Raw genomic sequence first — 57,671 nt, forward strand, 5'->3', positions numbered from 1 at the left:
AAGTGACGTGCCTCCTTTTTCAGCTTCAGGCGACCAGTACGACGCGGGAACATTCTCATCGTCGAAAGTGCGGGATTCAGTGCTGAACAGCGTTAATCACGTGGGGTCGAGCATTGCTGTGCACGTCCATCCAATACAAGCCGTTATGTATGTTTTTTAAAATTATGTTAATACATGCTTATGCTTTCTGTTGGGGTTGGATAGATGTGGGATATGTCTTCATTCTTTGCAGCATTACTGGTTTACAGCATAGGGACGGCATCGCCTGGCCCGGGCAATCTTTCCATTGCCAATGCGGCGATGAACTATGGTCGGAAAGCTGGTCTGGTGCTGGCCACCGGTGTGATTTCAGGTTCGATTTGTTGGGGCCTGTTAACCGCCTTTGGCGTGTCCGCGATTTTGGTTTCTTCCCACGGTTTTATCGTCTGGTTAAAACTGCTCGGCGCGGCTTATCTGCTCTGGCTGGCCTCGAAAGCGCTGCGCAGTGCCTTTCGCCCTGGAGAACTTTCGGCACGACCAGCCCAGGCGCACGCGCGTTTACGCGGCTATTATTTGCAGGGTTTGGGATTGCACCTGACCAATCCCAAAGCCGCGTTAACCTGGTTCACCGTGACCAGTGTAGGGCTGACGCGCAACGCGCCACAGTGGCAGAGCTATGTTCTGGTTGCTACCTGCGCACTGACCGGGGTGATGATATTTAGCCTGTATGCGCTGATTTTTGCTTCGCAAATGGCGGAGACGTATCTCAATCGGGCACGGCGCAGTTTCGATCTGATCTGTGCGGGGTTTTATGCGTTGGTGGCGGTGGGTTTTTTGGTGTCGCTGGGTTAAAAAAGCCCCTTTCACAGGCGGTTATTCGATCTGCCTGGCGCGTCAGCTTCGCAGATAACAACCTGAGGATACGACTTGAAAATGGCATGACGCTGGCTGCACTCATCCTGAACTTCAGAAAAGATGACGATCTCTGATTTAGCACCGCTCGCGGTTCAGCCGTTGGAAAACGCGTTCTGCCAGCAGGTTATCGCAACCATTAACGCGATGCCCGCTAACCGCATAGTTTCATTGCTACCCATGTCTTATGTCCTGACAGCCCTTATTGCGACTGGCTCACCTCATGACCGGCACTGAGCCCGTTCCCAAAGAACGCTCAGCAAGATGCCAGCGCGACGCGGTTTCCACTCGCAATCTGCCATTTCTACTGCGGGCCGGGCCATAAAAAAACCTATAGATAAGAAATATTAACAGACCCGCGAGAGGGGTTTTTCCTGTAAAAGTTTATGTCGTGATTGCTTACATTTTAATTATCACGGCCGGGATAAAGATTGCCGGGTCTGCGCCGAAAGATCGTCGTCTCCCCTCCCTTCTTCAGGAAAGATTTATGAAAATCTCAACACGGCTCGGCTCGGGTTTTGGTACGTTAATCGTCTTCTTTTCCCTGTGCATAGTGGTTGCCATTCATTCTTTGTATCAGTCCAAAAACGCCCTTGAATCCATCGTTCAGGGAGATATGAAAAAAACGAAACTGATAACAGACCTGACGCTAATCCAGCGCGACATGGCCATTACAGTCAGGAATCTGTCGTTATTTACCGATGAAAAAGGCATTGAGGAGCAATCCGCGCGGCTTGGAAAATTAAAGACCCGCTTTGTCGACAGCAGCACTCAACTGGGGCAGATGATTGACCAGTCTGGCAGCAATGAGGAAAAAAAAGCGTTCGACGCGATTAAAAACAGTGAAAAAGAAGCACTGGAATCATTCAGTAATACGGTTCCACTCGCACTGGGAAAAAACAACGCCGCGACCGTGAAGTTTCTTTTGGATACCGTCAGGCCCGCCCAAAATCCCCTGATTGACGGACTGACGGCTATGGGTCAGGTGCTCACTCAGCGGTCTGATGACGCCGTCAGTGCAAACAGTAAAACGACGGAACAGGCTTACGTCATTTTACTGGTACTGCTCGCTGTCGCGGTCATTTTTGGCCTGTCCACGGGCATCTATCTGATTCGTAAGCTGATGAGTGAACTCGGTGGTGAACCCGCTACCGCACAGCGCCTTGCCTATGCAATTTCTCAGGGAGATTTAACCTCAGCCGTTCAGCTACGCAAAAATGACACCCGGAGCCTGATGGCCTCTTTGTCCAGTATGCAGGCGCGGCTCCGCGGGGTGGTATCCGACATTAAATCTGGCTCCGCTTCAGTTGCACTTTCAGCAAACGAAATCTCACAGGGTAACAACGAACTGGCTTCCCGCACTGAAGAGCAGGCAGCAGCACTCCAGCAGACAGCGGCAAGTATGGAACAGCTGACGGCCACCGTGCAGAGTAACAGCGCCATGGCCAGACAGACGGCCAACGCCGCGAGGGATACGGCTTTACACGTAAAAAATGGTGAAAACGATGTCCGCCGTATGTCTGGCACCATGGGCGAAATTTCACAAAGCGCGTCTAAGGTCAGAGACATTACCTCTGTCATCGAAAGTATTGCATTTCAGACGAATATTCTGGCGCTTAACGCGGCAGTAGAAGCGGCACGCGCGGGTGAAAGCGGGCGTGGATTTGCCGTGGTGGCAGCGGAAGTCAGGACGTTGGCACAGCGAAGCGCCACAGCGGCAAAAGACATTAAATCACTTATTGAGCAGGCGGTGGGTCAGGTGGAATCTGGCGTCACGGTTGCGAATGAAACAGGCCAAAATATTCTTAAAGTGATCGATCTGGTTGACGAACTGGCCACATCAATGGATACCATCGCCCTGTCGTCCGCTGAGCAGATGCAGGGGATCTCTCAGGTGAGCGTGGCGGTAAGCCAGATGGATGGTGTAACGCAGAACAACTCTGCATTGGTTGAAGAGTCTTCAGCCGCCTCACAGTCGCTTTCTGAACAGGCTCAGACGTTGCGTCTCGCCGTAGAGACATTCAAAGTCTGAATGTAAAAACACTGCCGATGACAGGCGTATTCGCGCTCGGCAGTGATCACTTTTATTCTGCACCCCGCTGACGGCATGGTCAGCGGTAATGGCTCCCTCCCCCGAATGGGCTGACCCGCGGCGCAGTGGCAGTACGATGTTTTGGTGCAACCTGTGCACTGACCGGCGCGATGATATTTAGCCTGTATGCGCTGATTTTGGCCTCGCAAACCGCAGAGAAAGACCTCAATCGGGCACGGCGCAGTTTCGATCTGATCTGTGCGGGGTTTTATGCGTTGGTGGCGGTGGGTTTTTTGGTGTCGCTGTATTAAGTGAAGCCCTGATAAGGGCTGTATTTGCTTCACTGAATGTTCCCACAGATTCAATTTAAGGCAATGGCAATCTTACCTGGCGGCTTCATTTTCACTATCTAAGAATGCCTTTTTTCTTAATTGCATTTCTGATAGCTAATCGATTGATCATTCGCGAATTTGCGAGCATTATCGCAATTATTTTCTTATCACTTTGCGTCATGACATCAGCTAAAAGCCTGCAAAAATTGCTCTCTGAAATCACTGTCTGGCGTAAAGGCGAACAGCGCGCGCCGCATAAACCACTGCTTGTGCTTTATGCACTGTCGCAGTATCGCAATGGACATGCCCGGTTATTTGACTATGCATCTGAAATTCAGCCTGTCCTTCACGCACTGCTGGAACGCTATGGTCCACAACGTCGTGAATATCGACCTGATATGCCCTTCTGGCGTTTAAAAGGTGACGGGTTTTGGGAATTACTTAATGCGGAACATTGCTCATCAACTGGCAGTAGGCAACCTCCGGCCGGTGAACTCGAAAGGTATGAGGTCGCAGGCGGCTTCGATGTTGCACATTACGAACTCGTCAAAAGAGACAGCAGGTTAATTGATAGCCTGGCACAGCAAATTCTTGAAGCGCATTTTCCCGAAAGCATTCAGGAAGAGCTGGCAGACGAACTGGGTTTTGGCATCAGCGAGATGCGAAAGCAACGCGATCCCCATTTTCGACAGTTGGTGCTACGTGCTTATCACTATCAGTGTGCGATATGTGGATTCAATATGCGCCACGACAACGCTTTGGTGGCGGTGGAAGCCGCGCACATCAAATGGAAACAGTACGGTGGTCCCTGTGACATCACGAATGGTTTGGCACTGTGCGCTATTCATCATAAAGCCTTTGATAAAGGATCGATTGGGCTGGATGAAAATATGCGCGTAGTTGTTTCTAACGGTGTAAACGGCGGTGGCATTGTTGATCGCCTGTTCTGGGACTTTTCGGGCAAGCAGATTACATTGCCGCAGGTCAGTCAGCATTATCCGTCAGACAATTTTGTGGGCTGGCATTCACGAGAGGTTTTTCGAGGATAAGCACTATAATTAATCACTCAAGAACAACTGAAAATATTATTTTTTGGCAAGCCTCTGATTATAAAAGTTAAAATGCTAAAAGTTGTGAACCTATGCTCCCGTTGAGGTCAGGGAAGCGTTACGGTATCCGCAACACTGTCAACACCTTATGACTCGCCGGACTAATACATCAAAGAAAGCGAACTGACTGCCTGTGACATTATGTTTCTACCGAGACGATAGAACGTAGTAACTTCATCAAAACGCATCCTGTTAAAAAGAAACCTGCTAATTTTTCCTGCCAGCCTACACGCAAAGATTTCCCATAGAAAATTTACACTATTTTTTAATATCTCTTTTCCTACACCAAACCAGACAACTCTTTCTTATTAATACAAAAAAAGAGTATTTTTCACCGCCAAGATCAATCCTGGTATCTTATTAATTTTATTTCCAAATAAAAGCGGTAACAGACCCGAACGTCATCATCATGAGCGTGCTGAAGAGTCGATCGTATTTTAACGTAAAGTAACAATTTCTAATGTAAATTATCCCAGTCGCACAAACTGATGAATCATCTAACCATAACAGGCGGAAAGCGGAATGGATTTAAACCAACTCAGGACCTTTGTGACCGTCGCAGAAACAGCAAGCCTTACAAGAGCGGCCAGTCTACTTTTTCTCAGCCAGCCAGCGGTGAGTGCTCACATAAAATCACTTGAAACGGAATTTAATGTTCGACTGTTTAAACGCACCCCTCGTGGTATGGAGCTAACCGCACCCGGTTTAATCATGCGTGATGAAGCCCGCCTCGCGCTTGATGCTGCCAGTAAATTTGTCAGTAAGGCCCGGTCGCTGAATGCTATTGGTACTTGTGCGCTCGGCACTATTTCAGTTCCCGTTATCCTGAACCTGCCGCAGGTTTTGACCCAGTTGCGTCAGCGGCATCATAACGTCAGTCTGACAATTCGTCAGAATATATCCGGCCTTATCATTGATAGCCTGCTCGCCGGTGAACTGGACGCGGGTTTCATCATCGGCAAAGTACATGAAGAGCGATTAGGCACGATTGTGGTTTCTCCTATTACGCTATGTATTGTTGGCCCCCGCGCCTGGAAAACGCAACTTGAGACTGCTGGCTGGGATGAGCTTAGGGCGTTTCCCTGGATTGCCACGCCTGAAAAATGTTCTTTTAGTTCAATAGCTCGGGATTTTCTTCATAAGCATGGCATTGAGGTACGGCCAGCCATTATCGCCGATCAGGAAAAAACGCTAGCGGAACTGGTCGGCATGGAAGTCGGGATCACGCTTATGCGTGAGGATATTGCTCTGGCGCTTCAGGATAGTGGTGAGTTGTATATCTGGCCCGGCGAGAAAACAGTGAGCCAACTGTGTTTTGTCTGGGACCGTGAAAAAGAAACGTCCCCAGTCGTTGCCGCGCTGATCGAGACGGTAAGAGATATTTGGCAGGTGGCATCGTGATGTAGTAAAACTCCCCTCCTCCAGAGAGGGGAGCCTGAACCTCAACGACGGGCGGTAGACGTTTTCAGAATCGTGTTGTTTACGGCCTGACGTGCCATTTTGCGCTGGTTAAGGTTGTTAAGCACCAACGCCGTGGCCGTGATGGCGGCACCGATAATCTGCATGTGCGTCGGTAGCACGCCGTTCAGTGCTGATACAAGAAAGGCGGTGACGGGGACGACATCCATAAAGAGCACGCCATTGGTAGGTGTGATAATCCGGTTACCGATATTCCAGCACAGAACCGCCATAAGACCTGCGACGAGTGCCATGTAAATCAGGTGCGGAATCACGAAGATGATTGCAGAGGCGTCGGGTACAGCAATCTTACCCGTGGCCATTAGCAGCACATCCGTGCCCATGACGCTGGTCATACCCAGCAGCGTCGTTATCGTGGTATAACGCAGCGGACTCCAGCCTGGAAAGTAGCTCCCGCCGAGGGTATACAAGACCCAGCAAAGCGCACCCGCAATCAGCAGCAGATTAGCAGTCAGGCTCATCGGCGAGTTCAGGACTGCTGAGACATTACCGTTAGTGATGACCAGCAACACGCCGCTAAAGGACAGCAGGATAAATCCAAAGGTGCTGGCCCGGGGACGAACCTTTTTCAGTGCCCAGATAGTGAGGAGCCCCAGCATTGGCATCGTCGCCATCATAATAGATGCAGTCAGCGCCCCCGTTGGCCCTGCGAGATGCTGGCCCAGGAACACCAGAAAACCGAATCCGGCAAATCCCAGTGTTCCGAAAAGCCAGGCCAGTCCCCATTTTTCGTCCTTCAGCGTAAAAGCTGAATGTCCTTCACGAAATAGCAGCAGTAACGCGAAAGCAATACCTGCAATGCCATAACGGAGCGTAGTGAAATTAAACGGATCGATTCTGGTTAGAGCTTGTGTCATTACAGGAAACATAGCGCCCCATGAAACCGTGGCCAGAAGGCAGCAGAGCAGCCCTTTGATATAGTTATTCATTTATTCACCTTCATCATGTATTAAGAAAAGTTTGGCAGGAGTTGTTTTTTATATTTTCATATTCGCCAGTTATTAACTATTCGCGAGTTTTTATTCAGGTATCAGAAATTCTGATACTGCTCATTTATGCCGCATCGAGAATACGTATGATTTCACTAAAACGCACTTTTCCGCTTGGGCTGTAAGGAATTTCATCAACATAGTGAGCTGAAAAATTAATGGCCCCTGTTTTTCCTGCCTCCTCATTGATTTTTTCAAACAGGCGAATAAACTTTTCTTTGCCATTCTGATCAGTGCTAAAAATACATTTGAGGTGATTTACCCCCTCACGTTGGATCGCGATTAAGGCGACATCTTTAATACATGGCAGAGCACGAATTTTTTCCTCAATGCGGTAAACATCATGTTTATTATAAGTTTCACCGTTTCGATTCATCAGGAATAGCCTGCCGCTATCATCCAGATAGCCGTAGTCAGCCATCAAAAAGTAGTGTTCCCCCTCAAGCACGATGAACGGTTTACTTCCGTCGTGGTACTCATCCATAAGCATATAGCTTGAGATAGCCACTCTTCCTGTTTCTCCCGCACTAAGTGGTTTATTGTTTCTATCGAGAATCCTGACCTGGTTACCGTCATAAGGGCGCCCCACGCTCGCAGGACACTCCAGCATGTCGTCAGGATCTGACAGCACATTCACTCCCGTTTCAGTACATCCGTAATACTCACAAAAAATATCACCAAAGGCAGCACGTGCGGCAAGTTTGGTTTTCACCGGAAAATAGCAGCCTCCAACAAGCACCCAGCGCAAATGATGTGGCAAAGCGGTATCTTTACAGATAGTTATCATCCTGGTAACCAGATTAGGTGTCATTACCGTTGCCCGGACGTCCTCTCCTGAGAGTGTTTGTATAAGGGCTCTCTCATCGTCTTGGTCGACCAAATACAGAGGAGCACCAAGCCCCATAAACATGCGTGCCCATCCGTTACCAGCTGCGTGATAAAGAGGCAGAATGAGCATGAATCCATCCGAGTCACTGAAGCCAAATCGATCGGTAAACCACGCGAAGCGGCGGGCGTCAAAAGAGCGGTAGCGTAGAGCTATCTTAGGTAGCGCGCTCGTCCCGGAAGTCAGTGCAACTGCCCGGAACGATGACGCATTCGGTACGGAAAGCAGGCTACTGAGTTCAGGATGATGCAATTCGCCGATACTTTCGATTACGGGATCAATTGGGGAATTAACACCCAGCATGCTGGTTCCAGCAATGTTTAGGTTACTGAGTTCTTCGGGTTCGTAGAGGCTGAACGAAACCAGTAACAAACCGGGGCTAATTTGTTTAATCAGTTTGCGGAGTGTCTCTGTCGGAAGCGAATAATCCAGTCCGTTGGCTGGAATACCCAACGTGGCGAAAGCGGCCAGCCAGCTAATAAGTTCCGCGTTATTTTTCGACAGATAACAAACCGAGCGGAGCTGTTCTGCACTAAAACTGCGCCTAAGAAAAATCACGCGGGATTCGGTCTGTTGTATAATATCATTCCATGTGTAATTATTTTTATTGTCGGCGATACACGTCTTGTTACCGCGCAAGGCGGCAATTTCATTCATTCGGCTAAGTGTAATCATTATAAACACCCGGTAGAAGTAAGGTTTAAAATTCAGGCTGCGATGATAATAAATCCATTTTTGCGATATTTTTCTATTTTACTTTTTATCACTTCGTCGATAACTTCCCCAGGAAAAACAAGTGGAACACCCGGAGGGTAAGGGATAATAAACTTGTCTGAAATTTCATTTTCTGAATCAGGTTGAACCATTTTTTCCTGACAGATCTTATCTAGCGCAGAGAGAAGTGCTGAAACTGCTTGCTCATTGATACCGATGTGGAAATTGAAGAGAAGAAAGTTATTAATCACTCTTTTTACGTAAATGTTTTCTTCGCACAGCCGCTGTTTTATCTCTGCGCCGGTTCCAATTGATGACACATCAAGTATTACTTTTGTAGGATCATAATGAACATGCCAGTGTGAATTGAAAATTTGTCGACTGACAGCTTCAGATCCCAGATTTTTTAGGGAGGATATGCCGTTAACAAATCTATCGACCAGACTGCGCGAGTGCATAGCGAGGGCATTGCCGTGTTCGCTCATAATAGCCTGTGCGTTATCAAGTGAGGCGATAATCGGGTAGCTCGGTGAAGTGGTATGAATGCGGTATTTAGCGGTTTCAACTCTTTCCGCGAGATTGTCGGCCCCACGACAATGGATGAGAGATGCCTGGCGAAGACAAAATAGAGATTTGTGCGCGGAGTGGGTACAGATGACCTCAAGATCTGGATACTTCTGGCGTAATGAGTCGATATTCATTGCTGTAAAAGGACGAATATCTTCACTGAAATAATTCAGACTTCCCCAGGCTTCATCAATAAAGAATTTACGCGTAGTAATGCCTGCCGCCAGAAGTCGCGCCAAAACACCAGGAATATCGTAGATTACCCCTTCATACGATTGTGCAGTGAGGATAACCATATCACAGGCTCTACCACTCTCCTGAAGGGTCAGAATAGTCCGTTCCAGATGTTCGTATGACCACGCGCTCATTTCTTCATATTCAGTACGCAGGTCCGGACAGATATAATGAATTTCGGCACCGATTGATCTGGTGTGGAAATGCACCGACTGGTGGCAATTTTTGTCAACGAGAATTCTTTCTCCTTTTTCATATAGCGCGGAAATCGCTATTTGATTAGCTGTACTGGTTCCACCCGTGATATAAAATGAATGATCAGCATTATATAGCCCTGCAGTCAGTTTTTGCGACTCTGAGATAATTCCAGACGGAAAAAAGAAACTATCAAAGAGTTCTCCCGTCACTGAACTTTCAATATGCTCAGTTAATTCACTATTCGACCCGCCTATAATGTCACTGTTTCCATAGCTTGATATAGGGAGTGCATGAAAAGAAAAGAATTTTCTCTCTCGAAGGTATTTAAGCCTGGTTAATACAGGGGTAGATCCTGTCATATTTATTACTCTGGCGTTCATATTCATTCCCTGTCGTTATGTTATGTTCGCCATAAAATATGCCTCCATATTTTTTAAATGAATATTTGTATTTTTTGATTCAGTTATCAGCATTGGTGATAGTCCTTTATGAAGGAACGGGGCCCCAATGCATTTCATAATACAGCTGTTACTCCTCTGCCAGCATAGAGTTGTTTGAACGATTCCTAACCGACCTCGGGAAACCATGATTTGCGCCCATCGTGGCTCAGTTCAGGACTCATTTCAGCACCGGCCGCCAAAGGTTTATATGCGCCAGATTGTCATTTTTTCTACTTCAGCCTCGGGATTGGCCGCCCGAACGGCTGAAAGAAAACCGGCAAAATCCTGATTAAATAGCGAGTAGTTATTCAGAATACTGACTGTTTTTTCTGTCCGTGAGACACCTGTGAGATAACGAACCTGCCAGACGCGGCGATTGCTAATCTGCGTTCCGGTCGATCTGACCTGAATGATTTGGCCCAGCGCGATTTTATTAAGCATGTCTTCCTTACGCTTTTGGTAGAGAAAATCTGCGTCGTAATAGTAATCCTCCGTGTTCATTCCAAGACGGTTAAGCAGCGGTGTATCAATAGAAATTTTCTTCAACTCGCCCTTAGCAGCAAAGAAATCGTCTCGTTTGAACATCGGCAGAAAAAAATACTTTATCAGCAAAATGATAAGCGCCAGCGGTAAGACAAGTGATAGAAAAGTATGCATCTGGTATTCGGTGTCTTTGCAGTATGCTGCACGTTAGGGTGATGATTAGGGTTTATAGCCGCTTAGAGCCTGATTATTGCACCACATGGAAAACGAGGAAATTACCTGCCCTTTGCTGAACCCATAAAAAGGTATAACCACCTCACACGTTCACGCCCTTACTTGACGGCAGCGCTATCTCACGCGCCCGCGCCGTTTTTTTGACTTGAACGTAGCTTTTTGTTCGCGGGCACGTGCTTTAAGGATAGCTCTTAAGCGCCATGCCAGCTTCATCAGGCGAAGCTCTGTCATAAACGGCAGGTTGCGATTTCTGGCATTCATCCAGATGGAGAAGGCGATAACAAAAATCATCACGCCAATACTGAATATCACCCCGCCGCGCGACAGTACATGCAGAAAGAAGAGCTGCATGATCATCAACATAAAAGCGAGTCCTTTAAGACTGCTGCTGTCTTCGGCCATTTGCGTAATGGATTCGGCGAGATCGAGATTGGCTGTTAAATCTGGATGGTAGCGCTTTTTGACAATCTTCATGTTGGTTTCAAAGGCGCTGTAATCCTGCGGCGTGAAACGATTACTGAGGATTTTCTTTCGAATTTCAGTTTTTCTGTCCATGCACGGTGCCTAACCTGGATGGCCTTTCTGTAACGCCAGCACTCTTAATTTACCGAAAAATTGTTCAATTGCCAGCGTGCTGAGGTGCGTTATTTGGGTAACAAATGGAGGCAATTTGGGTTAAGAGAAAGGACAGCGGGTCGACGATGAGGATAGGTCAAATAGGGCGATGTTTTCAGCGGGTTTCATCAAATTCAAAACATCGACCTGCGACGAAAAGCGATGAATTTTGATGAAATCTGCACTGAATTTCTGCGTACGTTTTCGCATTTTGTGATTTTCATTCGCGCTGCGTTTTTGCCTGCCTGATTAAATGTTCGGGTCATTTAGCGCGATACGAATGTGTTGCCCCACATCCGCATCGCTGATCACAATCACTATTTATCAAGGAATAGTAATCATGACTGCCTTCGATTGTATTTCAGGCCACGCTGAACCTGAAGCACCAAACTATACCCAGCGCTATGCGACCGTGGGTTATGTGACCCGCACTCCAAATTATCGCCGCGTTCCAGCGATTACCCTGAAGGGCTGCTGGCTAAAAGAAGCGGGGTTTCCGATTGGTGTGCAACTGGATGTAAAAGTCACCTGGTGCCAGATTATTATCAGCTTTAAACCCAGGGACGTGATAAACGGGACGCGGGTGGGATCGATTAAGGATCTAGCCTCGCTGTCCGTGCAGCAGAGAAAGCGGGTAATGAAAGCAATTGGGTTGGCTGACTGGTAAGGGCTGAGTGGGCTTGCTCCTGCAGAGTTGGGAGCAAGCTGGGTTTCATTCAAACTATTTATATCCTGAAAAGTTCTAGCTAAATGATCGATTCGAATATGGACGACTTCAATTCATCAAACTCTACGCTTTCGGTAGATCGGCACTAGTAAGTTTGAAGCTACATCCCTGACTAATTAATTCCTTACGATTCTTTAAAACAAGAAGATGCTGCATTGGATTCTCGTCATGATCACCACCGTAACTGACCTGTAGCCGTTCTAATGCATAATGCATCAGGGGGATGCGTTGGCAAATTAAAAGCTTACCTTCATCCATAGCATAATCATTGGCTATGATATCTTTCTGTACAGAGCTTAATGAAGGATTTGGAACAACTATAGCAGTAACGTTTTTATTCCATTCCAAGTCTTCTTCTCTGCCATATCTGGAACTATCAAGCAATTCGGGTACACCGCGAAAACGGCTCATTACAAAATCTAAATATTCACCTTTTTTTTCACAAAATGCCCGAACATGCCAGCGAATACCATCATAAATCAATGTGTGAGGTATAATATTTCGACCACTAAGTTCTCCAGAACTCAGTGAAACGTACTCAACATCTACACGCAGACGATCACGAGCTGCCTGGACCAGCTTTCTTACTATCAGAGGATCGATACGGCGAGAAGGAACATCCAATATTTCGATGTGACCGTAACCAAGTCCCATCAAGGGAAGGACTATCAAAGGATCATGTGATTGACGCTCGAATTGTTTTTCTTGGTGCAAAAGTGCGAGGTACTCATCTACTTTTCCTTCGCTAAAGCGAGGGGAGAAGAATTCCTTAGTTTTATAGCCTTTTAGCCTTGCATCATACTCAATTCCTTTAGGGCAATAGTCTCTGATATAACGGTTGATATCTCTGGATGCTTGCTGACGACCGATATCGAAAGCGTTACATAGATGATTAGTAGTAAGACGCCCCTCCCACTGAAGTACAATCTCAAGTAAACGAAATCGTAATATTTGGTTCCAGGTAAGTTTTTTTTCCACGATTGCTGCTCCAAAATGCTACATGTTTAATTAAACAGTATCGAAATAAAGCGTTCTTTTGAATACAATAATATCATTAACAAAAACTTTAAAGGGATAATTCAAAAAACGTCAAAATTAGTCTAAACAAAAAATTTATAAAATAACTTTCAGAACTTAAAAAGCCCTAATAATTAATCATCCAAAAGGAGGAATAATGAAACTGGAAAAAGCATATAGTAATGAGTTAAAAAGAAATGTCACTGCTGATGAAGCCGATAAACTTCATGCTCGAGGAGATTTGGCATCCAAACACAATTTTAAATGCCCTGAACCAAACTGCCATGCGCAGGTGACCTGTGCTAATTTAGATAAACCCAGAGGCCTTCGAAAGCGTGAGCCTTACTTTAAATTTGTATCCGAACACAGTATTGATTGTAGGCTTGAAGCAGAATCTGATAAAAACATTCGTTACATAAAATTAACTCAACAAGATCCTGAAGCATTGCCATTCATTATTGATGATGCCGTGGATATTGATTTTACTCAACCTAACAAACGCAATATCCGCGAGTTAACAGATGAAAATGAAGAGTCAAATACTAAACGCTTAGGAAGCTCGTCCCTAATTGATAATGATGAAGCCGAAAAACACAGACATTCGAGAAAGCGCCTTTCTGGTTTAGTAAATGCCTTTATGGAAGGTGAGGTTTTTTTTATAAACACAACCGAGGGTAAAATACATGTAAAGAATTTCTTTATTAACGTCTGTGATAAACAAGATATCAATGAATATCTTGATGAGCCGAGAATTTTTCATGGAAAAGCATGGGTTAATCGTACTGATAACTACTATCTGGTTAGATTTGATAGTGAAATGCGGGCAGGTAACTTAAAATGTAAACCCACATTTTTCATACCATCCCGGCTTGTTGACACATCAGCATATGGCAGAACATCACGAAACAAACTGGACAAACTAGCATCGCAATCAAAACCACTTAACATTTTTATTTTTAGCGAACTACCTCCAGTAAAAAGCAACACTGGCGACTATATTAACTTTATATTAGATGACTTAACCTATTTTTATTATTTACCATGGAATAAAGAACCGACAAAAAAACTGAGTGAAGTTTTTTCTACTTTGAAAAAACCTATAACTTCTTTAAGAGAATAAGTCAGAAAGTAGAAATATTCCATATTCATTGATTTTAAAAACCAAAAAAAATCCAATTTTATTTGAAACTAAGTCATATCATTTTCAACTAATGTCATCGATAAAGATATGACTTAGAAACTCCTACTCAGTATAAAAAACCATATCTTTATAAAAAAGAGACACATTGAAAATCATGGTGTAGCTTTATGTAAAAAGCTCCCCTCAAATAATTGCATGAAAAAAATTAATTTGAGAGGTGATAAATGTTAATTCTTATCAATAGATTTAAATCTCATATAATCATTGTATTCAGGTAGCATTTTTAAATGTTGATGGCTTGGTCTTTTTGAATGACAGGAAATACAAAGAACTTCAAGGTTTGAGATATTATTATCGTATTTTAGACCATTACGATGATGAACATGGAGGTATCTTGAATTATTGCCAGCAAGTTTAACTTCACAACCCTCACATTTATAATCTCGAAATTTCCTTATATTTTTTGATATTTCATTCCAGTCTTTACTATAGATATTTAATGGTGCAGTAGATGACGTGTGGGCTGGTTTTATCGAAATAATATCTCTAGGGTATTTTTCGAAAAAATCAGCTAAAGAGAACTCTGAGACAAGCCTTTGTCGTACGACTTTGGACATCCCTTGAATATTAAAATCTTTCCACATGATTTTATCAAGGCAGTTTTGGCAAACATTCAACCGTACTGATTGACTTTGAACTCCACCTCCTAAAACATTAACCTGAAAATCGCCTGTATCACTATTTGCAACCACGTACCGATCAAACCGATTGTCTTTATTTTTTGTTTCAAGGGTCCGACAGAAAGCGAGATGATATTTTGGCATGTTAGTATTATCGCCTATAGCAGACACATCTCTAATATAAAGTAGCACTCTTTGGTTATTATAATTTAAAGTACCATCCCCCTCTACATGAACCTCATCGAAATTGACATCTATACCAACACTCCGTAGACGCTCAATTAAAGGGAAGTCAATCGGCACAAAACCAGAATCTTGTGTGAATTTTTCTGCAAGAGGTGCTCTCATTACTTCACGTAATGAATTTAAAAGCGACCAATTTAAAAAATCAGGGAGTTTAAAGCTCATTTTTTTGATAATTTTTCTGCAATTAAATCCATTTTCTCGCTCGCATTTGTTACAATGCGAAATTCAACGCGCTGATTAGCTGCTTCAGCACCATTCTCTGCAAGAGGGTGAGAAGAGGAAAGCCCATTAGCAGTCATGTGTTGCACAAGCCATTTTTCATCTTTTTTTACTTTCGGTAAGGACATCAGATACTCAAGAGCACTTCTTGTCCTTGCTTGAGATAATTCCATATTTTTGAAATAAGCTTGTTTTTCATCAAAGGCCCCCCCCCAGAACGAGCTTGTATGTCCTTCAATACGAAGTTCCTTTACCGAATTTTTAAACTTCTTAGAATTCAAAAGAGCGATATAGCGTGGAAAGAACTCGCTAAGCACTTGTTTGAACCGTGGACGAAGATCTGATGATCCTGTTGCAAAAAGTACAGAGGGATCATTAAAACGAATTGTCATGTCTCCCAAAATCTCAGCATTCCATTGTTTTAAATCCTTTGAAAACTCTTTTTGCAAAGCGAGCAACATGTCCTGTTTCGTCATCTCATATTCTTTAACAACCAATGTCGTTGTTTGTTCAACACGAAGCATAAAAGCAGCTGTTAATAACATAAATACCATCATCAAACCTGTCATGAGATCTGCTAGTGGTATCCAATAAGACTGATTACTTTGTTCAAAATCCATATTCATCTCACTTCACAGCAGCTATTTGCACTACTTCGCGCAAGCGTTCGGTTAAAGGAGTATAATCAGATACAAACTTCTCTGATAGAGATGCCAGCTGACGGCCAAGCGACTCAAGGCTTTTCGTCAGTTCCTCTTGTAAACCTTTATCAAGAGTAATAACACTTTGACGGACTGAATCCATCGAATCTTTAAGGCTTTCATTGAATTCACTTTGTGACTTACGAAGCGTCTCAGTTAAAAGTTGCTTCATTTCTGAAGACGTAGATTGTACCTGAACGCCAAAACTTTTAATTATTTCATTAATTTCATTCTGTACTTTCGCAACGCCTTTTGACATTGAGTCTGCCATTTCATCGATTTTCTGAGAAAATTGTGGAGTTACACCTTTCATCTGCAACAAGACCTCAGTCAATGAAGCCTGAGAATTTTCAATTTGCCCATGTTGATAAGCGAGGCCTTTAAGAGTTATCTCTAAAGCTTCTGCTGTGTCAGCAAAATTAGATGCTCTATCGATAAATAAGGCCAAACCTGCAGAGGCGTTATTTAAATCGTCTGCAGACGATTTTTGTAATATTTGTAACCTGTCTAATTCTTCTTTGTATTGCTGCTGCCAAACAACTAGTTTCTCAACACCCGCATTTAAATGCTTAAAATTCTCACCAAATTGCTCACCAATTTTTTCATTGAAATCTTTAATAACTCCCTTAAGAGCCTCAATTAATGTTTCTGAACTATCTTTAGCCATTTTCTCGGAAAAACTTTCAAATGATTTTCTTAAGGCAATTAATTCATCACTTTGCTCCTGACGAATCAATTTAAGCTGTGAAAGGAGACTGCCTTCTGCGTTGCCAGACAAACTCCGCTGCAACTCTTGTGTTGCTGAAACTACATCATCCAGAGTTGCCGCTTTGGGAGCACCAGAACTTTGCTGTATTGGTTTTTTTTGAAAATAATGTCTCACCCGAATAACAAGAGAACCAAATACACCGCTAAGCGAAGCCAGAAACGCCGTTTTTACACCCTCAAGTAAATGTGGAACACTTTCAGAGACATTCGAAGCATCAAAATGTAGTAAGGAAGAAGCAATTCCGACAAAACATCCAAGAATTCCAACTGTGGTAAGTACTTCAGGACCGTGTACCACTGCGAATCTGTCGAAGCGTTTATATACAAAAATAAATGTCAAAATTGCATTTATAATGAGAAAGCAATTCGTAATCTTATCAGAAAAAATTGCACTCATTGTCCCAGCATTGGCGGCACAAGGTATAAAAATCGCTAAAAAAAGAAAATTTCTTTTATTCATTATGTTAACTTAAATTCTACTTGGAAAAGAGTAAATAGACTGGCCACTAATCGAAAAATTAGTTTTAGCTTAGTATTGTGCCTATAATACTCGTAATTTTGAGTATCGTCTAGATTGATGCGCACTTATCTGCAATTATTCTTAAGTATCTCGCCTTAGTGGCAACTTACAGGGGATTATACTACCCCTAACTCAAATGGCCTTAAACCAAGGAAAAGCAGGCTTGTGGCATCTTAACCACAGTCAAAACAAAGCGTTTTACTACAGTACATATAGGGCAATACAGACAAAATACATTAGATTCAAATGCACTTACGATGCACATCAACTTTCACTACCAGACTAAAGTAAACACCGCGGAAAATAAGATTGACAGTATTGGCTCTAGGGTTAATTTGTTTAGAGACAATTAAAAATATAATAACCCCATACTCATTAATCACACTTCAGCATAAATAAACGCGCCTCTCCCTAACCCGGCCTTAAATGTTAATTTATAAGCTTCTCATACTTTTTATTCACACATTTCATTATTTTATATTTACCCACTCAACTTCAAACTAAAGGATCTTTAATGGCACAAACCTCTCAAGCCTTTTGCTCTTTAACTTAATAAACCAATAAAAATTCTCCATAAAAACCTATTTAATATTTTTTTTCACACTTTCGATCAGCGTTTCAACATCAAGGCACGGATTATGCTGATGCAGAACTCGATGGCAGTTTGGACAAAGAAGAACCAAATCAGATAGCCGCGTTTCTTTTAATCCGCTTTCAGCTAAAGGATTAGTATGATGGCACTCAATCGATGATCGTTTAAGTGAGTGACCATAAATATCCTCAAAAGAAAAACCACATACTTCACAGTATAATCTCCCGTACTTTTTAATGAATTCCTCTTTTTTAATCTCTACAATTCTTTTATTACGCTCTATCTTTCTATGAATTTTATAAGATGCTCCACCTTCAAGAGCATAATGACCATCATTCACAGCATCAATTCTTTCGGTAATCAATAGTGTGTCTGTTTGGACTAGAGCAATATCTCCCTTCAAATGAAATGATGTTAAAGCTGCTTTTATTAAGACTTCACCTATCTCCTTCACAGTGAACAATACATTTTCTAACACTTTTTCTTTTTGGAATTTAAACCTATGTGGGTATATATCATCGGCCCATATCATTTCATCATCGTAGCCGTAACCTTCTATCACTTTCGAAAACGAAATTTCGGCCGCCAACCCTTCAAATTTTTCAAAATTATTTATATTGACTCTTGGAAAGCCAGGAATATTTTCTGAAAAAATGCTCTTTGGCCTTGTTAGATTATGTATAAAAATAACATCATCAGCAGGTTTTATTTTTGTAAAATTGGAGTTTTTAACCAATTTTTTAATGCCCCACACCCCAAGCTGCTTTCCGATAGAATAGTTTTTCCTTGAAATACCGGCTACATAAATGACCCATACACTCATTGCGGAGACCTTTAACTTATAAGTTTTAACAGGTACCTTATAAGATTCCTCGTAAGAGTCAATTTTTCCTTATCTTTTTTAACAATTTTTTCACAAGTCCAGGTACTTTGTAGCTCTAGTCGAGTTGAGTTCATTTAAAATGTATAGATGCGATTTAAAACTGATAACATTTCTGAAATCCTATCGCTAACCTTTTAGACCATGACTGAGAGCTTATCTAACATTGATTGATGAGAAGCTAAATAAACTCAAGGTTGAACAGAATTGCGAAACTATATTGATGCACTCATTTTTTTAACAAGGTAGCTGGTAAAAGCCTTACCGCTGGCTGGAAGCCGCGCATTCAGGAACTTCAGGAAAAAAAGCTGGTCTGGGTGGAGGCCAGACAGGTCGAAGTCGCCGCCGCCGAGAGCGTTGAGGCGCTGCGCCAGAGCCAGGCTACAACGGAGCAGGTAGGCCAGGACAACCGGGCGCGCTTTCGTGAACTGCTGGAGCAGAACGGCGGCACCGTCACGCCGGAGATGAAGGCGCTGCGTGCGGAGTATCTGGAGCAGCAGAAGACGGCCACCGAGCTGGCCGGACTGATTACCCAGAGGGAAAAGCAGCTGCCGGGGCTGGCGGACGTGACCGGGCAAAAGGCTCACGCTTACATCACCTGCCATGAGCGAATCATGGACGAGCGCATTGATGCGCTCATTGATGAATTCTTTCTCTTCCACGCCATTGAGCTGACCAGCCTGCTGAGAATGAAGTACAGCCAGTTTGAACGCGATGGCTCACCCCATGCGCCGGGTGTACTTGAAGGGGCGAACGATGCAGACACGCTCTACCGTGGATATATTATGAATCTGATGCTGAGCTGGACGAATAAAAAGCTGCCGCTGATGTCCCTGATGATGTTATCAGCCTTGCAGGGCCGTACCCCTTCAAGGCTGCCGGAACTGACCGGCGTAAGCGTCAACGGTTCCCCGGCCAGAAGTAAAAACCCCCTCAGCCCGGCACCTGCCGGGCTTTTTTACGTCTGCTGTGCGAGTGCATGTCTATGCTGCATGAAAACGCATGAGTCTCAGGCATCCAGACATGGCAGCAAAGGCCAGCAGCGGCGCGGCGCGAAGCCATTCATGCAGGTGCATGAAAACCGCTACATGAAGTGCGCAGGCGTGGCGGGGCTACGAGCGCGCGCAATGGGTTAAAAGTGGAGCTCATGTTAAAATTCATTGGTGTTTTATACCCAATGCCCTAAGAGGTAAAATAAAATTCTTTACATCAAAACTTCTTCCTGTTGAGGCTTGTACAGATGTTAAAGCTAAGCTGTGCTCAGCTTACGAAGATACCATTTAAGGTGAAGCTATTAAGATAGCCCCCACTTGCTCTCAACTTAAAACACATTAATAAAATCGGAAAAATAAAAAGAGGTGCAATACGCACCTCTCGTTAATATCATAATATGTCGTGCATTAATTCAAAATGATGTTTTATTGTCATCTTTTTGATATACGCCAAATTTGTTTTCTCACCCGGGGTATTGTAAATTGAAATCAACTCTTGGCAAGCCGTTGACCAATTTAGAATATCGGGCCTTTGATTGGTAACAAAAGCATCCAACTTCTCAAGTGCCTCATCGATTAAAATGGCAACATCTTCGGCAACAACTCTATGATCTGACAGGAAATGATGAATTAAAATTTCTGTTTCTTCGGTATCTTGATACGTCAAATGTATCACAGCAGTGATCGCTTGCCCCCCACCCTCTGCGAAATGATCGCCAACAATTGAAAAGTCACCAAAACCTTGAAAACCCATATTCCTGTAATTCAAATACAAGTCTGAGAAAAACTCAATAATATTATTGGCATAACCCGCATTTGTCTGTGTGCGATTTAGCCCATCCCGAATCAGAACTTTATCTGTGGGATTAAAATTCGACACGTAACTTACGCTGCACTTCCCATCAATGAATATGTTACTTTTAAATAACGCATCAGAATTTTCAATATTAAGGAGTTGCTGGGCATTAGCGTAACTCCCCTTGTGAATAATGGATTTTTTTTGCTGCTGATAGACACTGAAAAAAGATCTTATCTGCGTGAAACTGGTAGTATCATCTACTATAAATCCTAGCTCAACTTGGGGATAAGATTCAATCGCACCTTCAACTAATTCCTCTACCAGCCTTTCATTCCCTTCTAACTCGCCACATTTAGGATTTACTATTAAAATCACTCTTGCATTATGACTTTTAGCATCCCGCAGACAACTATATAAGTCTCGGTTGTTTTCTCTAACCGGCTCTAAAATAACGGCCATGTTTTTCTGTGCTATTTTTTGCAAACATGACCTAACAGCTAACAACTCATATTGCTTTGCTCTTAAATAAGAATAGTACATGCTGTGATTCCTTATCAATTAACATATAGTTTCTACCATGTTTTCCCTAAGTGTCATTAAGCTTTTCTGATTTAATCGCAGATTCAAAAGTGTAGCTAGCAAAGATTGAGGAAGGAAAAGGAAGTGATCCTTTTCAAATCTCTCAAGTCCCCTTGCTTTTAATATATTTAGCATTTCCATTTGCGCACTATCTATACTTAACTCAACAAAAACATCCCTGCACATTTCTTTAACATCGGCAGGCCTTCCAAATGGTTTACTTCTTGTAACCTTTTCATAAAGAAAAATATATTCAGAAGGTTTTAAACAATTAAACATCTTTTCTTTAGATAAAAAGTTCTTATTTGAAATCGCTGACCTTTCATAATTCAGGATATTTTTTTCGTTTAAAGTAATAATTCCAGTATTATCATGCGCGACCTTTAATGCATGGTTTATTTTACTTTGAGGTATAACGACATATACAAATTCAAAAACGTCTTTATATACAGACAGTTGCTCGTCAAGCCTATCGAATGAGTCCAGCTCAGTTTTAACTTCATAGGCGGTAGACGTATCATTAAAAATCGCTACATCGGCGATACATCCATTGACCTTAAACTCATTAACGTAACTTACATTTTTAAACTTGTGAGTTTTCCTAATTATATTTTTTGCTATTTCATTTTTATAAACGTACTCATTTCTATACTTTTTTTTCAGTAAACCATACATTTCATCATATATCTTATAAATGGATTTCCCTTCTGTTTTGTAAGACGGGCAGTTATCCATGATTATATCACGAAATAGTTCACATCGATTTTTTTTAGCAATTTCTAGAACAACATTTCGGCTAAAAATCTTACTTATAGCTTGATAATTCATTTATTTCACACCAAAAGAAACAAATCACCATGAATAAAGGGATTTATTAAAAATCATATAAATATTACAATTAATATGATTCAAAAAAATATATTTGTCAAACAGTTATTGATGATAAACCCCAGTCATAGAAAGGTAAAATAACATTATATATCATTTAGTTATTGCCATTAAGTGGCAAAGTTGGTTAGTTACGCTTTGCATAATCATATGGAGACACGGCTTTTTGGCGATTGATATCGAGAAAGTCTGCCCACCACTGAACCATCAATCTCCGCTCATCTAAATGCTCTGATGTATGAATATAAGCCGCACGTACATTATTGCGCTCTGAATGGCTTAACTGCCGTTCTATAGCATCATCGCTCCATAACCCTGACTCACCGAGCGCACCACGCGCCATCGTCCTGAATCCATGCCCACAGACCTCCGTTTTTGTGTCATATCCCATCGCACGCAAAGCACTATTCACCGTGTTTTCACTCATGACCTTAGTTGCATCGTGATCCCCCGGAAACAAAAGCTCTTTATCACCACTGATTTGCTTGAGCTGCTCTAACAATAGTATCGCCTGCCGACTGAGAGGAACGATATGCTCCTCTTTCATCTTCATGCCACGATATGAGTAACGCACCCCTTTAATTTCTTCTCGTTTTGCCGGTATACGCCACAAAGATTTATCGCAGTCGAATTCATCCCAACGCGCGAAACGTAACTCACTAGAACGCACAAAAGTTAGTAAGGAAAGCTCGACGGCGATCCGCGTCATTACACGGCCACGATATGCAGCAAGATGTGCAAGAAACTCTGCGAACCTACTGGGAGGTAAAGCAGGATAGTGCCGCGCTTTAGTTGTCGATAGCGCCCCAGCCATATCACTCGCCGGATTAGAGTCAATGTAATCGTTTTGTACGGCATAACCCATAATCGCCGTGACACGCTGCTGAAGACGCTGCGCAACGTCATGCTTACCACTGGCATCAACTTTTTTAATCGGGGCTAACAGTTGGCTTGTTTTGAGTTGGCGAATGTCGGATGAACCGATATGCGGGAAGATATAAAGCTCAAGATAGCGAAGAACACGCGATCTATGGTCTTCACTCCAGCGCTTGTTACTTGCATGCCATTATCAAGCTGACCTGCTCCCCATTTATTAATACACTGAGATGTTAGTAATTTCTTCATATTGACCCGCTCCCTGTATGTGATCCATTCATAATTAGGAATATCCGGCTTCTGACCCGTACCAGTAAGTTGATGTGGATTGAATCAGGTTGGCTTAGGATGAGTAAAAACGAGAAAAACCAAGCAGTGACTGAATTTCAGACACAAAAAAAGCCGCCCTCAGGCAGCTTCTTAGTCCTACAACTCACTTCACTTGGTGCGAAGGCCGGACTCAAACAATAATCCAACTAGTTGTTTTTATTATTTATTTTGAAATTAAAAACCCAAAGTGCCCCCATTTGTGCCCCCTGATTTTTTTTAGCGATTTCAACTTGCAGGGTTCTCAATACGGTTAAAAACTGGTCGTGTGGAAAACTATCTAACCCATTGGTTAGGTTCCGAAAGACGGAACCTAACCACGCTCTATGCCTTTCTGATGGATCTGGGTGCACTTAAACTGTTCAGTTAAAAAGCCATCGTCCAGCTTTTGCCGACTCAACAAGCATAAAAATCGTAAGGGGCTTTGGTTCAACATCGGGGACTCTTTGCGACTTAGGCCTTAAGAAATTGGGCAGAAAGCCTTTTTCGTAAGGCCAATATGCAAGAAAGTCAAATTCGCTACTATCAACGTTAAATCTTTGGAAATAGTCATTCATTATTTCATCACCAGTCTCTCTGGCCCAAGGATACTTACCTGTTGAGAGGCTGGTTTCGAGCGTTAATTCAGGCTTATCTCTTGAGAAAAGGGGTTTAGAATTATAATTATTGTCGTACCACTCAAAAATAGCGCTTTCTATCGTGTCCTTTACCATAGCTTGTCACCATTCTTTGCAATCAGGTTATAGGTATGGGTTGCTTTCCATGCGATTTGTGTCACGTCATTTAATATAAAGCCAATACCTAGTATTGGTATCCAGCGTCCAGCAAACGCCCCCAGATTATTAACGTAACTAAATTTAAGTCGTTTGATACTTTCAGTTGTAAGAGTTGGCCAGCGGTTCACTCTTATGTTCAACCAAACGCGGAGGTTTGCACTCAAGATCGACGTCCCCTTAGTGGCCCCAGCCGGTTTTCCCCGCGTCGTTTGAGTTGGTTGTCCTAAAATTATAAGTGCCAAAGTAGCTATATCCTCGACACCAAGCTGTTTTTGAGCCTCATCCAGAAACACGAAGAAAAAAAGCTCTCCAGCGGTGAGATTGAACATTCCTTTGTAAAAATACGTTCCACCCAGCTCTTCAACTGTATCCATTTCGCACCTCGTTTGTGGCTCTCTGAATACCATATCTGTCGAATTGATGTTCGTCCAGAATCGACGTTGGTTAATAACGACTCAATATGATGTCGTGATTCCCCATAAAAAAAGATTTTATGAATAATCCTTCACACTGTTCACCTTTTGTTTTTATGCATTCATATCATAAGGTTAGGTGGTGATGAATGGGTGAAGGGTGACGCATATCCTTCACCACGGGTGTATAATGGGTATAAAAAAACCGGCTTTCGCCGGTTCAGGTTGTCATGCTGCGTTCGGATCGTCGCACTTCGGCAGCCAGTCGGCGCTGCTTTCGTCCGTCAGCCCCAAGTTGGTCTGCATCCCGAACTATAATCGACGCTTCAGAAAATAGCTCTTATCATCCTCACATCAAAATGCGGGCTTGTCGTGAAGTATTGGGGTTGGTTTCAGTCAGCTATGAGCGAGGAGCGGAAGTAAGCATGTGCCTGCTAATGCGAAAAATCACTAACGAAACATTGGGTCCCCATTGTTGCCGATCTTTAGTGGCGTTCAAGATTAGCCCCAATCCTGATTATCATTTGATTACACTGACTGAAATGATATAAAACCTAATTACCTGATATTTTAAGGGGTTTAGTAATGTCACTTCCTGTTCCTTTTGGTGCAATTGTTACAGTAGTGAAGAAATGCTGGTCTACTCTTACCCAGATCATGCTGATAAAAACTTATCAACTCTCACATGAGCGCTGGGCAGTCAGACACAGGCTAGGGGCGAGCTGGCATTCCTTGGGGAATTATTTGGAGTACAGTCTACGATTTGCTCAGTTGACAGATAAAGAACCTCGTTGTTCACGTATTGCTTTCAGAAGCAAAGAGGAACGACTGCAACAAGTTGAACTTGTTTTTGAAGCCATTGGCAGTGGCTTACGCTACCAGGAAACACTATGCATTCATGATGTAAATAACTCGCCGATAATATTAACGCTTTCAAATATTCCTACACTTGATGTACTTATTCTAGAGGATGGATTCGCATTTACGGTTGAACAGTACCAGTTAAAATATTGCACGATCAAATTGATGACTGGTGAAAGTATATCTATTGACAATTCGCCCAAATATTCGCTAATGCAAAACTGGTGTCTCAATGATACATGGAAACGGCGTTGGGGTACCATCTGGAACTGTAATGCAATTGAATGTGCCCGAAGGCGTATTGCTGAATATTGGAAATGGGGCTTTTGTCTGCCGTTAGTGGGACGCCCCCCGTTATATTCACCATCGCGAAAAGGTATTCATCTGTTTGAAGCAAAACCTTTACGCTGGGTTATGACACGCCCATGGTGTCTGAATGTCCAGTTTTGGACGGCAATTTGGTCAGGACTGTTTATTCTCAGCGATGAGAATGTTTTGCAATGGCGCTGGAAAGAGCCACCACAACAAGACTAACTTCCATGAAGGCCGTCCGCTCTGAGCGAACAGCAGACGTTAGAAGCAGCTTCAAACCTAGATTAAAATTATTTCTAAAAAATTTATTAAAACAATCTATGATTATCATGAAAATATTTTCATTCAGAGTGTTTATTTTTATTAGCTTAAGTTATCGCTGATTTTTCCAAACCTTTGTTAGTTCGGGATAAATATTACTTCCGGTGTGTATTGGTTGAGAGCATTCTGAATAATGCGCTCCTAACGTGTAGCAATGTGACATAACGAATTGCGGAGTAATAATTAACAATTAGCGCCCTCATCCCTCCCCAAATGTGAGAGGGGTACTGGCCTAGCGAGTAAGTAGACCGTAACAGAGCGGCTGCTATTCAACGTCTGAGTGGAGCAATGCTCGGTAGAAATAGACTACGGAATATAACCGTCGCTCCATTGCGGAAACGGCAATTTCTCTCGTAAAACAACTTTTCGGAGGCTCGCTTATACTGCGCGATAATGACGGTCAGATCGCAGAGGCCCTATGCATGGTAAGTGCATTGAACAAGATAACAAAGGCCGGCATGCCTGAAAAAAATCCGCCACGGTAATATTTATCCCAAATCTGTTTTATTCAACAAAGCCGCTATAAATTTGAATAAAAACATTAAAAGCTTAATGTTAACCATGAATTTAATACGTAATAGCTATAAAACCAAAATTTCGGTAAACCTCCTCTTCTTGGAGGATTACCTTATAATGTTCTTTTAACACCAATAAGCCAAATGTAAAACAGGCAGCGCTGCATAATCTTTAAGACAAATGATAACCAAAAAAATACACTACAATATTTAGAGTGTTCTTTGCCAAGAAAAGTACTTCCTCTGAATTCAATGGCACTTGCTTTCCAACCTGAACCGTTGTGTCACCTGTTTTATCAATATACTTTTGATCAACAACGCCTAAAGAATGAACAAACAAATGCCTTTTTTGAAAAATCCGTATAAATTCATTCAGATCATCAACAACGTCTTCAACAACTATTAAATCAGCCATTTTATCCTTCCATCCGCTTACATTCTGAAAGGATGGGGTTTTGAACTCGAAAATATTTTTATTATGCATGTGAATTTCATAGCACCTCTTCATTACACCATCAAATGCACTGACAATATCTGACAACAACTGTTTTAATTGTTCTCGGGAATAATTTTGAATAACCGCCACCTCAGCTTTACTCACCATATCCCTCATGACTTCTCTTGGGTTTTCAATAAAGCATATGGGGCATCTGTGTATATAACCGTTGAATGAGTAGGGGGTTTTATAATTTCTACAAATAGTATCTATATCAAAATTTCCAGCATCGTCTCTGAGTTTGGCTATAGGCCTAAAAGTGTCAATAAGACCACCATAACCGCAAGCGGATGGGCATGCTAAATAAATTTCGTCATTCCATCCCATTTTGCATTCTGGAAGCATTAGCCAACTCAAATCCTGACATTCTGGACAGGTAATTACCAAGCCAGTCCTGTTTGGATCTAGTTGAGTAAGCTTTTTTTTATAATTTTCCTCATGTGACGCATGTAATTTTTTATAGGCTTCATTTTCAAACATAAACTATCTCACTTTAACTAGAGTACTGCTTTCATCTTCAACAAGAATAAAACATAGAAAAAATCATTCAACTACAGATATCAAAAAAAACAGCATTTTAATACTATTTATTCTACAGATATAATATGGCTACTGCTTTTGTCTGGCGTTGTGGATGTCAGTTTACAATAGCATTACGGAGCCATGCCGAACAGCCTGTCCGGCACACACCAGAAGCAATGACGTAAAAGGCTATGACCTGCCCCCCTTAAACTAACATGCCATTCGCCAGCAATGACGGCAGTTGGCACAAAGCGGACTGACGGCGCTGAAGGTCCGCTATGAGCGAGGAGCAGACGTTGGCGAAGAAAATAATTTTTGAGTCTAATAATTACTAGAATCGCAGCAAATACTACTTACGCGACTTTATTCCTTGGTTAGATAGCTTATTTATATCTTTGAGAGTTATCATTCGTAATGATGTAATGGGGTAGTTCAAGAGTCTGATTCTTTTGTCAAAGGTCCCATTTTTTCCCTTCCACAGATAGTCTGAATTCGATGGGTTCTCCGCAAATGTGTACAGTTGGAGCACCAGGTTCATTCCATCTAAACAGATTAATATGCCAGCCGCCCGGTATTAATCTTGAGCAATCAATAAGACCATCAGCACCGTAACTACGAGCAAGGTCAGAGTTTTTCCATGAAGGCGGTTCACGATTTACCTGTAATGCAGGTATCCATGGCTTTTTTGAAAGCTCTGGATCAATCCCCAACACACTACAAGCCAGTTCATCATTTTGATCCAAGACAAATGCTTCGTCGATATAGAGAGGAACAACTACGCGTCGAATTCCGTCAGCCCGCATATACCCGGACACAGCCCTTATTGACCACTCTTTTACGGGGCTCATGTAGAGTATAGGCTGTCCGGGGCGGTGATATCGTCCGCTACTTTCAGGTTTCGGGAGATCAAGGACATAAGCCAGACTTTCTATGGGAATTGTGCGAAAAAAATAGCCACTCATTCTTCTTAAAAATTTCTTGTCGGCCTGACTCATATTACCTCGCAGAATTAACAAATGTGTCATATACGATGAAGGTAAGATGTCCGATAATGCATATCCAATGTTACAAAATGTCCGTTTGTGGCACAGAGCAGACGGATAGGCAGCAGGTCTATGTCCGCTATGAGCGAAAAGCGGACGTAAATTTTATGGCCAGAACAGTTTTGTTGTATTCACACTGCCTGGGATTTCACCAGATAAGGCGATAGAAACTTCTCTACTTCTCGTTTTCCAATTCCTAGCGTAAAGCTGACTGAGCTGAAGGTTCGCTGTGAGCGATAAGCGGATGTTGGCTTTTTTTATAAAAAACCGGTTTGTGTTGTTTGCATTACTTCAGAGACGAAAAATACTGCGTCGGTGATTTACCCAGCGCTTTTCTGAACATCGTAATAAATGCGCTGACCGAATCATATCCCAGCGTTCCGGCTACGTGCTGCACGGACTTACCTTCTGCCAGTTGGCTCAGAGCAATCATCAAATGCAGTTGCTGACGCCAGCGGCCGAAGCTCATTCCTGTCGCTTCTTTTATCAGCCGGGCCAGAGATCGTTCGCTTGTAGCCAGATAAACAGCCCACTGCTTTAACGTTCGCCGGTCAGCTGGCTCATTAAAAAGTGCCTCAGCCATATTCCGGATCTTCGGATTACGGGATACGGGAAGATGGAGCGCTTCAACCGGTACACCCGGAATCTGCTCCAGCAGAACTGCTGCGAGCCTGGCTGTTTTACTGTCAGGAGAATAAGCCTGTGCCTGCTCTGCCAGATACAGAACAAGTTCGCGGACCAGAGGACTAATCGCTAGGGTACAGCAGATTTCCGGCATCGCTGCCGCACCGGGTTCGATAAACAGAAAGCAGGTGTCCGCATTATTCGTGACCCTGCAGCTGTGGGGGATTTCTCCCGGAACCCAGACCGCATGTCCCGGTGGAACAAGCCACAGCGCATCCTGTACCTCACAGCTTACTGCGCCACGTAAAGAGAGAATAAGCTGCCCCTTACGGTGAGCGTGCGGACTCTGCCCGGTATACTCGCCTGACGATGATACATGCAGGGCGATGGCGGCCTGACTGAAAGCATCAGCATCAAACTCTTCAGGTGATGTCACCGGTTTTTTATTAAATGGCATGATTTAGTTATATATTGTCAGGTTATCTGTATTGTGTAACTCATGCGTCCTATAAAGTCTTTCCTTTTTCCAGAGAACGCAAATTTATGTTCCACACTTCGAACAAGTGGTCTTCAGTCATACTTGTGACCGGCATCCTTCTTATAGCTATTAACCTGCGTGTTCCTTTTACCGCTGTCGCACCCGTTTTAGAGTCCATTCGCCATGATTTTGGGCTGAGTATCACAGCCGTTGGGTTGCTTAACTCACTGCCTTTGCTGGCCTTTGCCGCTTTTTCTCCCCTGAGCGCATCGATTTCCCGCAGGTACGGTCTGGAACGCACCCTTTTTGGTGCCCTGGCGGTGATTTCAGCGGGCATTCTGCTTCGTTCCACAGGGAGTGTCTGGGCGCTTTATGGCGGAACGATATTGATAGGTACAGGGATTGCCCTGGGCAATGTCCTGCTGCCTGGCCTTATCAAGCGTGACTTTTCTGGCAATGTGGCCTCCGTGACGGGTGCGTATTCCATCACCATGGGCGCGGCTGGTGCCATTGGTTCTGCTGTTGTCATTCCTCTTACGCAGCGCTGGGGCTGGAATATGGCGTTAGCCATACTGGTTATAGCACCGCTTCTTGCGCTGCTTTTATGGTTGCCCCGGGTAACGAAGAAGCATCAGCTGCCAGCCGCGGGTGAAAAAAAAGCGGCAACCGTCGCGGTCTGGCGCTCACCTCTGGCATGGCAGGTCACCCTGTTTATGGGGCTGAATGCGATGCCGTTCTATGTTGCGGTCGGCTGGCTGCCAGCCATTCTTACTGACAGTGGCGTCTCACCAGCACAGGCTGGTGAGGCTCACGGCATCCTTCAGCTGACCACCGCCCTTCCCGGCCTGATTCTGGCGGCCACGCTGCGCCGTCTTAACGATCAGAGATTAGCCGCTGCTGGCGTGAGCCTGCTGTCTGCGGTGTCCTTTACCGGCATCCTGTATCTGCCGAATCAGGCGATGCTGTGGGCTGCGCTTCTCGGCTTCGGCTCAGGTGCAAGCATGATGCTGGGTCTGACCTTCATCGGGCTGCGTACTAAAAATGCCGGTGATGCTGCCGCGCTGTCAGGCATGGTGCAGAGTGTCGGTTATCTTATGGCAGCTATGGGTCCACTGTTGCTGGGCAAAGTACAGGAGTTGTCCGGAAGCTGGGCGGTACCATTACTGTTGACCGCAGCAATCGCAGTCGCAGGTGCCTGCACCGGAATGGCTGCCGGGCGAAACGCTCACCTGGAGCCTGCAAAGCAGCCGGGCTGAACTGGCTGAATCAGCAGAGGAACGATCGGTTCCTCTGCAGCAGATGAGATTAATTTTTTTATCCTGAAAAGTCTGACTGCTCTCAGGACCACTTTTACCGGGGAGATCGTGTCTCATCAGCGCCATCGTTGAAAAGTCCGGCGACCCAGTCAGCAAAAGCACGCACGGCGGGAGAGAGAAACCGCTGATGCGGATAGAGTATCGTCACCGGCACGGAGGGTGGCTGCCAGTCCGCCAGAACCTCTACCAGTTTGCCTTGCTGCAGGTTCTCTGAAATCACATTCTCAGCAAGCTGCGCCAGTCCAAATCCCTCAAGACAAAGCCTGATGTAAAGTCCCGTTTCGTTGACGGCTGCATCCCCCTCAACCGGAACAGAGAAGGCCTCAGTGCCTCTTCTAAAATGCAGTTCATTAGTGCGTCTTCCCGAACCGGAAAAGTAATGAATCGACCGATGCTGTGACAGCGATTCCGGTGTCTCAGGGACCCCGAACTTCCTGAGATAGTCTGGCGAGGCGCAGGTCAACCAGCGAAACCGGCCAAGCGGACGGGCAACCAGTGTGGAGTCAGTTAATTCACCGGTTCGTATGACGCAATCCACACCTTCCTGCACAAGATCGACCTGCCTGTCGCTCACACCAATCATCAGGTAAATATCCGGATAAAGCCGGTAAAAGTCTTTCAAATTGGGCATGACGATGAAATGGGCGATCCCACCCGGCATGTCAACCCGCAGGCGCCCCCGGGGGCGCCTGTTCGAGTCAGCCAGACTGGCTTCAGTATGTTCAATTAAGGCCAGAATTTCCCGGCATTGCGCCAGATACTGCAGACCTTCAGGCGTAAGACTGACCCGTCTTGTGGTGCGGTTGAGCAGACGCACCTGCAGGTATTGCTCCAGGTTTTTGATGGTGCTGGTAACAGTAGAGGAAGGCAGGGACAGTGTTTCCGCTGCCCGGACAAAGCTTCCGGCCTCAGCCACCCTTATAAAAACCTGCATAGCCTGAATGCGATCCACCTGACTGCTCTCCTGAATATTGTGTGACACTGTCAGCCATCATTATTCGTTAATTCTGAATTATGAAAACGCGTTAGTCATCTTTTTGAGCTTAATCAGGAGGCGTATCTTTTTCCTTCTTACACTGAAAAGACGATTACGATGGCCGATTACAACAGAAATATTGTTAACAATCAGACTGAAAACCCAAAGGTGACACTGATTCGCAGCGCGACCATACTGAGTATGGACGAGAGCGTCGGTAACATTGAGCGCGGTGACATTCTCATCAACGGTTCAACGATTGCCGCCGTGGGTCAGAACCTTGACGCGCCGGATGCTCACGTCATTGATGCCACAAATATGATCGCCATGCCGGGGATGGTCGACTCTCACCGTCACGCCTGGGAAGGTCAGCTGCGACGTATCAACCCCAACGCCACCTGTCTGGACGACTACAGCAACGCCACGCACTTTTCGTTCGCTAAATATTACCGTCCGGAAGATATCTATGTGGGTAACCTGCTGACGGCGCTGGGCGCGATTGACGCGGGCATCACCACAATGATTGATAACTCGCACAACAGCCGGACCGCAGCACATTCCGATGCCGCCGTTGAGGCCCTGCTTGATGCCGGTATTCGCGCGATCCATGCTTCCGGCGCACCGGTGGCCGGTGAATGGGATAAGGCGCACTGGCCTGGCAACTGGCAGCGCCTGCAGGAAAAATATTTCACGGACAATCCTGAGAGTCTTGTGACGCTGGGCGTCATGGCTCAGCTGGAGCCAGAATTATGGGCCGAAGCGCGCAGGCTGGGGTTGCCGATCGTGACCGAATTCTTTGGTGCTGAGATGGCCTCCGAGCTTGAATCGCTGCATCGGCAGGGTCTGCTTGGCCCGGATAATATATTCAACCACTGCACGGCACTGCCTGATGAAGGCTGGGAAATCCTGCGAGAAGCCGGTGTCCGGGTGAATGTCTGCCCACGCTCAGATTCGCATTACGGCATCGAAAGCGGAATGTTCGCTATTGAAGCCGCGCAACGTCATGGTATCCATCCTGGCCTGAGTGTTGACAATGAAACGTCTTACAGTACCGACATGTTTATGGAAATGCGCGTGGCGTTCTATCTGCAGCGTGTGATGGGTATGCACAAGCAGCACTGCTGTGATTCAACGCATTCGCTGACGACGCTTCCGGCTGCGCAGCTGCTTAAATCGGCCACCGTCGATGGTGCTTACTGTGCAGGAATGCAGGACAAAGTGGGCAGCCTGACGCCAGGCAAGCAGGCTGATCTGGTGCTGATTAACGCGGCTGATATCAACCTCTATCCCAACGGAAATGCGTTTGGTACCGTGGTACATGCAACCGAGCGCAGTAACATCGACACCGTGATGATCGGCGGGCGCATCGTCAAGCAGAACGGCAAAGTGCTGGGTGTGGACAGTGAGCGCCTCCGCGCAGCCATTGATGAATCACGCGAGCACCTTTTTGCGGCGGCAGGGTATGAGCCAGACATCTTTGCGGAAAAATTCCTGCCGCTGGTTCAGGCTAACTGACAGAGACGAACAGCATGAGCGCGATTTATTACGTGATAGCTTTTGCAGCAGGTCTGGGGATTACCCTGCAGACGACCCTGAACAGTCAGCTTGCAAAAGGACTCGGAGGCGACTCTGTCACCGCCGCGTTGTTTTCCTTTACGGCCGGGGCGTTCAGCCTCGGGATTTACTCGCTGCTGCGTGGAGGGTTATTCACCTCTCTTTCTGCCATTCCTTCTCAGCCTGTCTGGAGTCTGGCAGGCGGACTGATCGGTGCCTGCGCGCTGTTCAGCTACGTGGTACTCGCACCGAAAATTGGTTTTTCAGCCCTGCTCGGGCTGGCGATTGTCGGACAGCTACTCTCATCACAGGTGATCGACCATTTTGGCCTGGTGGGCGCGGTAAGGCGGCCAGTCTCGTTGCTGAGACTGGGAGGTATGCTGGTCATGCTGGCCGGTCTCGCCATCATGCTTTTCGGCGATCGGTTCTCTGCACGGTTTCTGCAGTAACTGTGCTATCCACTTTTGCCATCGTGAAGTACGACCTTTTACATCCGGAGGATTAACTTGTTTACAATTGCAACTGAGGTCAGGAATAAGCTTGGTGAGTGCCCACTGTGGTGTGAAAGAACCCGCAGGCTTTACTGGACTGACATTGAGGCCAGTGAACTGCTCGCGTTAGAAGAAGGTAATGATGCTGTCATGCGCTGGTCGCTGCCTGAACGCCTCGGTTCGTTTGCTCTGACTGAACGAAGCCATATTCTGCTGATGGGGCTTGCATCCAGGCTGGCTTTTTATGATATCAACACCGGGTTTCTTACTACGGTGGCCGGCTCACCGGGAGGCACGGGAACCCGCATTGGAGATGGACGATGTGACCGTAGCGGTAATTTTGTCTTTGGAACAATGGATGACGGTTTTCCCGTGAACGTTATCGGAAAGTTTCACCGGCTTAATGCGGCAACGCTGACAGTTGAGACGCTTGCACTGCCCGATGTCGCCATTCCAAACAGCATCTGTTTCAGCCCCGATGGCGGCACCCTCTATTACTGTGACTCGATGCAGGGTCGGATAATGTGCTGCGATTACCCCTCGCTGCAAAACCAGCGCGTATTCACCAAAGTCGAAGGCGCGCCTGATGGTTCCTGCGTGGATGCCAGGGGCTATTTGTGGAATGCTGAATGGGGAGGGAGTCGTGTGGTCCGCTACCGGCCGGATGGAACCAGAGACGCAGTTCTGTCGTCGCCGGGAATTCAGAGCACCTGCCCGGTACTGGCAGGTGAGAACTTCAGCCGCCTCTGCTGCACCACAGCGTCTGTGGGGCTCTCTACGCTGTCTGAATATGACGGAGCTTTGCTCAAAGCTGAATCGGATCTCCAGCCCGGATTACCTGAAAACCGCTTTACGGCACACACAGTTTAACTGTTTTGGGACTGATGGCGCTTCGGGCGTTCAGTTAAAGAAAACGTCCGCTTCTGGCACAAAGCGGACAGGCTGACTGAGATGAAGGTCCGCTTTGAGCGAAAATCAGAATTTCGACTTAGAGAAACCTCACAGGGGGATTTACCTAATTTTTGTTAGCGACACAGAATGAATGACAGTGTCATCAATCTCGTAAAGCTTCCGTGCTGCGCGGATTAAGAATGGGTTATCGATTTTCTTGATTGTCTTAAACGCCCAGGCCAGCCAGCCGTCTTCATAATAAGATGCACATGCCTGAGGAATGTCCTCCCGTCTGAACTCTCTGATTTCTCCAAAAGTAATGACGGCTACGGCCGTGCCTAGTTCCTCCTGACGATCAGATGTAAGGAAGGGCTCATGTTCAACCAGTAATATTTCTTCCCCGGCCTGAACTTCGGGCAGCCATCGCCTAATTTCTAGCGTTTTAAGTCCATTTGCGATTTGTGTTCCGGCTGGTCGAACTATTGAAAGTGCTTTCAACAAGCCCCCTAAGATCAAGATAATAAGCTGATTATAAATAGTTTATACCAATAAATTATATTTTCGGGACGAGGACCGGTTATACTGGGATTTAGATTCTCAGTGATTAACTCATCAGTACCAGCTAATTCCGAAACTGGCACAAATCAGTCTGGCATACCAACGTCCAAGAGAAGCAATCAGTGAAAAGAGGATCTCCTCATTACAATAATATAGAATTGTATAATAATGCATGTTTTTATTTTAAAGTTGGATTTTATGATAAAGAAATTACATTAAATGCAACAAATGAATGACCAATAAAATCATGAAGATAAAGAGCGGAGAGTTAATTAATGAAGCGAACTTCAGATAACCGCACTATGACAAAAAAATATGTATTCCTATTTGACGGTCCGATTGGTGTTGGTAAATCAAGCTTAGGTCGGGAAGTGGCCAGAAGGTTGAATTTTGGTTTTATTGACGGAGATGATTACTCAGAACCCGGACCGTGGTTACGTTCAATACTTAAAACAAGCAAAAAAATTCTTTTCGCCGGAAATCATGAACTTGAGAAATTTCGGTGTATAATAATCTCGTACCCGCTGCGTTATACTAACTGGTTTTTTTATAAAAAAAACTTTGAAAAAAGCGGTGTTGATTGCCGTTGTATCGGGTTGCTTGCTGATATTAACAATATTCGTAATCGGGCAAGAAAACTGTCCGAATCCGAGATTCAAAGAAGTATGGTAATGTTAAAGCAGGGATACGGTTCAAGAATGTTCAGCGATATGATTGTGCGTACAGATAAATCAGGTTTTGAACAAACCTGCCAGGAGCTGATGAATGCCTTGACCGAAATCGTTAGCAATAACGATTAATAAATCTGCAGAATAATAAAAATTGGGCTGCAAGCCAGTAGCCATTAAAAGGTCCGGGAAGCTCAGGCTTCCGCTATTGGCACAAAGCGGACATACGGGCAGACCAACATCCGCCTAGAGCGAAAAGCGGGCGTTGTGCTTAAATCATGAGAGCTTTGAATGACTGAATGACTGAATGACTGAATGACTGAAAGGTAACGGTTAATCCAGGAGACGTAAATGTGTAGCAATTCCCCACCTGAGAGTGTCACATCTGCCATTATTCAGGTGGAAAACGGAGTAACTCGCGTTGGGTTGTCCAAACCTGTGAAAATCATCCACAGATCCACTTTTTAGAATCGCAAGCAAGCCCTGAATGACCTGCCCGTGAGACACAATACATATTGTTTGATAATGTCGTTTTTTTTCCAGATTGGATAAAAAATGCACAATTCGTTGCGATGCATGTGAGAGAGACTCCCCCCCTGGCGGACAATACTCTGCATCAAGTTTGAATAACGCTTTTGCAGCGTCCGGATTGTGTTGCGAGAGCTGTACGGTTGTCATGCCTTCAAAGTGACCAAATGCCTGTTCTTTTAGAGCCAGTTCAGCTATCAGTGAGCAACCAAAGGTCTCAGCCAGGCTCTGCCCCATGTGCCAGGCACGGCCGAGCGTAGAAGCGTAAACACATTCTACCTGGTAATCACTCGCTGCAAACGCTGTCAGTAAGGCTGAAGTTTGGCGCTCCCCCCGAAGAGTCAATGCGCTATCACTATGGCCCTGAATAATACCTTTCACATTCCACTCTGTTTCAGCGTGTCGAACAAGTATCACTTGCATCATTAAAGGGCCATAAATGCTGTTGATTTAAGTACCAAAATAAACACATGCCATTAATATGCAAGGATTTTTCTACTATGGACGGAAAACAGAAACACGTGTACATAAAAATTGTTCTGTTCAATCTCAGGAGTGATGCATTGAACGAAGTTAACGTCCCCTCTTGGCACATAGCGGACTAACATTTTTATCAGTCGCTGACTTTATGGTGAGCAGAGAATGTCAGAGCACATCGTTCAACACAGATGACCGGTGGATGTAAAAAAACCGGCTTTTGCCGGCTCAGGTTGTCATGCTGCGTTCACGTCGTCGCACTTCGGCAGCCAGTCGGCGCTGCTTTCGTCCGTCAGGCCGAGGTTGGTCTGCATCCCGAGCTTCGTGCGCCGCTTCAGATAGCTTTTGCCATACTCGCGCAGGATGCTCTCCAGCGCCTGGCTGAAGGTCTTCATGCTGAGCGGGTTGCGGTAACCGTTGGCCTCCATGTACGCCAGATAGGCGTGGTAGAGGTAGCGACGGGGTTGCAGAGGCCGGATGCTGGCATTGCCCATGTGCAGTCCGTTCGGCTCAGCGGTGGCAAAGAGGTAGCCGCAGAAGTCCACCATCGGGTCAGCGTCGCGCTTGATGCGCATGGCCTCGCCGGAGTTCTGCTGCTGCTGAAGCAGCGCGCGGGCGTCCTGCGGGCTGCTGAAGCGCTGCATCAGCTGGCGCACGATAACGGCCAGCTCCGCCTGTATCTTCTCCTTCAGCTGCGGGTCGCGCTCGCTTGCCGGGATGATTTCCGCGAAGTGCAGGATAACCCGGCGGCGCGACACGCCCCCGCTGCGGTCGGTGAAGCGCATGGGGTTGTTGTTCACGGCCAGAATCACCGCCGGGATGTGGGTCGAGTAGGCGTCGCGGTACTTGGGGTCAACGGACACCGCATCGCCGCCGGTAATCGCCTTGATGCCCGCGCCGTCGCCGCTCCACTTTTCCTGGTCGGGCAGGCGGATGAGCGAATAGCCGATGACCGAGGCGCGCTCGCGCGACGACTCCAGCGTCTCGATGGTGGCCGAGACGGCGTTGTCCGTTCCCGCCAGCATGGTGGCAATTTCCGCCATGATGCTCTTGCCGCTGCCGCCGGGGCCGGTGACCTCCAGAAACAGCTGCCAGTCGTAGCGGTTCGCCAGCACCATGAACAGCGCGGCCAGAATCACGTCCCGCTTCTCTGCGCTGCGTCCGGCGGCGCGGTCAAGCCACTGCCAGAAGTGCGGCGCGTGGCGCTCCAGCGTTTCGCCGGGCACGGGGCGGGTGTAGTCCACGTCGCTGACCGTGCGCAGCCAGTTCTCACGCCGGTGCGGGCTGAAGGTGCCGCTGCGGGTGTCGAGCACGCCGTTGCGAAAGCCGATGAGCTGTCTCTGCGGCGCGGCCTGCTGGGGCAGCATCAGCTTGAGCGTGTCCACCACGCCCGCCACCTTGCCCGCCGAGAACGGGGCGCGCAGGCGCTGGAACAGCCTCGCCACGTCGCGCCCGAACTGGTTGCCGGAAATCACCTTCCACGCCCCGGCCTCATAGCGGCAGAGGATTTCGCCGCTGGCGTCCACGGCCAGGTTGCGGCCGTAGTGCTCCGCAACGCGCTCCGCCTTCTCGCTGGCGCTCATGGCCGTAAACTCGGCCTCGCTCATGGTGTCGAACGGGCTGGCGGCGGGCGGGGCTGAAGCCTCGCGCAGCGCCTGCCGGGTGGCGTCTTCACCGTGCGCGGTGAAGGCGTCGTTCCAGTCGCCGAACACCGGCGGCAGGGCAACCGTTGCGTTGCAGGCCGCGGCGGCGTATTTCGCCTTACGCTGGCCGTCACCGTTCAGGTCGCGGTCGGCGGCAATCACCAGCGGCAGCGTCGGATGTTTTTCACGGGCGAGGCCGGCCAGGGAAAGGAGGTTAGCGGACGACAGGGCAACCCACACCGCGTCACCGGTCAGCGCATGCACCGTCAGCCCGGTGGCGTAGCCCTCGGTGAGCCAGATGCGTTTCGGCGTGCCTTTACCGTTCAGGACGTGGCAGGCGCCTTTCACCTGGCCGCCTTTAAGCGTGCGCTTGTCACCGGCGGCGTTAATCAACTGGACGTTAACCAGCGCGCCATCCGTGTCATGCAGCGGCACCATCAGGTCGCCGGGGCGGTAAGTGGTCAGCGCCACCTTATGCGCCCTGGTGAGCGTCAGGCAGGTCTGCTCCGGCAGCCCCTTGCGGGACAGATAGGCGTTGCCGGTGACTGACTTCGCGCTGCTCACCAGCTGCTGCGCCAGCGCGGCCGCCGCCGTGCGGGCGGCCTCACTGTCCGGCTCCGCCGGTGCGGCTTCCGTGACCGGCGGCAGGTTGCCGGTCAGGTCGTTCACGCGCGCGGCGGCCCCGGTCAGGCTGACGCCCAGCGCCTTCTGCACCAGGTCCATGCCGTCACCGGCCCCGCACTGGTTGCAGAACCACGTCCCGCGCCCCTCTTTATCGTCAAAGCGGAAGCGGTCTTTGCCCCCGCACACCGGGCACGCCGTGTGCCGGTTCTTCACCACCTTCACGCCCAGCGCGGGCAGGATGCGGGGCCACTGGCCCCGCGCGGCGCTGGCCGCGTCTGATACGGTCATTTTCATTGTGTTTTCCCTCAGTGCAGCGGCGCGTCGTGGATGCGCCCGCAGAGTTCGTCCATCACCACCTGGCCTAAAAAGCTCAGGCACGGGGCGGCCTTCAGCGGCCCGGCGGTCAGCAGGTCGTCGAGCAGCGCACAGGCAATCTCCAGCCCGCGCACGCGGCCGTGCTGGCGCAGGTAGAAGCCCTCCAGTTCGGTCTCAATGGCGCGCTCCAGGCGGGCCAGCGTCAGGCAGCAGTGGCGCTGCTGTTCGCGGCACAGGGTGAGCCAGGCGCAGGCCACGGCGCGGCGGGACAGCGCGGTGCGCAGCTCAGGGGACAGGGTGCGTGCGTTCATGCGTTCACCTCCCCGTTCATCCAGCCGTCGCGGCAGCGGGTCACCACGTCGTCCAGCTGGCCGGTGATGAGAAACAGCAGCGAGGCCAGCTGTTCGCTGTCGGCAGGCTCCGGCGGGGTGCAGCAGTCGCGCAGGGCGGCCGCGTCACAGGCCAGACGTCCGGCGTTGCGCAGGTGCTCCAGGCGGGCAAGGTCGTCAAGGGTAATGGTGGCGTGGTTCATGCGCACACCTCCGTGACCGGCAGGCGGGCGGCAAAGGCCAGCACGTAATCGCGGGCCAGCAGCCGGCGGGCGGCGCGTCCGGTGGCGGCGGTGGCGCGCAGCATCTGCACGCGGGCGTGACGCTCACAGCGGCGCACGGCGGCAAACACAAAGACAAATTCTGAATGCGGGGAATTAAGGACGGCAGCCATAAGGGCAGTCTCCATTGAGTAGCGGTTATCGCCACCACCGGAAACGCCAATTTCACTGGTGGTAGCCCGGACAGGGTTGGCGTAACCGGCCTCAATGGATACCGGCGCTTCGTGAGAAGCCCCCGCCCGGGCCACCATTACAAGTACGGTGCAGCGATTAAGTAACCGCCGCCCGATAAATGGGTGCACTGACGCAAAGACACAAAAAAAGACGCAAGGCGCGTCTGGTGTCGCCATTGAGTTGCTCAGGACGCCAATCCCGGCTGTCGATTTTGCGACAGCAGAAACACTGTACCAGGGAAGGCCCCCGGCGCGCAAGCCGGGGAAAGCAAAGAAATGCAGCATGACGGACAGTCTCAGCGGTGGGTGAAGGTCATGCCGCACGCCCCTGACCACGGGCGGCGATGCGTTCGTTCATCCAGGCGTTCACCTCGCTGGCCGCCCACGCGACGTTCTTGCCGCCCAGGGAAATCTGAGCGGGAAAGGCATCACGGCTGATGAGGTCGTAAATCGTCGAACGGGACAGGCCGCAGACGTGGATGACCTCCGGCAGGCGCATAAATCGCTCCTGAACCGGCGGCGTGTAAGGGGCTGACGGAGCGGAAGATGGTGCGGTTAAAGCAGTGTGCATGGGCTACCTCTCGTTGATTCCATACAGAGCCGGGCGGGTACGTCCGGCATCGGGCAGCTCTGTATTCTGAGCATATTTTTGTGGGAATCAACAAGGCGGGATTGTGTCACCACCCTTACAAAATGGTCATTTACTGCTCATTTAAAACGAATACAAACGAATAAAAACGTATAGAGACGAGGTAAAACCAGGACTTAGTTTCTGGCTATTGAAAGTGAAAGATCAAAAGGAAATAACGCTGATGAATGTCCGGTGGGCTTTTTTAAGACGGTGAACGATGGTGAACAGTGGGTGAAGGATTCTTTTTAAACTGTTCACCCTCTAATTTACTGTATTACTTATTTTTTTCTCTCTGGTGAAGAATGGTGAAGGATTTATATAAAACTAAAAGTGGAATGTGGGTTTCGTGAGACCTTTCCCTGGCTGGCCAGAAGAAGGACCTTTTGTCTGAGCCGTCACACAATGTCATCCGGTGGCACCGCCTGTGCCAGCCCCGGCACAATTGACTGACTGAAAACGACCACACAGGAAAACGAAATGGCCCTGAAATGTCCCGAATGCGGTCAGGTGGCTCATACCCGGACCAGCGCCTACGAGGCTCCGTCCGTCAAGCGCACCTGGTACCAGTGCCGGAACCTTGACTGCTCCTGCACATTCACCGCGCTGGAGAGCGTTGAGAGAATCATCATGAAGCCCGGCAGGCCTGTTGCCACAGAGGCAGAGGTGAAGAACGGCACGGTACGTCAGCCGCAGACGCTTGGCCGGTACGGCTCAGCCTGTTCCCGCAGGGACCGGCACGCACAACCCTGAAAGAAAAAAGACGGCCAGAAACATCTAATGCCCGGCACCTGCCGGGCTTTTTTATGTCTGTTGCGTGAGTGCATGTCTGTGCTGCATGAAATCGCATGAGTTTCCGGCACCTGAAAACGGCAGCAAAGGCCAGCAGCGGTGCGCCCCGGAGCCACTCATGCAGGTGCATGAAAAACGCTACATGAAGTGCGCAGGCGTGGCGGGGCTACGAGAGCGCGCAACGGGATAAATGTTCAATCCTACTGCAAAATTAAAAAAGTGAGTCGGCAGGAAAATTTCATCTCGCTAAAAAAAAGAATTCACATTAAGAAACGCGTGATGAAAAGACTGTAATCCTAACTAAAAAAGTTTCGATCATATAGCTCACCTTCAGTTGCAGAAAGGAAAACATAAATCTAACTTAATCTATAAAAATAGTCACACACACCAAGAAATAAAGCAAAACACTTTAATTTCAAAAGGTTATATTGAAGTTGTGGATCTATTGCAAATCAAACACACAACATATATATCTAAACATTATCAAATTTAGATTATGGATGATCAGATGATTACTTATGATGAATACCAAAAAAAAGTAGCCGAAACTGATATATTGACTTCTAAAAGTTCTGGTTTTATTGCATTAGGTTTAGTTGGTGAAGTCGGTGATTTACTCAGTTTAATAAAAAAAGAGCAAAGAGACCTTTTCGTAATTGGTTCTCTCGAAGAACACTTACACGAAGAGTTAGGTGATGTACTTTGGTATGTCACATCCCTCATTAACAGAGAGAGGTATGATATTAGAGAAATTGTTAGAAATTCATTTATAATAATAAAAGATGAGCATTCAGAATTAGATCCATTATCCTTGAAAAGTCTTAATGATTTAGACATTTTGTCAGCAACTCATAATCTTGATCTGGACATTTTAGAAAGTTCATTAGAAGTCGCTACTTCTTTATCTTTACTTTTAACTCTTTATTCAGGCAGACAAGTTGATACGCATCAAGATAAATCCAGTGTAATTTCAAAATTCCTCAGTAAGCTCATAATCTTTAGCCTATCTAAAAGATTAGTTATTTCAAAAGCGATTAACTGCAATCTAAAAAAAATCGAAAGCAGATGGCCTCAAAAAGAGGTATATCCAGAACCATTTGATAAGTCTCATGAAGAATATGAGCGATTCCCTGATAGAATCAATTTCATTTTTAAAGAAATTGATCTTGGTGAGAAAAAATTTGTGATACAGCAATGCCAAGGTGTCAACATTGGTGATCGATTAACAGACAACAAAAAAGATAAAGATGATTATAGATTCCATGATGTTTTTCACATTTGCTTTGCGGTACATCTAGGTTGGTCACCTGTGTTAAGAGCACTGTTACGCTTAAAAAGAAAAAACATTTCATCTACAGATGAAAATCAAGATGGCGCAAGAGCAATTATAATTGAAGAAGGTGTATCAACTTTTGTTTTTAGTAGAGCTTTAAATCAGTCTCTTTTTGAGAATGTTGAAAGACTTGATTACGACCTGTTAAAATTTATTCAAGAATTTGTCAAAGGATATGAGGTTGAGAAATGCAATCTCTGGCAATGGGAAAAGGCCATTATTGATGGCTATAAAGTATTTCGCCAGATGAAAAAATCAAGAAAAGGAAAAATAGTAGCCGATTTCGTCTCTCATACAGTAACCTTTGAAGAGCTTTAAAGTGAAAGATAACGATAAATCAGAAAGAATTAAAAGTTTCATAAATTCAATTAGAAACTTCTCATCTGAAAATGTTTTCAACCCATACAAAGATATATGTCCGAATCACGATACTCCAGAATCACCGATGTTAAGATTACTTAATCTTGAATTATATTTATTGGCTCATACCAGCCTTAAAACTAAACAATTATGGGTTGGTAGGGACCTCGGCTATAGAGGCGGCAGAAGGACTGGTTTGGCCCTAACTGATGAACATCATCTACAACTTGCATCTGAGATCATCGGTCCAAAATCTTTTAATAAAAGTACTTACACCTTGAGCGTAAAAGAAAGAACGGCAACAGAAATATGGAATGTCATAAGTAATATTGAACATATCCCTTTTCTATGGAACATATTCCCTTTTCACCCGTATGAAACAGGAAATCAAATGTCCAACAGGTGCCATACTAATAAAGAATTTCTTACTTCTGCATTTCTCATTCGAAACTTATTAAAAATCTACGATTTCGAAAAAATACTCGCGCTTGGAAATGATGCATCTAAGAGGTTAACTGATTTAGGAATCATTCACGAAAAAATTAGACATCCAAGTTATGGAGGTCAAGGGGAGTTTAGGAAAAAGATATTCTTTCTTAACAATATTGAGACTTATCAATAGATAATTATATTTCACTCAAGTGGAGATCACTAATGAAAAAAGCATGCGTAATTTATATTGAAGAGACTGAACATATGCTGCCTGAGACTGAGAAGAAACTACAGGATAATGGTTTTAGTATATGTTCTGTCAAATTAGAAGAGTCATGGAGTGAAGAAAAATCAACTCCAGCGGTAGCAGATTGTCAGAGTAATGCTGAAGTTTGCATATTCCTATTAGATGATAAATGTAATGAATACCCATCATTTGGCGGAGCTGTTGGATGTGCGGTGGCGGGTGGGAAAAACATAATTGGAGTTACAGAAAAAAAAGTAAAATTACCTGCAATCATTGATGAAAAAGCAAATTCAGTAATTTCTCTTCAAAGTGGAAAATTTCAAAATGCGGTGAAAGGTGAAAGCATATGGGAGGACTCAGATGGAAATAAACTACCAAGAAGACAAATTGACCGAGTAAAATGCCAATGACAATAAGAATGTTTTCGTACAAAATAGTACGAGATTATGGTTTTGCACCTAATCCATTCCATGGATATTGTACATTAGCCACGTGCAAGCCACAGATCCGCAAGCATGCAAAGACTGGAGATTTAATATTAGGTTACGGCAGTAAAGGTATGGGGCATAATGAAGAGTTAATTTACATTATGCAAGTTGATGAAAAAATAACATATCAACAGTATTGGGATGACGTCCGATTTTATAAAAAAAAACCTAACCTTTACAGTAATAAAGCTAACGCTTTTGGAGATAATATATATCACCAAGATGAATTTAATAACTGGATACAGGTAGATTCGCATCATAGTTTTGAAGATGGAGTTTTGAACCAAGATAATTTAGAAAGAGACACCTCCAGTCTGAATGTTTTGATTAGCCAAAATTTTATTTATTTTGGTTGCGATAGCATCCCCTCCCCAACTTTTGAAGGGGTAAATGAAAATGCGTATCCTACGGGCAGAGGTTATAGAGTAAACTTTAGTCAGCCACTTATAAACAACATGTCTCATTGGCTCCTAAATCACCCTAAAAAAGGTTATGTTGGGCGTCCAATATCTTGGTAAAATCATTTAATAACCCTGTCATACTTTTCAAAATTAAATACAGGGTTTCTCCTACCAATTTCTACGCATTTGTTCTGGCAAAATCGTAGGGTGATATAGAATTATCGCCATTAGCCTCAAGAAAATCTGCCCACCATTGCACCATTAATCTCCGCTCATCAAGATGCTCTGATGTATGAATATATGCAGCACGAACACTATTACGCTCTGAATGACTCATCTGTCGTTCTATGGCGTCCTCAGTCCATAACCCAGATTCACCTAAAGCACCACGCGCCATTGTTCTGAACCCATGTCCGCAGACCTCGGTCTTCGTGTCGTACCCCATAGCGCGCAGAGCATTGTTAACCGTGTTTTCGCTCATGACTTTTTTAGGATCGTGATCGCCGGGAAAGAGCCTTTCGTTGTCACCGCTTAATTGTTTCAACTTTTCCAGCAAGGCTAAAACCTGACGGCTTAGGGGTACAAGATGCTCCTCTTTCATCTTCATGCCACGATGGGAGTAACGAACTCCTTCTATCTCTTTACGCTGAGCAGGAATTTTCCATAAAGCCCTTTTGAAATCGAACTCATCCCAACGAGCAAAACGCAGCTCACTGGAACGGACGAAAGTTAGTAATGAAAGCTCTACAGCAATACGGGTCATGATACGCCCACGGTATGCGGCTAGGCGCTCAAGAAATTCAGGGAAACGGCTGAAGGGTAATGCGGGGTAATGGCGAGCCTTGACGGTAGAAAGTGCCCCGGCCATATCAATAGCAGGGTTGGATTCAATGTAATCGTTCTGCACGGCATAGCGCATTATCGCCGTAACACGCTGCTGAAGGCGCTGAGCGACGTCATGCTTGCCACTGGCATCAACGGCCTTAATGGGTGCTAACAGTTGGCTGGTTTTCAGCTTACGAACATCTGCCAAACCAATATGAGGAAAAATATACAGCTCAAGATAGCGAAGGATGCGTGAGCGGTGATCGTCACTCCATCGCTTGTTACTGGCGTGCCATTCGCGGGCGATCGTTTCAAAAGTATAAGCCCCCGCATTTTCAGCCTGGGCTTCTTTCTGTTCAGCTTTGGGGTCAATCCCCTGCCCTAACATCTTTTTAGCTTCGTCACGCTTAGCACGTGCCTCAGCAAGCGTTACTGTCGGCCAGACACCAAAGGCAAGCCGGTCTTCTTTTTTGTCGGCTGGCCGTCGGTACTTCATACGCCAGTACTTTGATCCTTTGGTCGTGACCTCAAGGTACAAACCGCCACCATCAGCCATTTTATAAGTTTTTTCTTTAGGCTTTGCAGTGTCGACCTGGCGGGCATTCAGCTTCATTTTGGGGGCACATTTCTTATCGAAGTGGGGATGCCCCCAATTATGCCCCCAGCGAGGTCTAGATTGCAACGGATGTGCTCGGACGATGTCGGATGATAAAATCAGTCTGGATGTTGATTTTAAAGTATTTTTTGGAATTCCTCGGACGAGGATGGACAAGGTACTGGTGCCGAAGGCCGGACTCGAACCGGCACATCTTTCGATGGTTGATTTTGAATCAACTGCGTCTACCGATTTCGCCACTTCGGCACTGAAGAGGATGCGGAAAACGTTGGGGATTATACCGTTACGTGCCCAGCAAGCAACCCAATTCCGCTGTGATGTGCGCTAAGCGGCGAAAAAACACACGGAACCCGGTAAACCCGCGCTGTCCCGCTGCCAGAATCCTCCCAAACCGCCTTCTCCTTACGATCTCGTCGGAACTTTCTCATCTGCACCGCCTCTTAACAGCACGAAGCATAAAACCCAACCGAGGTCGAAATGAAAAAGCGCCATATCGCCTGCGCCCTGGCAGCCCTGCTGCTGGCGGGCAATGCGTCAGCCACAAGCTGGCAGGATCAACTGAGCAGTGCCGCCAACCAGCTGAGCCAGCAAAACAACGGTGCAACAGGTCAGCAGAACGGCGGGCTGTCGATGTCCTCTATTACCAGCCTGCTGAACAGCAACGACAAAGCCATGAGCGCCAACAGCATGACCAATGCCGCCGGCGTTATGCAGTACTGCGTGGAGCACAACGTGGTGAAAAACAACGTGCAGTCGGTAAAAGATCAGGTGCTGAGCAAGCTGGGCCTGAATACCACCGCTGCGCAGGAGCAGAAACCGGATTACACCCAGGGCGTGGCCGGGCTGCTGAACACCGGCAATGGCCAGCAGCTAAACCTGCAAAGCCTCAGCAACTCGCCGATGGGCGAGAAGCTGAAAACTAAAGCCTGTGACGTGGTGCTGAAACAGGGTAAAAACTTTATCTCCTGACAGCCGCCTGCCAGCCCCGCGCTGGCAGGTTTATCGCCCCTTCTTACCCGCTTTTTTCCCGCCAGTCAGTCCCCCGCCCGCTGTCTGCATCACCTTGTATCGCAACACGTTAAGTCATAAGTTTTCCTTCCTAATGCGTTGGGCGCTATAGTGATGTTTTGGATTTGAACAGGACAGCACGCATGAAAGGTATCAACATCGCAATTTACTTCGATCCAGACCTGATCACAGCCTGCGTAAATGCGTCAGAAGGGAGCTATGTAAACAAAAAGTTCGAGTACGACGATGGGGTGATCGAAGAGATCTACCAGTGGCTCGAAGAGTACGATCCCAACCGCACGCATATCTGTCTGATTGAAAACGAAAGCGCCGAGCTGCTGGCCGACGAGCTGGTGGATAACGGTTATCACGTCCATCAGGTCACCATCCACCAGCTGCTGACCTGGTTCGCCGCCGAACCGCCCAAATCCCCCGATGGCACGCCGATGCGCCTGATGCTGCGCTATATGGCAGAAGAGCATCCGCGCGAATATGAATCCCGCACGCCGCAGACCGAAGCGTTGATGGAGATGTTCGACGAGCTGGACGCGCTGGAGATGGTGGAAGATAACGAAGACGAAGATAACCTGCCCGCCGACCTGCTGCGCAGCATGAAGAAGCACAAAATCAGCGCCAGCGATGCGGCACAGCGCCTGATCCCGGACGTAAACGAACGTATCCGCGAGCACCTGATGCAGTACCCGGAGCTGATGACGCCGGAGATCCTGCAAGACTTCTTCCCGGAGCTGCTGGAAGCGCTGGAACGTCCTAAACACTAAGCAGGATAAGGCATGCTGGAGTTAATCAAAGCAATCGGGTTGGGGTTGGTGGTGATACTGCCGCTCGCCAACCCGCTCACCACCGTGGCGCTGTTTTTGGGCCTGGCCGTTGAGATGAATTTTCAGGAGCGCAACCGTCAGGCCCTGCAGGCGAGTATCTACGTGTTCGCCATCATGATGGTGGCCTGGTACGCGGGCAGCGCGGTGTTGCACACGTTCGGCATCTCCATTCCGGGGCTGCGCATCGCAGGCGGGCTGATCGTGGCGTTTATTGGTTTTCGGATGCTGTTTCCGGCGAAGCCGGTGGGCCATTCGGTTGAAGCTAAGCACAAGCACGATGAGCTGGAAACCGCGCAGGAACCGGTGAACATCGCCTTTGTGCCGCTGGCGATGCCCAGCACCGCCGGGCCGGGGACGATCGCGATGATCATCTCCTCGGCTTCCACGGTGCGCAGCGGGGTGGATTTCCCTGCCTGGGTACTGAACGTCGCGCCGGTGCTGACATTCCTGGTAGTGAGCGTGATTTTATGGATTTCCCTGCGCAGTTCGGGGGCGATCATGCGCCTGGTGGGCAAAGGCGGCATCGAGGCGATCTCCCGCCTGATGGGCTTTTTGCTGGTGTGCATGGGCGTCCAGTTCATCATCAACGGCGTGCTGGAAGTCATTCACGATTTTCACTGACGGCCTGAGCCTCCCGCCTCTGGGCGGCCTGTCACCTAAGACAAATCGGCTAAGACAAATCGGCTAAGACGAAACTGGCATAGCTCAGAACAAACCGGCATTTTGACCTGCTCTGGCGCGGGTTACAGTAGGGTTATCAATCATTAAGGATAACCGCTATGCGCAAACCGCTGCTCCTGCTTACCGCCCTTGCTCTCTCCTCTGCCGCCCACGCGGCAACGCCGAAAGATACGTTTGTGGTCGCCGTGCCGCTGGATGGCATTATCAGTTTCGATCCGGCGGAAAGCTTTGAAACCGTCAGCAACAGCAGCCTGCGTAATATCTATCAGACGTTACTGGAGCCGGACCATCAGGATCCGCAGAAGCTGGCCCCGCTGGCGGCCCTGCGCTGGCAGGCGGGCAAAACCCCGCACAGCCTGGTGTTTGACCTTAATCCCAAAGCCCGCTTTGCCAGCGGTAATCCGTTAACGGCGCAGGACGTGGTGTTCTCCTTTACCCGCGCGGTGAAGCTGAACAAAGCGCCCTCGTTTATCCTCGGGGAATTTGGCTGGACGCCGGAGAACATCGATCAGCAGTTCAGCGTCATCAACGATCATCAGTTGGAGCTGCGCTGGCCGGCAGAGATCGGGCAGGATCTGGCCCTGCGCCTGTTGACCGCGCCGGTCTCCTCCATCGTTGACAGCAAGCTGGCGCAGTCGCATGCCGCCAATAACGACTTCGGCAATGGCTGGCTGAAAACCCACTCGGCGGGCAGCGCGGCCTACGCAATCAAGCAGTTCGTGCCCCTGCAGGCGCTGGTGCTGGAGGCTAATCCCAACAGCACCCAGAAAGCGCACCTGAAACGGGTGCTGCTGAAAGGCGTGGCCGATCCGGGCACCCGTCGGCTGTTGATCCAGCAGGGCGATGTGGATGCGGCTTACCAGCTGGGGCCGGATCAGCTTGCCTCGCTGAAAAGCGATCCCAACGTGCACATTGCCGCCTTTCCCTCCAGCCTGATCTACTATCTCGGCTTTAACACCAAAAGTACGCAGCAGCCTGCGCTGGGCAACCCGGCCTTATGGCAGGCCGCGCGCTGGCTGGTGGACTACGACAGCCTGGCGAATCAGCTGCTGAAGGGGCAATATCGCGTACACCAGAGCTTCCTGCCCCAGGGCTTTGACGGCGCGCTGGAGACCAAACCGTTCCACTACGATGTCGAGAAGGCCAAAGCGATATTAGCCAAAGGCGGTATTAAGCCCGGCGCGCATATCGCGCTGTCGGTGGTGAATCAGCCGCCTTATATCGATATTGCCCAGGCGCTGCAGTCGAGCTTTGCGAAGGCGGATGTAAATCTGGATATCCAGCCGGTGGCGGAATCCGAGCTGTGGAGCAAGATGCGCAGCCGCAACTTTGAATCCATCTTTACCTACTGGGGCGCGGACTACATCGATCCCAACACCAACGCCAGCACCTTCGCCTATAACGTGCCGAACGGCAGCAAAACCCTGGCCTGGCGCGTAGGCTGGGATATTCCGGAGCTGAGCGCCCTGACGCGCAAAGCCGCCGGAGAAAGCGATGCCGCCAAACGCCGGGCCGATTACGTCTCGCTGCAACAGCAGCTTCAGCAGAACTCGCCTTACGTGGTGATGCTGCAGGGCGAGGTGCAGGTGGCGCTGCGCAAGAACGTGACGCACGCGCAACAGGGGATTGGCGTCACGCTGCTGAATTTTGAAGAGGTGGAGAAGTAAATTTCAGGGCGGCAGCACGTAATCTTTACTGACGGCAGCCGCCCCGCTGGCTATGCTTGACGCATGACTGACTATTTGTGAGTGCCGCGCTATGACCGCTCCCCTGCTTATCGCCCAAACCCCTGACGTTCAACTGCACCTGCTGCCGCAGATGGCAAACCGCCACGGCCTGATCACCGGTGCCACCGGCACGGGCAAAACCGTGACGCTGCAAAAGCTGGCGGAATCCTTCTCTGCCATCGGCGTGCCTGTGTTTATGGCGGATGTGAAAGGCGATTTAACCGGCGTGGCGATGGCAGGCCTGAGCAGCGAAAAGCTGCAGGCGCGGCTGGCCAACATCGGTGTGACCGACTGGCAGCCAACCAGCAGCCCGGTGGTGCTGTGGGATATTTTCGGTGAGAAAGGCCATCCGGTGCGTGCGACGGTGTCGGATCTGGGGCCGCTGATGCTGGCGCGGCTGCTGAACCTGAACGAGGTGCAGAGCGGCGTGCTGCAAATCATCTTCCGCATTGCCGACGATCAGGGCCTGCTGCTGCTGGATTTTAAAGATCTGCGCGCCATGACACAGTACATCGGCGATAACGCGAAAAGCTTTCAGACGCAGTACGGCAACATTAACAGCGCCTCAGTAGGCGCGATCCAGCGCGGGCTGCTGGCGCTGGAGGAGCAAGGCGCAGAGCACTTCTTTGGCGAGCCTATGCTGGAGATTAGCGACTGGATGCGCGTTGACAGCAACGGCAAAGGCGTTATTAACATCCTGTCGGCCGAGAAGCTGTATCAGATGCCCAAACTTTACGCGACCAGCCTGCTGTGGATGCTGTCAGAGCTGTATGAACACCTGCCGGAAGCGGGCGATCTGGATAAACCGAAGCTGGTGTTCTTCTTTGATGAGGCGCACCTGCTGTTTAACGAGGCGCCGCCGGTGCTGCTGGAGAAGATTGAGCAGGTGATCCGCCTGATCCGCTCCAAAGGCGTGGGGATTTGGTTTGTGACGCAGAATCCGGCGGACATTCCCGACAGCGTGCTGGGCCAGCTAGGCAACCGGGTGCAACATGCGCTGCGCGCCTTTACCCCGCGCGATCAGAAAGCGGTGAAAACCGCCGCCGAAACCCTGCGCGCCAATCCGGCCTTTACAACCGTCGAGGCGATACAGGCGCTGGGCACCGGCGAAGCGCTGATCTCCTTTCTGGATGTCAAAGGCAACCCGTCGGTAGTGGAGCGGGCGATGGTGATCGCACCCGGCTCGCGCATGGGGCCGGTGAACACGGACGAGCGCAACGGGCTGATCAACCATTCTCCGCTGTCGGGCAAGTACGACACAGAAGTCGATCGGGAATCGGCTTACGAACGTCTGCAACAGGGCGTTCAGGCCGCCAGTGACAAGGCCAATGCGCCCGAAGCCAAAGGCAACGCGGTGGCGGTCGATGACGGCATTCTGGGGGGATTAAAAGACATTTTGTTTGGCAGCACCGGTCCGCGCGGCGGCAAGCGGGATGGCGTGGTGCAAACCATGGCAAAAAGCGCGGGACGTCAGATTACTAACCAGATCGTTCGCGGCGTGCTGGGCAGCCTGTTTGGCGGACGTCGTCGGTAAAATACGGTGGCAGCCGGGCTGCCACCTCAACGCTACTTGTGCTTCCAGCTGGTAGACACCGGATTGGTGACGGTGTTCTTTTCCTGGGTGTAAGTGCCGTTCTGCTGGGCAATCGCCTCGCCGGTATCAACAATCGCGTTCTGAATAAACACGTTCTGCTTGTCGCCGCGCACAAAGGTCAGCTGATGGAAGGCGGTTTTGTTGCCCCAGTCGGTGGAAGGCAGCGAGATAAAGCGCACCGTGAAGGTCTCATCATCAAACTTACCCTGCATCACGTAAACGCCGTAGTGGTTTTCGCCCTGCGAGATGATTTTATAGGTGCCGTTGTCGTAGTAATAAATTTCGGCATCGGGGAAGGGTTTTTTGTCGTACATTTTACGGTAATGCAGCACCTGCTTAATGGTGGGCTGGCCGAAGCTGACGGTCAGGTTTTTACCATCCTGCGAGGTGGTCAGCCCTTCCGCCTGCGCGGATACGCCACTCATTAACATCAACAGACTTGCGGTTGCCGTTGCGATTGCTTTCACGTGAATTCTCCTGGTCTGGTTCCATGGATAGGGTGCGTCAACGTACGGAGACTGCACCGGAAATGTACACTGACGTAACTGTTTATAAGAGTGGTAATTTTTGAGGTTATTAGTTTTTAGGAACAGTCTGATGCGGCAATCGCCCACCGCGTTAAGACAGGCCGGTTTAATGCCAGGCTTAACTGGATTTGAGGGCCGGGACTGGGCGATGTTGACGTATTCATCAGGCAAGCTGCTAAGATCAGGACATGGATAAACAACGTGAACTAAAACGGACCAAACGTCTGGCGCTGTCGCTGCTGCTGCTGGCTGCCGCTACCTTTGTGGTTACCCTGTTTCTGCCGCCCAACTTTTACGTCAGCGGCATCAAAGCCATCGCCGAAGCCGCGATGGTCGGCGCGCTGGCTGACTGGTTTGCGGTGGTGGCGCTGTTTCGCCGCGTACCGGTGCCGTTTATTGCCCGTCATACGGCGATCATCCCGCGCAATAAAGATCGCATCGGGGAGAATCTGGGCCGCTTTGTGCAGGAAAAGTTTCTGGATACCGATTCGATGCTGAATCTGATCCGCCGTCACGATCCCTCGCAAATGCTGGCCACCTGGCTGAGCGCGCCCGGCAATGCCGATCGGATCGGTCGCCACCTGCTACAGGTCATGCGCGGCTTTCTCGATCTGACCGATGACGCGCGCATCCAGCACTTCATGCGCCGCGCGGTGCATAAGGCGATCGACAAGGTGGATCTCAGCCAGAGCGGCGCGCTGATGCTGGAAAGCCTGACCAAAAATAACCGGCATCAGGAACTGCTGGATGCGGCGGTCGAGCAGTTGCTGCGGCTGCTGCATAAGCCCAGCACCCGGGAATTTATCGCCAGCCAGCTGGTGCGCTGGCTGAAGCGCGAGCACCCCATCAAGGCCAAAATGTTGCCGACAGAATGGCTGGGAGAGCACAGCGCAGAGCTGGTGGCCAACGCGGTGGATTCCCTGCTGGATGACGTGGCGCTGGATCAGGGCCACGAGCTGCGGCTGGGCTTTAATCGCGCGGTGGATCGCCTGATCGAAAAGCTGAAAAACGATCCCGAGATGGCCGAGCGCGCCGAGGTGATCAAAGGCTGGCTGAAAGACGATCCCACGCTGAACCGCTATATTGGCGAGCTGTGGGGCGATCTGCGCGACTGGCTGAAAGCGGATCTCAACAGCGAGGCGTCAAAAGTGCAGGACAAGGTCCGTCAGGCGGCCCTGTGGCTGGGCGAAACCCTGGCCGCCGATGAAGGACTGCGTAGCTCCATGAATCAGCATCTGGAAGACGCTGCCCGCAGCGTCGCGCCAGAATTCGCGGCGTTCCTGACGCGCCATATCAGCGACACGGTGAAAAGCTGGGATGCGCGCGATATGTCGCAGCAGATCGAGCTGAATATCGGTAAGGACCTGCAGTTTATCCGCATCAACGGCACGCTGGTGGGCGGCACCATCGGCCTGATTCTCTACCTGCTGTCGCAGATTCCGGCGGTGCTGCCGGTGGTGAAAGGCTGGCTGGCCTGACGTAACCGTTCTGCTTTTTCGAACCCTGTGATTAAAGAGAGGTGAATATCACCTCCCTCAGGTGCGGCCTGAACGTGATTTACCTGAAGGACTTCACGATAATTTCAAGCAGTTGCAGTAGTGCAACTAGTGCAACCATGAGCTTCAGAAATACGCGAGCGATTTCTATCCATCTCATACGCTGGCTCCTGTGGTCAGGAGCACTTACAGCCTGCGACCCTTTCCGCTGCCTGTAACAGGCTGATGAGGTTGATAATGCATGATGTGCACCGCACGTAACCGTGCTGACGTAAACAAAAAACCTCGCCTCACCCGCGGGGTTTTTTGTTGCCTGTTGCTGACGCTAAACGGCGGCTAGGCCTTATCCAGCGCCGCCTGCGCCACGGCCATAAAGTGTTTAACCCTTTCCAGATCCACATCGTTCCACCAGACGCCGTCCACCTTGAGCGCGCTGGCGACAATCACGCCCTGGGTGCGGCCCAGGATCTGGCAGACATTGGCAGGCGTGACGCCCGACCCCACCAGCAGCGGTAAGGCGGTGGCGGCGCGGATCTCGTCGATTTCGTCCAGGGTGGCGCTGTCGCCGGTGCGCTGTCCGGTGGCGATCACGGCGTCCGCGTCAAAGAAGTCAACGTCGCGCGTCAGTTCCTGAATGGAGCGGTCGGCCACTATCGCATGGCTGCCGTGTTTGACATGGCTGTCGGCAAACACCCGAATATGTTCGGCACGCAGCTGGCTGCGGTAGCGCAACGCTTTGGCGGCGGCCCCTTCAATAAAGCCTTCATTGGCGATGTAAGCATTCGCCCACTGGTTGACGCGGATAAAATCCGCCCCGCCCGCCAGCGCGGTGGCAAAGGCCGGCAGCGCCGCGTTCGCCAGCACGTTAATGCCCAGCGGCACGCCAAACCGTTCGCGCACTTTTTCCGTGATAACCGCCATCAGGGCCGACGTTTCCGGGCCAATATCCTCGGGTTTTGAAAACGGAATATCGCCGTGGTTTTCAATAATCAGGCCATGAACGCCGCCGCAAATATAATTTTCCGCATCGCGCAGGGCACGCTCTGTTATCGCCTTAACTGATTTCCCCCGGTATTTAGGCGAGCCGGGAAACGGGTCACAGTGAATCACGCCAATGACCGCTTTGGGGCGGGAAAATATCGCTTGTATTGCATCATTTTTTTCTGCTGATATAGCAACCATCTTGTCTTTATCCTGTTCAGGGAAACACTATGCGTGTTTATGTGGCCGGAAATATCACTGTCGATGAAACCTGGAGCATTGCCGATATTCCGTTAAAAGGCGCATCGGTTCATGGAAATAAAGTTTCGCAGGATATCGGCGGTAAAGGCGCGAATCAGGCGATTCTGTTATCCCGCTGCGGCATAGAAACCCATTTAATTGCCGCAACGGGCAAAGACAGCAATGGAATAACTCTTCGCCAGCAGCTCACTCAGGAGCCGCTTTATTTTGTGCCCGCTGAACCGGTCCATCCCTTTAGCGATACTTCGCTTATTCTCAACAGCGCCGACGGCGACAACGCCATTATTACCAGCACCGGTGCAGCCGATGCGTTGAGCATTGATATCATCAGTGCACATCTGGCCGCGGCACGCGCTGGCGATGTCCTGGTGCAGCAGGGCAACTTCTCGCCGGAGAAAACCCATGCGCTGTTCCAGCTGGCGAAGTCGCGTGGCCTGATCACCGTCTTTAACCCTTCGCCGGTCCATGCCGGGTTCAGTGCCTGCTGGCCGCTGGTGGATATTGCCGTAGTGAATCAGCACGAAGCCCGGCAGTTGCATCCTGAAGCGGTTAAAACGTTAGTGGTTACTCACGGTAGCGCGGGTGCCTGGCTGATTCAGGGCGACCGCCGCGAGTTTTGCCCTGCCACGCCCGTCGAGGCGCTGGATACCACCGGCGCGGGCGATACCTTTCTTGCCGTCATGCTGGCGTCGGCACTCAGGCGCCAGGTTCAGATTGATAAGTTAGCACTTACTCATGCCAGTCAGGCCGCCGCCATCACGGTGAGCCGTCGTGGCACGCTGAGTGCCTTCCCCTCCGTCAACGAACTCGCCGCACTGCTGAGTGCAGGCGGCGAGTCAGGCGTTACTTAAACATCGCGCGGTAGCTGTCCACGTTGGCTTTGGTGACGACCGTCGCCGGTACCAGAATAGTTTTCGATACGGTTTTGCCGGACGTCACCGCGTTCAGAGCTTTGACCGCCTCTTCACCCATTTTTTTCGGGTCCTGCTGCAGGACGGCGGTGACATAACCGTTATCGATACCGGTGATCGCTTTTGACGTCAGATCCCAGCCGAACACCTTGATGTCTTTCTGCCGCCCCTGGTTCTCTACGGCCGCAATCGCGCCCAGTAACGCCGGTTCACCAGTGGCATAGATGGCCGTCAGGTCCGGGTTGCCGGTGATCAGGTTCTCTGCTGCCGTCATCGCGGTGTCCTGCACGTTCTGGCCATCCACCACGTCCGCGACGGTAATGCCAGGATTGCTCTTAATGGTGTCTTCAAAGCCTTTCTGACGCTGGTTCTGCACGGCTGAGTTCAGCGCGCCCACAATGCCCAGCCGCGCTTTGCCGCCCATATTTTTCGCCACGTAATCGACAAAATATTTGCCGATAATCTTACCGCCTTCCAGATTATCCACGCCCACCTGCGCCGCCTGTGGGCCCGCCGGTAATACCGCATCAATCGCAATCACCGGTATTTTAGCGGCGGCTGCTTCTTTAATCGCAGGCATAATGCCGTTGACGTCAATCGCGTCCACCATAATGCCCTTCACGCCCTGCTGAATATAATTTTCGATCGCGTCGTTTTGCGATACGGGATTATCGTTGGCGTTGAAGATCACTAAATTTTTACCGCTGGCTTTCGCTGCTTCCTGTGCGCCCTGATTCATCTGATTAAAGAACAGGGCCTGCTGGTTGATCTGTACCAGCGCATAAGTCGGTGCTGCATGAGCCAAAGTAAAAAACGAACCCGCTGCCAGTAAGCCCGTTGCCAGCGCAACAGAACGCAGTTTTCTGGTGTTAAATGCCATCATCTTAAAATTCCTCGTCGGGAATGTGCGATAACCAGTCGATCTCCGCATCGAAATGCAGAGGGATTATTGTTGGCGGGCAAATATCGTGTGAATGGCTTATTCAGCCTGAACCTGAATAACCGCGTTTCTGCTCACTGTCCATTATGGTGAACACCTGAAACGGGCTAAGCCGGTGTGGGAGTGACTCCCGGGTAATGCGGTAAACTGTCTCTACCATTCTCTTCCGCTCAGATTTTGTCAAGCGATTATTTTATCGCCAGGGGCGGCGCAAAAATACTGTATCCGGCGCGCGTAACTGTGT

Annotated in this window: 55 protein-coding genes, 1 tRNA gene and 2 pseudogenes; 27 read left to right on the plus strand and 31 right to left on the minus strand. The window is 48.1% G+C overall.

What is annotated here, in order from left to right; genetic code table 11:
* Positions 1-204 precede the first annotated feature (204 nt).
* From NXS97_RS10400 to NXS97_RS10420, 5 genes are all read left to right on the plus strand, one after another.
* Complete coding sequence (locus NXS97_RS10400) at positions 205-831, plus strand: LysE family translocator (RefSeq protein WP_072404388.1); 627 nt, start codon at positions 205-207, stop codon at positions 829-831.
* 547 nt (positions 832-1,378) lie between these two features.
* Positions 1,379-2,923, plus strand: coding sequence for a methyl-accepting chemotaxis protein (locus NXS97_RS10405; protein ID WP_072404387.1), 1,545 nt, complete (start codon positions 1,379-1,381; stop codon positions 2,921-2,923).
* Positions 2,924-3,048: 125 nt separating this feature from the next.
* Positions 3,049-3,234, plus strand: a complete 186-nt coding sequence (locus tag NXS97_RS10410) for a hypothetical protein (RefSeq protein WP_227022888.1) — start codon at positions 3,049-3,051, stop codon at positions 3,232-3,234.
* A 200-nt stretch (positions 3,235-3,434) separates the two neighbouring features.
* Positions 3,435-4,304, plus strand: coding sequence for a phosphorothioated DNA-binding restriction endonuclease (locus NXS97_RS10415; protein WP_041931035.1), 870 nt, complete (start codon positions 3,435-3,437; stop codon positions 4,302-4,304).
* Between the two features lie 582 nt (positions 4,305-4,886).
* Complete coding sequence (locus tag NXS97_RS10420) at positions 4,887-5,765, plus strand: LysR family transcriptional regulator (protein WP_014595221.1); 879 nt, start codon at positions 4,887-4,889, stop codon at positions 5,763-5,765.
* 41 nt (positions 5,766-5,806) lie between these two features.
* Here NXS97_RS10420 and NXS97_RS10425 read toward each other — a convergent pair whose 3' ends face one another.
* From NXS97_RS10425 to NXS97_RS10445, 5 genes are all read right to left on the minus strand, one after another.
* Positions 5,807-6,772 (minus strand): DMT family transporter, encoded by a 966-nt coding sequence (locus NXS97_RS10425; RefSeq protein WP_029568415.1) that lies wholly within the window; start codon positions 6,770-6,772, stop codon positions 5,807-5,809.
* A 124-nt stretch (positions 6,773-6,896) separates the two neighbouring features.
* Complete coding sequence (locus NXS97_RS10430; RefSeq protein ID WP_029568414.1) at positions 6,897-8,393, minus strand: class I adenylate-forming enzyme family protein; 1,497 nt, start codon at positions 8,391-8,393, stop codon at positions 6,897-6,899.
* 32 nt (positions 8,394-8,425) lie between these two features.
* On the minus strand, positions 8,426-9,811 hold the full coding sequence (locus tag NXS97_RS10435; RefSeq protein ID WP_029568413.1) for a lysine decarboxylase: 1,386 nt from the start codon (positions 9,809-9,811) through the stop codon (positions 8,426-8,428).
* A gap of 264 nt (positions 9,812-10,075) precedes the next feature.
* Positions 10,076-10,528 carry a hypothetical protein gene (locus NXS97_RS10440; RefSeq protein ID WP_029568412.1) on the minus strand — a complete coding sequence of 151 codons (453 nt, stop codon included), beginning with the start codon at positions 10,526-10,528 and terminating at the stop codon, positions 10,076-10,078.
* A gap of 174 nt (positions 10,529-10,702) precedes the next feature.
* A complete protein-coding gene (locus NXS97_RS10445) occupies positions 10,703-11,062 on the minus strand; it encodes a hypothetical protein (protein WP_146108902.1) in 360 nt (119 codons plus the stop codon).
* A gap of 481 nt (positions 11,063-11,543) precedes the next feature.
* On the opposite strand from NXS97_RS10445, the gene NXS97_RS10450 reads away from it, so the two are divergent.
* A complete protein-coding gene (locus NXS97_RS10450) occupies positions 11,544-11,870 on the plus strand; it encodes a SymE family type I addiction module toxin (protein ID WP_029568410.1) in 327 nt (108 codons plus the stop codon).
* Between the two features lie 123 nt (positions 11,871-11,993).
* Here the strand turns inward: NXS97_RS10450 and NXS97_RS10455 are convergent, their stop codons facing one another.
* The gene (locus NXS97_RS10455; protein ID WP_227022887.1) at positions 11,994-12,908 is read right to left on the minus strand and encodes a YafY family protein; all 915 of its coding nucleotides are present in this window, start codon (positions 12,906-12,908) and stop codon (positions 11,994-11,996) included.
* Positions 12,909-13,104: 196 nt separating this feature from the next.
* Between NXS97_RS10455 and NXS97_RS10460 the strand changes: the two genes are divergently transcribed.
* On the plus strand, positions 13,105-14,067 hold the full coding sequence (locus tag NXS97_RS10460) for a hypothetical protein (protein ID WP_072404385.1): 963 nt from the start codon (positions 13,105-13,107) through the stop codon (positions 14,065-14,067).
* Between the two features lie 248 nt (positions 14,068-14,315).
* Here the strand turns inward: NXS97_RS10460 and NXS97_RS10465 are convergent, their stop codons facing one another.
* The 4 genes from NXS97_RS10465 to NXS97_RS10480 form a co-directional block, all read right to left on the minus strand.
* Positions 14,316-15,176, minus strand: a complete 861-nt coding sequence (locus NXS97_RS10465; RefSeq protein ID WP_072006642.1) for an HNH endonuclease signature motif containing protein — start codon at positions 15,174-15,176, stop codon at positions 14,316-14,318.
* Positions 15,173-15,853: an OmpA family protein gene (locus NXS97_RS10470; RefSeq protein WP_029568407.1), complete on the minus strand. Its 681-nt coding sequence runs from the start codon at positions 15,851-15,853 to the stop codon at positions 15,173-15,175. Before NXS97_RS10470 ends, NXS97_RS10465 begins: the two co-directional genes overlap by 4 nt.
* A 7-nt stretch (positions 15,854-15,860) precedes the next feature.
* Positions 15,861-17,162, minus strand: a complete 1,302-nt coding sequence (locus tag NXS97_RS10475) for a membrane protein (protein WP_029568406.1) — start codon at positions 17,160-17,162, stop codon at positions 15,861-15,863.
* Between the two features lie 641 nt (positions 17,163-17,803).
* Positions 17,804-18,637 carry an HNH endonuclease gene (locus NXS97_RS10480; RefSeq protein ID WP_081366181.1) on the minus strand — a complete coding sequence of 278 codons (834 nt, stop codon included), beginning with the start codon at positions 18,635-18,637 and terminating at the stop codon, positions 17,804-17,806.
* Positions 18,638-19,011: 374 nt separating this feature from the next.
* Here NXS97_RS10480 and NXS97_RS10485 point away from each other — a divergent pair, with 374 nt between their 5' ends.
* Positions 19,012-19,830, plus strand: coding sequence for a hypothetical protein (locus tag NXS97_RS10485; protein WP_234033812.1), 819 nt, complete (start codon positions 19,012-19,014; stop codon positions 19,828-19,830).
* A gap of 247 nt (positions 19,831-20,077) precedes the next feature.
* Here the strand turns inward: NXS97_RS10485 and NXS97_RS10490 are convergent, their stop codons facing one another.
* The 5 genes and pseudogenes from NXS97_RS10490 to NXS97_RS10510 form a co-directional block, all read right to left on the minus strand.
* On the minus strand, positions 20,078-21,025 hold the full coding sequence (locus NXS97_RS10490) for a sce7725 family protein (protein WP_072404383.1): 948 nt from the start codon (positions 21,023-21,025) through the stop codon (positions 20,078-20,080).
* An 18-nt stretch (positions 21,026-21,043) separates the two neighbouring features.
* On the minus strand, positions 21,044-21,892 hold the full coding sequence (locus NXS97_RS10495; RefSeq protein ID WP_072404381.1) for a sce7726 family protein: 849 nt from the start codon (positions 21,890-21,892) through the stop codon (positions 21,044-21,046).
* 187 nt (positions 21,893-22,079) lie between these two features.
* Positions 22,080-23,018, minus strand: a pseudogene (locus tag NXS97_RS10500) (tyrosine-type recombinase/integrase); the annotation flags it as partial.
* A gap of 499 nt (positions 23,019-23,517) precedes the next feature.
* The gene (locus tag NXS97_RS10505; RefSeq protein WP_028722304.1) at positions 23,518-23,868 is read right to left on the minus strand and encodes a DUF1493 family protein; all 351 of its coding nucleotides are present in this window, start codon (positions 23,866-23,868) and stop codon (positions 23,518-23,520) included.
* Positions 23,862-24,305: an STM2901 family protein gene (locus tag NXS97_RS10510; RefSeq protein WP_028722305.1), complete on the minus strand. Its 444-nt coding sequence runs from the start codon at positions 24,303-24,305 to the stop codon at positions 23,862-23,864. The genes NXS97_RS10505 and NXS97_RS10510 overlap by 7 nt, the downstream gene beginning before the upstream one ends.
* Before the next feature lie 624 nt (positions 24,306-24,929).
* On the opposite strand from NXS97_RS10510, the gene NXS97_RS10515 reads away from it, so the two are divergent.
* Positions 24,930-25,739, plus strand: coding sequence for a hypothetical protein (locus NXS97_RS10515; RefSeq protein ID WP_259232074.1), 810 nt, complete (start codon positions 24,930-24,932; stop codon positions 25,737-25,739).
* A 288-nt stretch (positions 25,740-26,027) separates the two neighbouring features.
* Positions 26,028-26,323, plus strand: a pseudogene (locus tag NXS97_RS10520) (IS5/IS1182 family transposase); the annotation flags it as partial.
* 202 nt (positions 26,324-26,525) lie between these two features.
* Here the strand turns inward: NXS97_RS10520 and NXS97_RS10525 are convergent.
* From NXS97_RS10525 to NXS97_RS10535, 3 genes are all read right to left on the minus strand, one after another.
* Positions 26,526-27,329, minus strand: coding sequence for a hypothetical protein (locus tag NXS97_RS10525; protein ID WP_259232075.1), 804 nt, complete (start codon positions 27,327-27,329; stop codon positions 26,526-26,528).
* 494 nt (positions 27,330-27,823) lie between these two features.
* Complete coding sequence (locus tag NXS97_RS10530; protein WP_259232077.1) at positions 27,824-28,366, minus strand: RES family NAD+ phosphorylase; 543 nt, start codon at positions 28,364-28,366, stop codon at positions 27,824-27,826.
* A 334-nt stretch (positions 28,367-28,700) separates the two neighbouring features.
* Complete coding sequence (locus NXS97_RS10535; protein WP_259232079.1) at positions 28,701-29,495, minus strand: helix-turn-helix domain-containing protein; 795 nt, start codon at positions 29,493-29,495, stop codon at positions 28,701-28,703.
* Positions 29,496-29,581: 86 nt separating this feature from the next.
* Here NXS97_RS10535 and NXS97_RS10540 point away from each other — a divergent pair, with 86 nt between their 5' ends.
* Positions 29,582-30,772, plus strand: a complete 1,191-nt coding sequence (locus NXS97_RS10540; RefSeq protein WP_259232080.1) for an MFS transporter — start codon at positions 29,582-29,584, stop codon at positions 30,770-30,772.
* Positions 30,773-30,866: 94 nt separating this feature from the next.
* Here NXS97_RS10540 and NXS97_RS10545 read toward each other — a convergent pair whose 3' ends face one another.
* The gene (locus tag NXS97_RS10545; RefSeq protein WP_259232811.1) at positions 30,867-31,784 is read right to left on the minus strand and encodes a LysR family transcriptional regulator; all 918 of its coding nucleotides are present in this window, start codon (positions 31,782-31,784) and stop codon (positions 30,867-30,869) included.
* Between the two features lie 141 nt (positions 31,785-31,925).
* Here NXS97_RS10545 and NXS97_RS10550 point away from each other — a divergent pair, with 141 nt between their 5' ends.
* Genes NXS97_RS10550 through NXS97_RS10560 form a run of 3 tightly spaced genes read left to right on the plus strand, consistent with a single transcriptional unit; the run spans position 31,926 to position 34,723 of the window.
* Complete coding sequence (locus NXS97_RS10550; RefSeq protein WP_259232081.1) at positions 31,926-33,323, plus strand: amidohydrolase family protein; 1,398 nt, start codon at positions 31,926-31,928, stop codon at positions 33,321-33,323.
* Between the two features lie 14 nt (positions 33,324-33,337).
* Positions 33,338-33,811, plus strand: coding sequence for a DMT family transporter (locus tag NXS97_RS10555; RefSeq protein ID WP_259232082.1), 474 nt, complete (start codon positions 33,338-33,340; stop codon positions 33,809-33,811).
* A 57-nt stretch (positions 33,812-33,868) separates the two neighbouring features.
* Entirely contained in the window at positions 33,869-34,723 is an 855-nt protein-coding gene (locus NXS97_RS10560; RefSeq protein ID WP_259232083.1) for an SMP-30/gluconolactonase/LRE family protein, read from the plus strand.
* 141 nt (positions 34,724-34,864) lie between these two features.
* Here NXS97_RS10560 and NXS97_RS10565 read toward each other — a convergent pair whose 3' ends face one another.
* Positions 34,865-35,242, minus strand: a complete 378-nt coding sequence (locus tag NXS97_RS10565) for an ASCH domain-containing protein (RefSeq protein ID WP_205959027.1) — start codon at positions 35,240-35,242, stop codon at positions 34,865-34,867.
* A gap of 335 nt (positions 35,243-35,577) precedes the next feature.
* Here NXS97_RS10565 and NXS97_RS10570 point away from each other — a divergent pair, with 335 nt between their 5' ends.
* Positions 35,578-36,102, plus strand: coding sequence for a shikimate kinase (locus tag NXS97_RS10570; RefSeq protein WP_259232085.1), 525 nt, complete (start codon positions 35,578-35,580; stop codon positions 36,100-36,102).
* A gap of 201 nt (positions 36,103-36,303) precedes the next feature.
* On the opposite strand, the gene NXS97_RS10575 is transcribed toward NXS97_RS10570, so the two are convergent.
* From NXS97_RS10575 to NXS97_RS10600, 6 genes are all read right to left on the minus strand, one after another.
* Positions 36,304-36,924, minus strand: a complete 621-nt coding sequence (locus tag NXS97_RS10575) for a histidine phosphatase family protein (RefSeq protein ID WP_259232086.1) — start codon at positions 36,922-36,924, stop codon at positions 36,304-36,306.
* Between the two features lie 287 nt (positions 36,925-37,211).
* A complete protein-coding gene (locus tag NXS97_RS10580; RefSeq protein WP_259232087.1) occupies positions 37,212-39,536 on the minus strand; it encodes a phage/plasmid primase, P4 family in 2,325 nt (774 codons plus the stop codon).
* Positions 39,537-39,547: 11 nt separating this feature from the next.
* Complete coding sequence (locus NXS97_RS10585) at positions 39,548-39,868, minus strand: DUF5375 domain-containing protein (protein ID WP_259232088.1); 321 nt, start codon at positions 39,866-39,868, stop codon at positions 39,548-39,550.
* The gene (locus tag NXS97_RS10590; RefSeq protein ID WP_013026791.1) at positions 39,865-40,089 is read right to left on the minus strand and encodes a hypothetical protein; all 225 of its coding nucleotides are present in this window, start codon (positions 40,087-40,089) and stop codon (positions 39,865-39,867) included. The genes NXS97_RS10585 and NXS97_RS10590 overlap by 4 nt, the downstream gene beginning before the upstream one ends.
* Positions 40,086-40,625 (minus strand): host cell division inhibitor Icd-like protein, encoded by a 540-nt coding sequence (locus NXS97_RS10595; protein ID WP_259232091.1) that lies wholly within the window; start codon positions 40,623-40,625, stop codon positions 40,086-40,088. The genes NXS97_RS10590 and NXS97_RS10595 overlap by 4 nt, the downstream gene beginning before the upstream one ends.
* A 28-nt stretch (positions 40,626-40,653) precedes the next feature.
* The gene (locus NXS97_RS10600) at positions 40,654-40,911 is read right to left on the minus strand and encodes an AlpA family transcriptional regulator (protein WP_259232093.1); all 258 of its coding nucleotides are present in this window, start codon (positions 40,909-40,911) and stop codon (positions 40,654-40,656) included.
* Between the two features lie 537 nt (positions 40,912-41,448).
* Here NXS97_RS10600 and NXS97_RS10605 point away from each other — a divergent pair.
* The 5 genes from NXS97_RS10605 (at position 41,449) to NXS97_RS10625 (ending at position 45,138) form a co-directional block, all read left to right on the plus strand.
* Entirely contained in the window at positions 41,449-41,721 is a 273-nt protein-coding gene (locus NXS97_RS10605; protein ID WP_259232094.1) for an ogr/Delta-like zinc finger family protein, read from the plus strand.
* Between the two features lie 547 nt (positions 41,722-42,268).
* Positions 42,269-43,411: a MazG nucleotide pyrophosphohydrolase domain-containing protein gene (locus NXS97_RS10610; RefSeq protein ID WP_176018669.1), complete on the plus strand. Its 1,143-nt coding sequence runs from the start codon at positions 42,269-42,271 to the stop codon at positions 43,409-43,411.
* Between the two features lies 1 nt (position 43,412).
* Complete coding sequence (locus tag NXS97_RS10615) at positions 43,413-44,075, plus strand: uracil-DNA glycosylase (protein WP_176018668.1); 663 nt, start codon at positions 43,413-43,415, stop codon at positions 44,073-44,075.
* Between the two features lie 32 nt (positions 44,076-44,107).
* Positions 44,108-44,542, plus strand: a complete 435-nt coding sequence (locus NXS97_RS10620) for a hypothetical protein (RefSeq protein WP_176018667.1) — start codon at positions 44,108-44,110, stop codon at positions 44,540-44,542.
* Positions 44,539-45,138 (plus strand): hypothetical protein, encoded by a 600-nt coding sequence (locus NXS97_RS10625; RefSeq protein ID WP_226375113.1) that lies wholly within the window; start codon positions 44,539-44,541, stop codon positions 45,136-45,138. The genes NXS97_RS10620 and NXS97_RS10625 overlap by 4 nt, the downstream gene beginning before the upstream one ends.
* A 61-nt stretch (positions 45,139-45,199) precedes the next feature.
* Here NXS97_RS10625 and NXS97_RS10630 read toward each other — a convergent pair whose 3' ends face one another.
* Positions 45,200-46,459 carry an integrase arm-type DNA-binding domain-containing protein gene (locus NXS97_RS10630; RefSeq protein ID WP_176018665.1) on the minus strand — a complete coding sequence of 420 codons (1,260 nt, stop codon included), beginning with the start codon at positions 46,457-46,459 and terminating at the stop codon, positions 45,200-45,202.
* Between the two features lie 164 nt (positions 46,460-46,623).
* A tRNA-Leu gene (locus NXS97_RS10635) sits at positions 46,624-46,708 on the minus strand.
* Positions 46,709-46,939: 231 nt separating this feature from the next.
* Here NXS97_RS10635 and NXS97_RS10640 point away from each other — a divergent pair.
* The 5 genes from NXS97_RS10640 (at position 46,940) to NXS97_RS10660 (ending at position 52,251) form a co-directional block, all read left to right on the plus strand.
* Entirely contained in the window at positions 46,940-47,431 is a 492-nt protein-coding gene (locus NXS97_RS10640) for a DUF2501 domain-containing protein (RefSeq protein WP_072404380.1), read from the plus strand.
* 182 nt (positions 47,432-47,613) lie between these two features.
* Positions 47,614-48,249, plus strand: coding sequence for a hypothetical protein (locus NXS97_RS10645; protein WP_006121820.1), 636 nt, complete (start codon positions 47,614-47,616; stop codon positions 48,247-48,249).
* Between the two features lie 12 nt (positions 48,250-48,261).
* A complete protein-coding gene (locus tag NXS97_RS10650; RefSeq protein ID WP_116220001.1) occupies positions 48,262-48,930 on the plus strand; it encodes a MarC family NAAT transporter in 669 nt (222 codons plus the stop codon).
* 158 nt (positions 48,931-49,088) lie between these two features.
* Positions 49,089-50,657, plus strand: coding sequence for an ABC transporter substrate-binding protein (locus tag NXS97_RS10655; protein WP_116220000.1), 1,569 nt, complete (start codon positions 49,089-49,091; stop codon positions 50,655-50,657).
* A gap of 91 nt (positions 50,658-50,748) precedes the next feature.
* Positions 50,749-52,251 (plus strand): helicase HerA-like C-terminal domain-containing protein, encoded by a 1,503-nt coding sequence (locus tag NXS97_RS10660; protein WP_116219999.1) that lies wholly within the window; start codon positions 50,749-50,751, stop codon positions 52,249-52,251.
* Positions 52,252-52,283: 32 nt separating this feature from the next.
* Here NXS97_RS10660 and NXS97_RS10665 read toward each other — a convergent pair whose 3' ends face one another.
* The gene (locus NXS97_RS10665; protein WP_014606710.1) at positions 52,284-52,778 is read right to left on the minus strand and encodes a hypothetical protein; all 495 of its coding nucleotides are present in this window, start codon (positions 52,776-52,778) and stop codon (positions 52,284-52,286) included.
* Positions 52,779-53,026: 248 nt separating this feature from the next.
* Between NXS97_RS10665 and NXS97_RS10670 the strand changes: the two genes are divergently transcribed.
* Positions 53,027-54,316, plus strand: a complete 1,290-nt coding sequence (locus NXS97_RS10670) for a DUF445 domain-containing protein (protein ID WP_013024407.1) — start codon at positions 53,027-53,029, stop codon at positions 54,314-54,316.
* Positions 54,317-54,670: 354 nt separating this feature from the next.
* On the opposite strand, the gene NXS97_RS10675 is transcribed toward NXS97_RS10670, so the two are convergent.
* The gene (locus tag NXS97_RS10675; RefSeq protein WP_013024406.1) at positions 54,671-55,516 is read right to left on the minus strand and encodes a BtpA/SgcQ family protein; all 846 of its coding nucleotides are present in this window, start codon (positions 55,514-55,516) and stop codon (positions 54,671-54,673) included.
* A gap of 29 nt (positions 55,517-55,545) precedes the next feature.
* On the opposite strand from NXS97_RS10675, the gene NXS97_RS10680 reads away from it, so the two are divergent.
* Positions 55,546-56,427, plus strand: coding sequence for a ribokinase (locus NXS97_RS10680; RefSeq protein ID WP_013024405.1), 882 nt, complete (start codon positions 55,546-55,548; stop codon positions 56,425-56,427).
* Here the strand turns inward: NXS97_RS10680 and NXS97_RS10685 are convergent.
* On the minus strand, positions 56,420-57,370 hold the full coding sequence (locus tag NXS97_RS10685; protein WP_014606714.1) for a substrate-binding domain-containing protein: 951 nt from the start codon (positions 57,368-57,370) through the stop codon (positions 56,420-56,422). The genes NXS97_RS10680 and NXS97_RS10685 overlap by 8 nt on opposite strands.
* Between the last annotated feature and the right edge of the window lie 301 nt (positions 57,371-57,671).

Origin of the sequence: Pantoea sp. B623 (assembly GCF_024814475.1) — a bacterium.
GTDB lineage: Bacteria > Pseudomonadota > Gammaproteobacteria > Enterobacterales > Enterobacteriaceae > Pantoea > Pantoea ananatis.

What these genes read in the sequence shown, in the direction of transcription:
- NXS97_RS10480 (WP_081366181.1), bottom strand. Translation starts at nt 18,637, where the DNA reads ATGAGTGTATGGGTCATTTATGTAGCCGGTATTTCAAGGAAAAACTAT.
- NXS97_RS10660 (WP_116219999.1), top strand. Translation starts at nt 50,749, where the DNA reads ATGACCGCTCCCCTGCTTATCGCCCAAACCCCTGACGTTCAACTGCAC.
- NXS97_RS10535 (WP_259232079.1), bottom strand. Translation starts at nt 29,495, where the DNA reads ATGCCATTTAATAAAAAACCGGTGACATCACCTGAAGAGTTTGATGCT.
- NXS97_RS10595 (WP_259232091.1), bottom strand. Translation starts at nt 40,625, where the DNA reads ATGCTGCATTTCTTTGCTTTCCCCGGCTTGCGCGCCGGGGGCCTTCCC.
- NXS97_RS10650 (WP_116220001.1), top strand. Translation starts at nt 48,262, where the DNA reads ATGCTGGAGTTAATCAAAGCAATCGGGTTGGGGTTGGTGGTGATACTG.
- NXS97_RS10555 (WP_259232082.1), top strand. Translation starts at nt 33,338, where the DNA reads ATGAGCGCGATTTATTACGTGATAGCTTTTGCAGCAGGTCTGGGGATT.
- NXS97_RS10430 (WP_029568414.1), bottom strand. Translation starts at nt 8,393, where the DNA reads ATGATTACACTTAGCCGAATGAATGAAATTGCCGCCTTGCGCGGTAAC.
- NXS97_RS10460 (WP_072404385.1), top strand. Translation starts at nt 13,105, where the DNA reads ATGAAACTGGAAAAAGCATATAGTAATGAGTTAAAAAGAAATGTCACT.
- NXS97_RS10450 (WP_029568410.1), top strand. Translation starts at nt 11,544, where the DNA reads ATGACTGCCTTCGATTGTATTTCAGGCCACGCTGAACCTGAAGCACCA.
- NXS97_RS10425 (WP_029568415.1), bottom strand. Translation starts at nt 6,772, where the DNA reads ATGAATAACTATATCAAAGGGCTGCTCTGCTGCCTTCTGGCCACGGTT.
- NXS97_RS10505 (WP_028722304.1), bottom strand. Translation starts at nt 23,868, where the DNA reads ATGGTAAAGGACACGATAGAAAGCGCTATTTTTGAGTGGTACGACAAT.
- NXS97_RS10640 (WP_072404380.1), top strand. Translation starts at nt 46,940, where the DNA reads ATGAAAAAGCGCCATATCGCCTGCGCCCTGGCAGCCCTGCTGCTGGCG.
- NXS97_RS10685 (WP_014606714.1), bottom strand. Translation starts at nt 57,370, where the DNA reads ATGATGGCATTTAACACCAGAAAACTGCGTTCTGTTGCGCTGGCAACG.
- NXS97_RS10470 (WP_029568407.1), bottom strand. Translation starts at nt 15,853, where the DNA reads ATGGATTTTGAACAAAGTAATCAGTCTTATTGGATACCACTAGCAGAT.
- NXS97_RS10575 (WP_259232086.1), bottom strand. Translation starts at nt 36,924, where the DNA reads ATGATGCAAGTGATACTTGTTCGACACGCTGAAACAGAGTGGAATGTG.
- NXS97_RS10490 (WP_072404383.1), bottom strand. Translation starts at nt 21,025, where the DNA reads ATGTACTATTCTTATTTAAGAGCAAAGCAATATGAGTTGTTAGCTGTT.
- NXS97_RS10590 (WP_013026791.1), bottom strand. Translation starts at nt 40,089, where the DNA reads ATGAACCACGCCACCATTACCCTTGACGACCTTGCCCGCCTGGAGCAC.
- NXS97_RS10445 (WP_146108902.1), bottom strand. Translation starts at nt 11,062, where the DNA reads ATGAAGATTGTCAAAAAGCGCTACCATCCAGATTTAACAGCCAATCTC.
- NXS97_RS10405 (WP_072404387.1), top strand. Translation starts at nt 1,379, where the DNA reads ATGAAAATCTCAACACGGCTCGGCTCGGGTTTTGGTACGTTAATCGTC.
- NXS97_RS10475 (WP_029568406.1), bottom strand. Translation starts at nt 17,162, where the DNA reads ATGAATAAAAGAAATTTTCTTTTTTTAGCGATTTTTATACCTTGTGCC.
- NXS97_RS10600 (WP_259232093.1), bottom strand. Translation starts at nt 40,911, where the DNA reads ATGCACACTGCTTTAACCGCACCATCTTCCGCTCCGTCAGCCCCTTAC.
- NXS97_RS10655 (WP_116220000.1), top strand. Translation starts at nt 49,089, where the DNA reads ATGCGCAAACCGCTGCTCCTGCTTACCGCCCTTGCTCTCTCCTCTGCC.
- NXS97_RS10510 (WP_028722305.1), bottom strand. Translation starts at nt 24,305, where the DNA reads ATGGATACAGTTGAAGAGCTGGGTGGAACGTATTTTTACAAAGGAATG.
- NXS97_RS10465 (WP_072006642.1), bottom strand. Translation starts at nt 15,176, where the DNA reads ATGAGCTTTAAACTCCCTGATTTTTTAAATTGGTCGCTTTTAAATTCA.
- NXS97_RS10605 (WP_259232094.1), top strand. Translation starts at nt 41,449, where the DNA reads ATGGCCCTGAAATGTCCCGAATGCGGTCAGGTGGCTCATACCCGGACC.
- NXS97_RS10580 (WP_259232087.1), bottom strand. Translation starts at nt 39,536, where the DNA reads ATGAAAATGACCGTATCAGACGCGGCCAGCGCCGCGCGGGGCCAGTGG.
- NXS97_RS10675 (WP_013024406.1), bottom strand. Translation starts at nt 55,516, where the DNA reads ATGGTTGCTATATCAGCAGAAAAAAATGATGCAATACAAGCGATATTT.
- NXS97_RS10515 (WP_259232074.1), top strand. Translation starts at nt 24,930, where the DNA reads ATGTCACTTCCTGTTCCTTTTGGTGCAATTGTTACAGTAGTGAAGAAA.
- NXS97_RS10525 (WP_259232075.1), bottom strand. Translation starts at nt 27,329, where the DNA reads ATGTTTGAAAATGAAGCCTATAAAAAATTACATGCGTCACATGAGGAA.
- NXS97_RS10570 (WP_259232085.1), top strand. Translation starts at nt 35,578, where the DNA reads ATGAAGCGAACTTCAGATAACCGCACTATGACAAAAAAATATGTATTC.
- NXS97_RS10680 (WP_013024405.1), top strand. Translation starts at nt 55,546, where the DNA reads ATGCGTGTTTATGTGGCCGGAAATATCACTGTCGATGAAACCTGGAGC.
- NXS97_RS10625 (WP_226375113.1), top strand. Translation starts at nt 44,539, where the DNA reads ATGACAATAAGAATGTTTTCGTACAAAATAGTACGAGATTATGGTTTT.
- NXS97_RS10400 (WP_072404388.1), top strand. Translation starts at nt 205, where the DNA reads ATGTGGGATATGTCTTCATTCTTTGCAGCATTACTGGTTTACAGCATA.
- NXS97_RS10540 (WP_259232080.1), top strand. Translation starts at nt 29,582, where the DNA reads ATGTTCCACACTTCGAACAAGTGGTCTTCAGTCATACTTGTGACCGGC.
- NXS97_RS10645 (WP_006121820.1), top strand. Translation starts at nt 47,614, where the DNA reads ATGAAAGGTATCAACATCGCAATTTACTTCGATCCAGACCTGATCACA.
- NXS97_RS10420 (WP_014595221.1), top strand. Translation starts at nt 4,887, where the DNA reads ATGGATTTAAACCAACTCAGGACCTTTGTGACCGTCGCAGAAACAGCA.
- NXS97_RS10415 (WP_041931035.1), top strand. Translation starts at nt 3,435, where the DNA reads ATGACATCAGCTAAAAGCCTGCAAAAATTGCTCTCTGAAATCACTGTC.
- NXS97_RS10550 (WP_259232081.1), top strand. Translation starts at nt 31,926, where the DNA reads ATGGCCGATTACAACAGAAATATTGTTAACAATCAGACTGAAAACCCA.
- NXS97_RS10585 (WP_259232088.1), bottom strand. Translation starts at nt 39,868, where the DNA reads ATGAACGCACGCACCCTGTCCCCTGAGCTGCGCACCGCGCTGTCCCGC.
- NXS97_RS10495 (WP_072404381.1), bottom strand. Translation starts at nt 21,892, where the DNA reads ATGAATTATCAAGCTATAAGTAAGATTTTTAGCCGAAATGTTGTTCTA.
- NXS97_RS10610 (WP_176018669.1), top strand. Translation starts at nt 42,269, where the DNA reads ATGATTACTTATGATGAATACCAAAAAAAAGTAGCCGAAACTGATATA.
- NXS97_RS10630 (WP_176018665.1), bottom strand. Translation starts at nt 46,459, where the DNA reads ATGAAGCTGAATGCCCGCCAGGTCGACACTGCAAAGCCTAAAGAAAAA.
- NXS97_RS10435 (WP_029568413.1), bottom strand. Translation starts at nt 9,811, where the DNA reads ATGAACGCCAGAGTAATAAATATGACAGGATCTACCCCTGTATTAACC.
- NXS97_RS10530 (WP_259232077.1), bottom strand. Translation starts at nt 28,366, where the DNA reads ATGAGTCAGGCCGACAAGAAATTTTTAAGAAGAATGAGTGGCTATTTT.
- NXS97_RS10440 (WP_029568412.1), bottom strand. Translation starts at nt 10,528, where the DNA reads ATGCATACTTTTCTATCACTTGTCTTACCGCTGGCGCTTATCATTTTG.
- NXS97_RS10620 (WP_176018667.1), top strand. Translation starts at nt 44,108, where the DNA reads ATGAAAAAAGCATGCGTAATTTATATTGAAGAGACTGAACATATGCTG.
- NXS97_RS10670 (WP_013024407.1), top strand. Translation starts at nt 53,027, where the DNA reads ATGGATAAACAACGTGAACTAAAACGGACCAAACGTCTGGCGCTGTCG.